General features: G+C 72.6%; 52 protein-coding genes (2 of these 52 running past the window's edge). 26 read left to right on the plus strand and 26 right to left on the minus strand.

Annotated features, from left to right (window positions below; translation table 11 throughout):
- Positions 1-24, plus strand: partial view of a LysR family transcriptional regulator gene (locus Sru02f_RS21580; RefSeq protein WP_109032389.1) — the 3' portion only. The gene continues 879 nt to the left of window position 1, outside the view; 24 of the gene's 903 nt are visible here — the last part of the coding sequence; the start codon falls outside the window, past its left edge; it ends in the stop codon at positions 22-24.
- A 46-nt stretch (positions 25-70) separates the two neighbouring features.
- On the opposite strand, the gene Sru02f_RS21585 is transcribed toward Sru02f_RS21580, so the two are convergent.
- Positions 71-493 carry a MarR family winged helix-turn-helix transcriptional regulator gene (locus tag Sru02f_RS21585; protein ID WP_109032388.1) on the minus strand — a complete coding sequence of 141 codons (423 nt, stop codon included), beginning with the start codon at positions 491-493 and terminating at the stop codon, positions 71-73.
- A 227-nt stretch (positions 494-720) separates the two neighbouring features.
- Between Sru02f_RS21585 and eno the strand changes: the two genes are divergently transcribed.
- On the plus strand, positions 721-2,025 hold the full coding sequence (gene eno / locus Sru02f_RS21590; protein ID WP_109032387.1) for a phosphopyruvate hydratase: 1,305 nt from the start codon (positions 721-723) through the stop codon (positions 2,023-2,025).
- Between the two features lie 379 nt (positions 2,026-2,404).
- The gene (locus tag Sru02f_RS21595; protein WP_167469567.1) at positions 2,405-3,790 is read left to right on the plus strand and encodes a cellulase family glycosylhydrolase; all 1,386 of its coding nucleotides are present in this window, start codon (positions 2,405-2,407) and stop codon (positions 3,788-3,790) included.
- A 61-nt stretch (positions 3,791-3,851) separates the two neighbouring features.
- On the opposite strand, the gene Sru02f_RS21600 is transcribed toward Sru02f_RS21595, so the two are convergent.
- Positions 3,852-4,142 carry a hypothetical protein gene (locus Sru02f_RS21600; protein ID WP_109032385.1) on the minus strand — a complete coding sequence of 97 codons (291 nt, stop codon included), beginning with the start codon at positions 4,140-4,142 and terminating at the stop codon, positions 3,852-3,854.
- A gap of 158 nt (positions 4,143-4,300) precedes the next feature.
- Here Sru02f_RS21600 and Sru02f_RS21605 point away from each other — a divergent pair, with 158 nt between their 5' ends.
- Entirely contained in the window at positions 4,301-4,852 is a 552-nt protein-coding gene (locus tag Sru02f_RS21605; protein ID WP_109032384.1) for a snapalysin family zinc-dependent metalloprotease, read from the plus strand.
- 13 nt (positions 4,853-4,865) lie between these two features.
- Here the strand turns inward: Sru02f_RS21605 and Sru02f_RS21610 are convergent, their stop codons facing one another.
- Positions 4,866-6,776, minus strand: a complete 1,911-nt coding sequence (locus Sru02f_RS21610) for an SMI1/KNR4 family protein (protein WP_109032383.1) — start codon at positions 6,774-6,776, stop codon at positions 4,866-4,868.
- A gap of 116 nt (positions 6,777-6,892) precedes the next feature.
- Here Sru02f_RS21610 and Sru02f_RS21615 point away from each other — a divergent pair, with 116 nt between their 5' ends.
- Positions 6,893-7,822 carry an endo-beta-N-acetylglucosaminidase H gene (locus Sru02f_RS21615; RefSeq protein ID WP_109032382.1) on the plus strand — a complete coding sequence of 310 codons (930 nt, stop codon included), beginning with the start codon at positions 6,893-6,895 and terminating at the stop codon, positions 7,820-7,822.
- A 78-nt stretch (positions 7,823-7,900) separates the two neighbouring features.
- Here Sru02f_RS21615 and Sru02f_RS21620 read toward each other — a convergent pair whose 3' ends face one another.
- Positions 7,901-8,734, minus strand: coding sequence for a PIG-L family deacetylase (locus Sru02f_RS21620; protein ID WP_109032381.1), 834 nt, complete (start codon positions 8,732-8,734; stop codon positions 7,901-7,903).
- Between the two features lie 243 nt (positions 8,735-8,977).
- Between Sru02f_RS21620 and Sru02f_RS21625 the strand changes: the two genes are divergently transcribed.
- Positions 8,978-10,867, plus strand: coding sequence for a LamG-like jellyroll fold domain-containing protein (locus Sru02f_RS21625; protein WP_109032380.1), 1,890 nt, complete (start codon positions 8,978-8,980; stop codon positions 10,865-10,867).
- Here Sru02f_RS21625 and Sru02f_RS21630 read toward each other — a convergent pair.
- The 4 genes from Sru02f_RS21630 to Sru02f_RS21645 all read right to left on the minus strand — a co-directional run bounded on the left by Sru02f_RS21630 (position 10,851) and on the right by Sru02f_RS21645 (position 14,767).
- A complete protein-coding gene (locus Sru02f_RS21630; RefSeq protein WP_109032379.1) occupies positions 10,851-11,525 on the minus strand; it encodes a histidine phosphatase family protein in 675 nt (224 codons plus the stop codon). The two genes, Sru02f_RS21625 and Sru02f_RS21630, sit on opposite strands and share 17 nt — an antisense overlap.
- Positions 11,526-11,600: 75 nt before the next feature.
- Positions 11,601-12,842 carry a D-mannonate dehydratase ManD gene (gene manD / locus Sru02f_RS21635; protein WP_109032378.1) on the minus strand — a complete coding sequence of 414 codons (1,242 nt, stop codon included), beginning with the start codon at positions 12,840-12,842 and terminating at the stop codon, positions 11,601-11,603.
- A gap of 52 nt (positions 12,843-12,894) precedes the next feature.
- Entirely contained in the window at positions 12,895-14,031 is a 1,137-nt protein-coding gene (locus Sru02f_RS21640; RefSeq protein WP_174855113.1) for a PQQ-dependent sugar dehydrogenase, read from the minus strand.
- A gap of 154 nt (positions 14,032-14,185) precedes the next feature.
- Positions 14,186-14,767 carry a dihydrofolate reductase family protein gene (locus Sru02f_RS21645; RefSeq protein WP_109032376.1) on the minus strand — a complete coding sequence of 194 codons (582 nt, stop codon included), beginning with the start codon at positions 14,765-14,767 and terminating at the stop codon, positions 14,186-14,188.
- Between the two features lie 263 nt (positions 14,768-15,030).
- Between Sru02f_RS21645 and Sru02f_RS21650 the strand changes: the two genes are divergently transcribed.
- Positions 15,031-16,509 (plus strand): FAD-dependent monooxygenase, encoded by a 1,479-nt coding sequence (locus Sru02f_RS21650; RefSeq protein ID WP_109032375.1) that lies wholly within the window; start codon positions 15,031-15,033, stop codon positions 16,507-16,509.
- Between the two features lie 72 nt (positions 16,510-16,581).
- On the opposite strand, the gene Sru02f_RS21655 is transcribed toward Sru02f_RS21650, so the two are convergent.
- The gene (locus Sru02f_RS21655) at positions 16,582-17,703 is read right to left on the minus strand and encodes an FAD-dependent oxidoreductase (protein WP_109032374.1); all 1,122 of its coding nucleotides are present in this window, start codon (positions 17,701-17,703) and stop codon (positions 16,582-16,584) included.
- 53 nt (positions 17,704-17,756) lie between these two features.
- Between Sru02f_RS21655 and Sru02f_RS21660 the strand changes: the two genes are divergently transcribed.
- The 3 genes from Sru02f_RS21660 (at position 17,757) to pntB (ending at position 21,639) form a co-directional block, all read left to right on the plus strand.
- A complete protein-coding gene (locus tag Sru02f_RS21660) occupies positions 17,757-18,452 on the plus strand; it encodes a TetR/AcrR family transcriptional regulator (RefSeq protein ID WP_109032373.1) in 696 nt (231 codons plus the stop codon).
- 155 nt (positions 18,453-18,607) lie between these two features.
- Complete coding sequence (locus Sru02f_RS21665; RefSeq protein WP_109032372.1) at positions 18,608-20,182, plus strand: Re/Si-specific NAD(P)(+) transhydrogenase subunit alpha; 1,575 nt, start codon at positions 18,608-18,610, stop codon at positions 20,180-20,182.
- Positions 20,179-21,639 carry a Re/Si-specific NAD(P)(+) transhydrogenase subunit beta gene (pntB, locus tag Sru02f_RS21670; RefSeq protein WP_164278477.1) on the plus strand — a complete coding sequence of 487 codons (1,461 nt, stop codon included), beginning with the start codon at positions 20,179-20,181 and terminating at the stop codon, positions 21,637-21,639. The genes Sru02f_RS21665 and pntB overlap by 4 nt, the downstream gene beginning before the upstream one ends.
- A gap of 145 nt (positions 21,640-21,784) precedes the next feature.
- Here pntB and Sru02f_RS21675 read toward each other — a convergent pair whose 3' ends face one another.
- From Sru02f_RS21675 to Sru02f_RS21700, 6 genes are all read right to left on the minus strand, one after another.
- The gene (locus tag Sru02f_RS21675; protein WP_109032370.1) at positions 21,785-22,144 is read right to left on the minus strand and encodes a DUF488 domain-containing protein; all 360 of its coding nucleotides are present in this window, start codon (positions 22,142-22,144) and stop codon (positions 21,785-21,787) included.
- A 95-nt stretch (positions 22,145-22,239) separates the two neighbouring features.
- Entirely contained in the window at positions 22,240-22,644 is a 405-nt protein-coding gene (locus tag Sru02f_RS21680) for an STAS domain-containing protein (RefSeq protein ID WP_109032369.1), read from the minus strand.
- An 86-nt stretch (positions 22,645-22,730) separates the two neighbouring features.
- Positions 22,731-23,489, minus strand: coding sequence for an IclR family transcriptional regulator (locus Sru02f_RS21685; RefSeq protein ID WP_167469566.1), 759 nt, complete (start codon positions 23,487-23,489; stop codon positions 22,731-22,733).
- 41 nt (positions 23,490-23,530) lie between these two features.
- Positions 23,531-24,346: an SAM-dependent methyltransferase gene (locus tag Sru02f_RS21690; protein ID WP_109032367.1), complete on the minus strand. Its 816-nt coding sequence runs from the start codon at positions 24,344-24,346 to the stop codon at positions 23,531-23,533.
- Positions 24,343-24,612, minus strand: a complete 270-nt coding sequence (locus tag Sru02f_RS21695) for a DUF397 domain-containing protein (protein WP_003971528.1) — start codon at positions 24,610-24,612, stop codon at positions 24,343-24,345. The genes Sru02f_RS21690 and Sru02f_RS21695 overlap by 4 nt, the downstream gene beginning before the upstream one ends.
- Positions 24,609-25,481, minus strand: a complete 873-nt coding sequence (locus Sru02f_RS21700; RefSeq protein ID WP_109032366.1) for a helix-turn-helix domain-containing protein — start codon at positions 25,479-25,481, stop codon at positions 24,609-24,611. Before Sru02f_RS21700 ends, Sru02f_RS21695 begins: the two co-directional genes overlap by 4 nt.
- A gap of 98 nt (positions 25,482-25,579) precedes the next feature.
- On the opposite strand from Sru02f_RS21700, the gene Sru02f_RS21705 reads away from it, so the two are divergent.
- The 3 genes from Sru02f_RS21705 to Sru02f_RS21715 all read left to right on the plus strand — a co-directional run bounded on the left by Sru02f_RS21705 (position 25,580) and on the right by Sru02f_RS21715 (position 29,427).
- On the plus strand, positions 25,580-26,101 hold the full coding sequence (locus tag Sru02f_RS21705) for an ATP-binding protein (protein ID WP_109032365.1): 522 nt from the start codon (positions 25,580-25,582) through the stop codon (positions 26,099-26,101).
- A gap of 84 nt (positions 26,102-26,185) precedes the next feature.
- Positions 26,186-28,597, plus strand: a complete 2,412-nt coding sequence (locus tag Sru02f_RS21710; protein ID WP_373103511.1) for an SCO7613 C-terminal domain-containing membrane protein — start codon at positions 26,186-26,188, stop codon at positions 28,595-28,597.
- 179 nt (positions 28,598-28,776) lie between these two features.
- Positions 28,777-29,427 (plus strand): YceI family protein, encoded by a 651-nt coding sequence (locus Sru02f_RS21715; protein ID WP_109032363.1) that lies wholly within the window; start codon positions 28,777-28,779, stop codon positions 29,425-29,427.
- Positions 29,428-29,430: 3 nt separating this feature from the next.
- On the opposite strand, the gene Sru02f_RS21720 is transcribed toward Sru02f_RS21715, so the two are convergent.
- Together Sru02f_RS21720 and Sru02f_RS21725 are read right to left on the minus strand one after the other, a co-directional pair.
- The gene (locus tag Sru02f_RS21720) at positions 29,431-30,114 is read right to left on the minus strand and encodes a 2-phosphosulfolactate phosphatase (RefSeq protein ID WP_167469564.1); all 684 of its coding nucleotides are present in this window, start codon (positions 30,112-30,114) and stop codon (positions 29,431-29,433) included.
- Positions 30,115-30,147: 33 nt separating this feature from the next.
- On the minus strand, positions 30,148-31,128 hold the full coding sequence (locus Sru02f_RS21725; protein ID WP_109032361.1) for a helix-turn-helix transcriptional regulator: 981 nt from the start codon (positions 31,126-31,128) through the stop codon (positions 30,148-30,150).
- 252 nt (positions 31,129-31,380) lie between these two features.
- Here Sru02f_RS21725 and Sru02f_RS21730 point away from each other — a divergent pair, with 252 nt between their 5' ends.
- Complete coding sequence (locus tag Sru02f_RS21730; RefSeq protein ID WP_109032360.1) at positions 31,381-32,067, plus strand: alpha/beta fold hydrolase; 687 nt, start codon at positions 31,381-31,383, stop codon at positions 32,065-32,067.
- Positions 32,068-32,101: 34 nt separating this feature from the next.
- Here the strand turns inward: Sru02f_RS21730 and Sru02f_RS21735 are convergent, their stop codons facing one another.
- Complete coding sequence (locus Sru02f_RS21735) at positions 32,102-32,476, minus strand: VOC family protein (protein WP_167469563.1); 375 nt, start codon at positions 32,474-32,476, stop codon at positions 32,102-32,104.
- A gap of 165 nt (positions 32,477-32,641) precedes the next feature.
- Here Sru02f_RS21735 and Sru02f_RS21740 point away from each other — a divergent pair, with 165 nt between their 5' ends.
- Complete coding sequence (locus Sru02f_RS21740; RefSeq protein WP_167469562.1) at positions 32,642-33,802, plus strand: serine hydrolase domain-containing protein; 1,161 nt, start codon at positions 32,642-32,644, stop codon at positions 33,800-33,802.
- A gap of 23 nt (positions 33,803-33,825) precedes the next feature.
- Here the strand turns inward: Sru02f_RS21740 and Sru02f_RS21745 are convergent, their stop codons facing one another.
- The gene (locus Sru02f_RS21745) at positions 33,826-34,947 is read right to left on the minus strand and encodes an ABC transporter substrate-binding protein (protein WP_109032357.1); all 1,122 of its coding nucleotides are present in this window, start codon (positions 34,945-34,947) and stop codon (positions 33,826-33,828) included.
- A 148-nt stretch (positions 34,948-35,095) separates the two neighbouring features.
- Here Sru02f_RS21745 and Sru02f_RS21750 point away from each other — a divergent pair, with 148 nt between their 5' ends.
- On the plus strand, positions 35,096-36,499 hold the full coding sequence (locus Sru02f_RS21750; protein ID WP_109032356.1) for a M1 family metallopeptidase: 1,404 nt from the start codon (positions 35,096-35,098) through the stop codon (positions 36,497-36,499).
- 7 nt (positions 36,500-36,506) lie between these two features.
- Here the strand turns inward: Sru02f_RS21750 and Sru02f_RS21755 are convergent, their stop codons facing one another.
- Positions 36,507-37,373: an endonuclease/exonuclease/phosphatase family protein gene (locus Sru02f_RS21755; RefSeq protein WP_174855097.1), complete on the minus strand. Its 867-nt coding sequence runs from the start codon at positions 37,371-37,373 to the stop codon at positions 36,507-36,509.
- A gap of 153 nt (positions 37,374-37,526) precedes the next feature.
- On the opposite strand from Sru02f_RS21755, the gene Sru02f_RS21760 reads away from it, so the two are divergent.
- Positions 37,527-38,465, plus strand: a complete 939-nt coding sequence (locus Sru02f_RS21760) for a LysR family transcriptional regulator (RefSeq protein WP_167469561.1) — start codon at positions 37,527-37,529, stop codon at positions 38,463-38,465.
- 59 nt (positions 38,466-38,524) lie between these two features.
- Here Sru02f_RS21760 and Sru02f_RS21765 read toward each other — a convergent pair whose 3' ends face one another.
- Positions 38,525-39,112 carry a TetR/AcrR family transcriptional regulator gene (locus tag Sru02f_RS21765; RefSeq protein WP_109032353.1) on the minus strand — a complete coding sequence of 196 codons (588 nt, stop codon included), beginning with the start codon at positions 39,110-39,112 and terminating at the stop codon, positions 38,525-38,527.
- Between the two features lie 136 nt (positions 39,113-39,248).
- On the opposite strand from Sru02f_RS21765, the gene Sru02f_RS21770 reads away from it, so the two are divergent.
- Together Sru02f_RS21770 and Sru02f_RS21775 are read left to right on the plus strand one after the other, a co-directional pair.
- Positions 39,249-40,721, plus strand: coding sequence for an amidase (locus Sru02f_RS21770; protein WP_109032352.1), 1,473 nt, complete (start codon positions 39,249-39,251; stop codon positions 40,719-40,721).
- A gap of 294 nt (positions 40,722-41,015) precedes the next feature.
- The gene (locus tag Sru02f_RS21775; RefSeq protein WP_109032351.1) at positions 41,016-42,230 is read left to right on the plus strand and encodes an alanine--tRNA ligase-related protein; all 1,215 of its coding nucleotides are present in this window, start codon (positions 41,016-41,018) and stop codon (positions 42,228-42,230) included.
- Between the two features lie 7 nt (positions 42,231-42,237).
- On the opposite strand, the gene Sru02f_RS21780 is transcribed toward Sru02f_RS21775, so the two are convergent.
- Positions 42,238-43,173 carry a MurR/RpiR family transcriptional regulator gene (locus Sru02f_RS21780; protein ID WP_109032350.1) on the minus strand — a complete coding sequence of 312 codons (936 nt, stop codon included), beginning with the start codon at positions 43,171-43,173 and terminating at the stop codon, positions 42,238-42,240.
- Between the two features lie 264 nt (positions 43,174-43,437).
- On the opposite strand from Sru02f_RS21780, the gene Sru02f_RS21785 reads away from it, so the two are divergent.
- The 3 genes from Sru02f_RS21785 to Sru02f_RS21795 are packed head-to-tail and all read left to right on the plus strand — an operon-like array spanning position 43,438 to position 47,184.
- Entirely contained in the window at positions 43,438-44,391 is a 954-nt protein-coding gene (locus Sru02f_RS21785; RefSeq protein WP_373103513.1) for a BadF/BadG/BcrA/BcrD ATPase family protein, read from the plus strand.
- Positions 44,392-44,399: 8 nt separating this feature from the next.
- Complete coding sequence (locus tag Sru02f_RS21790) at positions 44,400-45,971, plus strand: sodium:solute symporter (RefSeq protein WP_109032347.1); 1,572 nt, start codon at positions 44,400-44,402, stop codon at positions 45,969-45,971.
- Positions 45,972-46,008: 37 nt separating this feature from the next.
- Positions 46,009-47,184, plus strand: coding sequence for an anhydro-N-acetylmuramic acid kinase (locus Sru02f_RS21795; protein ID WP_109032346.1), 1,176 nt, complete (start codon positions 46,009-46,011; stop codon positions 47,182-47,184).
- A 24-nt stretch (positions 47,185-47,208) separates the two neighbouring features.
- Here Sru02f_RS21795 and mgrA read toward each other — a convergent pair whose 3' ends face one another.
- The 3 genes from mgrA to Sru02f_RS21810 all read right to left on the minus strand — a co-directional run bounded on the left by mgrA (position 47,209) and on the right by Sru02f_RS21810 (position 49,743).
- Positions 47,209-48,255 (minus strand): L-glyceraldehyde 3-phosphate reductase, encoded by a 1,047-nt coding sequence (mgrA, locus tag Sru02f_RS21800; RefSeq protein WP_109032345.1) that lies wholly within the window; start codon positions 48,253-48,255, stop codon positions 47,209-47,211.
- A 164-nt stretch (positions 48,256-48,419) separates the two neighbouring features.
- On the minus strand, positions 48,420-48,785 hold the full coding sequence (locus Sru02f_RS21805; protein ID WP_109032344.1) for a darcynin family protein: 366 nt from the start codon (positions 48,783-48,785) through the stop codon (positions 48,420-48,422).
- A 64-nt stretch (positions 48,786-48,849) separates the two neighbouring features.
- Entirely contained in the window at positions 48,850-49,743 is an 894-nt protein-coding gene (locus tag Sru02f_RS21810) for an NAD(P)H-binding protein (RefSeq protein ID WP_109032343.1), read from the minus strand.
- A 103-nt stretch (positions 49,744-49,846) separates the two neighbouring features.
- Here Sru02f_RS21810 and Sru02f_RS21815 point away from each other — a divergent pair, with 103 nt between their 5' ends.
- The 4 genes from Sru02f_RS21815 (at position 49,847) to Sru02f_RS21830 (ending at position 54,857) form a co-directional block, all read left to right on the plus strand.
- Entirely contained in the window at positions 49,847-50,815 is a 969-nt protein-coding gene (locus Sru02f_RS21815) for a LysR substrate-binding domain-containing protein (protein WP_174855096.1), read from the plus strand.
- Between the two features lie 441 nt (positions 50,816-51,256).
- Complete coding sequence (locus tag Sru02f_RS21820) at positions 51,257-52,777, plus strand: catalase (RefSeq protein ID WP_109032342.1); 1,521 nt, start codon at positions 51,257-51,259, stop codon at positions 52,775-52,777.
- A gap of 263 nt (positions 52,778-53,040) precedes the next feature.
- A complete protein-coding gene (locus tag Sru02f_RS21825) occupies positions 53,041-53,802 on the plus strand; it encodes a hypothetical protein (RefSeq protein WP_244941854.1) in 762 nt (253 codons plus the stop codon).
- 134 nt (positions 53,803-53,936) lie between these two features.
- Positions 53,937-54,857 (plus strand): SDR family oxidoreductase, encoded by a 921-nt coding sequence (locus Sru02f_RS21830; protein WP_109032340.1) that lies wholly within the window; start codon positions 53,937-53,939, stop codon positions 54,855-54,857.
- A 51-nt stretch (positions 54,858-54,908) separates the two neighbouring features.
- Here the strand turns inward: Sru02f_RS21830 and Sru02f_RS21835 are convergent, their stop codons facing one another.
- Positions 54,909-55,583: the 3' end of a phosphatase PAP2 family protein gene (locus tag Sru02f_RS21835; protein ID WP_109032339.1), read on the minus strand. Its footprint extends 693 nt past the window's final position; only the last 675 of its 1,368 coding nucleotides appear in the window; its start codon lies beyond the right edge, outside the window; it ends in the stop codon at positions 54,909-54,911.

Here is a 55,583-nt window from a genome sequence, read left to right on the forward strand (position 1 = left end):
GCCAGGGAGAGTGCCGGGGCGTAACAAGCGCTGAGAAGACAGGGGCGTTGGCCCGGTCACCGAGACGGCGTCAGCGAGTGGCCAGCCGCTCGAGCAGGACGGCACTCTCCGCCAGCAACGCCCGCTCCCTGTCCGTGAGTTCGTCCTCGATGGCCTGCGCGAGCCAGCCCACCCGGCGACCGCGCTCCGCGTCCAGCGCCGCGCGGCCCGCATCGGACAGCTCGACCAGCGACTTGCGGCCGTCCGTGGGGTGCGCCCTTCGGGTGACCAGGTTCTGTTCCATGAGAAGGCCCACCGCCCGCGCCATCGACTGGGGCCGCACGCGCTGGTCGGCGGCGAGTTCGCTGGTGGTCATGGCACCGTCGCGGTCGAGTGCGCCGAGCACGGCGACCTGGCCCAACGGGATGCGGTCCTCGTGCTTGACGCGTCGGGTGAGCTTGCTCATCGCGGTGCGCAGTTCGGCGGCGATGGCGGCGGCTTCCGGGGTGGGCATGGGGCATCTTACCCCCGCTGACCAGCAAAGCTGTTCACCTGGCCTGCACAGCCAATCTGCGCAGCACCACTGCACAGGCAACCTGCACAGACAGCCTGCAACAGCAAAACTGTTCAGCAAAACTGAGCAGCACAACTGCTAAGCATTGCTGTAGAGTCTGACCTGCCGGACCCCGCGCCAGCGTTGCCGCAGCCGGGTCACGGCACCGACAACGGGAAGGAACTCCCATGTCCGCAACAGCAGTCGAACCCGCCGCGGCGATCGAGACCGTCACCGCCCGCCGGATCATCGACAGCCGCGGCAACCCCACGGTCGAGGTCGACGTCGTCCTGGAAGACGGGTCCCTGGGACGGGCAGCCGTCCCGTCCGGCGCCTCCACCGGCGCCCGGGAAGCGGTGGAGCTGCGCGACGAAGACCCCACCCGCTGGCACGGCAAGGGCGTCGACCGCGCGGTGGCCCATGTGAACGGGGAGATCGCGGCGTCCGTGCGCGGCCGCGACGCGGCGGACCAGGCGGGTCTCGACGCCGCGCTGATCGCCCTGGACGGCACCGCCGCGAAGTCCCGGCTCGGCGCCAACGCGCTCCTCGGCGTCTCCCTCGCCGCCGCCAAGGCCGCCGCCGCGGCCCGCCACCAGCCCCTCTACCGTTACCTCGGCGGCACCGAAGCGCACCTGCTGCCGCTGCCGATGATGAACATCGTCAACGGCGGTGCCCATGCCGACAATCCGCTGGACTTCCAGGAGTTCATGATCGTGCCGGTGGGTGCGGACACGTTCGCCGAGGCCGTCCGCATGGGCAGCGAGGTCTTCCACACCCTGCGCCGGGATCTGCTGGCCGCCGGGCACTCCACCGGCGTGGGCGACGAGGGTGGCTTCGCGCCCGCGCTGCGCACCGCCGAGGAGGCCCTCGACTTCGTGGTGGCCGCCATCGAGCGCACCGGCTACCGCGCCGGCCCGGACATCGGCCTGGTCATGGACCCGGCGTCGTCGGAGTTCTTCCGCGACGGCGTGTACGACTACGCGGGCGAGGGGGTGCGCAGGTCCCCCGCCGAACACGCCGACCACCTGGCCGGGCTCATCGACGCCTACCCGGTCGTCTCCATCGAGGACCCGATGGCCGAGGACGATCTGGACGGCTGGCGCGAGCTGACCGGCCGCGTCGGCGACCGGTGCCAGCTCACCGGCGACGACGTGTTCTGCACCAACGAGACACTCGTGCGCGAGGGCATCCGTACCGGCGTCGGCAACTCGGTCCTGGTCAAGGTCAATCAGATCGGAACCCTCACCGAGGCACTGGCGACCGTGGCCACGGCGCACGAGGCGGGCTGGACCGTTGTCATGTCGCACCGCTCCGGCGAGACGGAGGACACCACCATCGCGGATCTCGCGGTGGCGACGGGCTGCGGTCAGATCAAGACCGGCTCGCTCTCCCGCTCCGACCGCACGGCCAAGTACAACCGACTCATCCGGATCGAGGAGGAACTGGGCGCCTCGGCACGGTTCGCGGGCCGCTCCGCGCTGCGCCGGATCTGAGCCGCGACCGTCCCCTCGCGGGGCCGGCCCGGCGCGCCGAGGGGACGGACCGGCGCGCCGAGCGGGCAGACCGGCGCGCGGGGCGGGTCAGAGCACCTGGCGGGAGCTGGAGCCCGGCCGACGCAGGCCGAGGTCGGCGATGTCGTACGCCGCGACGTGGTCGTCGGCGGCCCCACCAGCCGTGCGCGCCGGTCGCCCCGCGCCACCCCGGTCGGGGCCCGGCACCTGACGGCAACAGGGGCCAATTGCGCTTCACGGGCGAGGAGTTCGGCGTTCCGACACCCTGTCGCGCACCGGCGTGCGGGTGTACGGTCTCGGGCCGATGGGCTTTGGGAGCGCTCCCATCGCGTTGTGTCCGCTTCGCACGAGGAGGAACGCTTTGAAACGCCTTTTGGCCCTGCTCGCGACCGGCGTGTCGATCGTCGGCCTGACGGCGCTCGCCGGCCCCCCGGCGCAGGCCGCCACCGGCTGCAAGGCCGAGTACACGATCACCAGCCAGTGGGAGGGCGGCTTCCAGGCCGGGGGGAAGATCACCAACCTGGGTGATCCGGTCAGCGGCTGGACGCTCGGGTTCACGATGCCGGACGCCGGACAGCGGGTCGTCCAGGGCTGGAACGCGACCTGGTCGCAGTCCGGCTCCGCGGTCACCGCAGGCGGCGTCGACTGGAACCGCACCCTGTCCACCGGCGCGTCGGCCGACCTGGGGTTCGTGGGTTCCTTCACGGGCGCCAATCCCGCGCCCACGTCCTTCACGCTCAATGGCGCGACCTGCAGCGGGTCCGTCACCGATCCGCCGACGGACCCGCCGACCGATCCGCCCGCGACCGGGACACCGGCCGCCGTCAACGGCCAACTGCACGTCTGCGGTGTGCATCTGTGCAACCAGTACGACCGCCCGATACAGCTGCGCGGCATGAGCACGCACGGCATCCAGTGGTTCGGTCCGTGCTACGGCGACGCGTCCCTGGACGCCCTGGCGCAGGACTGGAAGTCGGACCTGCTCCGCGTCGCCATGTACGTCCAGGAGGACGGCTACGAAACCGACCCGGCGGGCTTCACCAGCCGGGTGAACGGCCTGGTCGACATGGCTGAGGCCCGCGGCATGTACGCGGTGATCGACTTCCACACACTGACGCCGGGCGACCCGAACTACAACCTCGACCGCGCCAAGACGTTCTTCTCCTCCGTCGCCGCCCGCAACGCGGACAAGAAGAACGTGATCTACGAGATCGCCAACGAGCCCAACGGGGTCAGCTGGACTGCCGTGAAGAGCTACGCCGAGCAGGTGATCCCGGTGATCCGGGCCGCCGACCCGGACGCCGTCGTCATCGTCGGCACCCGCGGCTGGTCCTCGCTGGGCGTCTCGGACGGCGCGAACGAGAGCGAGGTGGTCAACAATCCGGTGAACGCGACCAACATCATGTACGCGTTCCACTTCTACGCCGCCAGCCACAAGGACAACTACCGGGCGGCGGTGAGCCGAGCGGCCACCCGACTTCCCCTGTTCGTGTCGGAGTTCGGCACGGTGAGCGCCACCGGCGGTGGTGCGGTGGACCGGTCGAGCAGCGTCGCCTGGCTGGATCTGCTCGACCAGCTCAAGATCAGCTATGCGAACTGGACGTATTCCGACGCCGACGAGGGCAGCGCCGCGTTCAAGCCGGGCACCTGTGAGGGCACCGACTACAGCAGCAGCGGCGTGCTGACCGAGTCCGGCGCTCTGCTGAAGAGCCGCATCAGCACCACCGACGACTTCCCGACGAGCTGACCCCGGCGAGACAGGAGGAGCAGACGCGCAACGAGGTGGGCCGCGGTTCCGGTTCCGCGGCTCACCGACCGCCCCCGAAGTGGTCCCGGAGTTCCTCGTCGCAGTCGTCCGCGGCACCGCCCTCGACTCGCGAGAAGGTCAGCACCCCGTCGTCACCTTCCCGCCCGGCCCTGGCCAGTTGCTTCTCGATGTCCGCGATGCGCTCGGCGCACACGGCGCCGACGGGCTCCTCGGGCCGTGGGCCAGGAGTCGAGGAGGCGTCCAGCACCGCGGTGGCGACGAGGCCGACCGCAGCCGTCACCGCCCACGCGGCAATCCACCTGCGGCGGCTCGTGCGCAACGGCTCGGACATCCGGGCATCGTACGTGCACGCCGTCCGGCGCCGCCCGGCCGCCTTGTCACGGACGGCCGGGAGCTGCCGATACGAATTGACTGATTGGCAGCGCCGTCCTCTGGGCAGGGAGGCAGATGTCATGAGCACGACTCCTCTCCCCCACAAGGAGGTCGAGCATGCACGTCCGCACACTGACCGGATGTCTCGCGGCGGCGCTGCTGTCGCTGCCGCTGCTGAGCGGCCAGGCCGTGGCCGCGGGATCACCTGCCGCGGCCCGTGTACTCACCTACGACGCGAGCGGCTCCGCGGAGTTCCGGTCCGCGGTCGACCAGGGCGCGGCCATCTGGAACGAGAGCGTCGAGGGTGCCGAGCTGCGTCCGGTCCCGGCCGGACAGCGGGCCGACATCCGGATCCTGGCCGACGACGGCTGGCCGCGCGCCCTCCCCACGTCCTTGGGCAGGGGCACCGTCTGGATCGGACGTCAGGCGGTGGACGAGGGCTACAACACGGTACGCATCTCGTCCCACGAACTCGGTCACATCCTGGGGCTGCCGGACCGCAAACCCGGGCCGTGCTCCAGTCTGATGTCGGGATCGAGCGCGGGCGTCCCGTGCACCAACCCGTACCCGAACGCCGCGGAGAAGGCGGAGGTCGAGGACAACTTCGCCGGTGCGGCCGGTTCGCCGTCGGCGGTCGCGGGACCGGTGCCCGTCCTCGTCGAGGACTGAGCCTCGACCACGATCAGCACGGTCGGCGCACGTGCACGCGGACTTCCAGATAGCCCTCCCCCTCCTTCGGGGGACGGGTCCAGGAGCGGCTGGTGCAGGTGTGCAGCCTCCCGTGCACGAGCGCCTGCCTGGGCAGGTGGACACCGAACTCCCGGCCCACCGCCGCCAGCAGCGCCCGTTCCGCGTCGTCGGCGCCGTCGCCCGGATCACCGAAGTACTGGTCCGGGCGCAGCGTCCTCGGTATCCGACCGCTCTCCCGGATCTTCCCCTCGTCGTACGTGAAGGCGTACTGCTCCACGCCGCCCCGGGCCACCGAGAGGTGGAAGAAGGGTTCTCCGTGCCGCGTTCTCAGCCCGCTCCACACCACCACCGCCCGAGCGCCCGCGCAGGCTGCGGCCGCGGGCGGGACGAACCGCTGCCGGTCGAAGGGGGCGGGGGCGCCGTCGAAGGCGAAACTCCAGCCGGCGCCCGCCCGGCCGACCGCGAGGAGCGGCCGGTCCTCGTAGGCCGGGAACTCCCCGCGGCCGTGCGACGAGCCGTGCCGCGCCTGCCAGGAGGTCATGGGGGCGTTGAGCTCGGTGCCGCCCCCGTCCGCGAGCCGCGCCGGCAACTCCTCGGGCTCGACCCCTTCGACCAGTACGAACCGGTAGCACGTGCGGCTGCCGCCCGGGTCCGGCTCGGCGAGCCATGCCAGGCCGGGTGGGTCCAGCGGCGGCGTCGGCCCGGGTGCCGCACCGGCCCCGCCGCCCCTGGGCGTGGACAGCAGCTCGCGCCCCCGCTCCTCGGTCAGCAGCGACCCGAGCAGCGGGTCCGCGATCCAGCCCACCGGTGCCAGGTGGTCCGGTCCCAGCGGCTCCCACGAGGGCAGCGCGCTCGTCAGCTCCCGCCAGGCCGCGTCCGTGTCTCCCCACCGGGCCAGCTCCCTCGCCCGCTCCACCGCCTCTCCGAACGCTCCGGGCGCCGTGTACGCGTACGTGCCCTTCCTCATCCCGTCGAGCATCGTCAGCGCCGGTCCCATCAGGTCCGCCTCGGCGCCCCGGAGGTGGAACGACAGCGTCCGATCGTCGCGGTAGGAGTGTGCCGCGTGCTCGGCGGTCAGCAGGGGCAACAACTCGGACGTGTACCGCGGGTCCGTGGCCAGACCGCCGAAGTCCACCATGTAGGTCCTGCCGAGCAGACGGCGTATCTGGTCGCCGAGTCCGGCGGCTCGCGGTCTGCCGTACGCCCCGGCCTCGTCCAGGAGTCGCAGGGCTCCTTCCCAGTCGCCCCGCAGCGCCTCCAGCCGGGCCTCCTCGACGAGCCGGTCGAGCCGGCGCGTCGTGTCATTGACGAACTCCGGCTCTCCTTCCCCCGGGCGGGCGCGCAGGCGGTGGAACTCGCGGTGCATCTCCCGCATGAACGCACGGAAGCTCGCGTGCCGCTCGGGCGGTGCGGCCCGCCAACCCGCCCAGGTGTACACGGACCACTCACCGTCCTCGTCCACGTCCTCCGGGTCCATGAGGACGTAGGTGGCGTCGGATGCGACGTCGAGTTGCAGTCCGCGCCGCCAGATGTCCGCCTCCCGCCGCTCCTGCGGCCCGGCGTCCTCGTCCAGGTCCTCCTCGAACGTGTCCGCCAGGCCCGACGCGTCGTCGTGCCAGCGCGCGTCCGCGGTGCCCGCGAGCAGCCACACGAATCCGCCCGCGTGCCGCCACCCGTCACTGACCTTCAGGAACTCCCGGTACGACGGGGGCAGGCGCCGGCCCAGGCGCGCCTCCGCCGCGGCGACCCGCGCCTCGTCGGCGGGCGGGAACCCCAGCCAACGAGACCGCCGGGCGGACGCGTCGTCCGCGCTGCGCGTCTCCCCCTCGGGCAGGCAGTCGGCCCACTCCCCGCTCCACTCGACGAGGAAGGGCCGCCAGTCGAACGCCGTCGTATCCGTCATGGGTCCAGGCTGCCATCACCCACTGACAGTGCCGTCCGGGTCGGGGAAGACTCGAAGGGCTTCACTCGGCGCCGGTCGACCGGCCGGACGCCGGTCACGAGATGGGAGAACGATCAATGAAGTGCACTCCGGTACGGAGCAGGGCGCGCAGGGCCGCGCTCGCGCTCTCGGCGGTCGCGGCCCTCGCCTTCGGCACGACCGCGACGGCCACCACGACCGGCGCGGCGGCGGCCCCCGCTCCCGCGAAACAGGGACCGACCTCGGTGGCCTACATCGAGGCGAACAACAACAGCATGCTCAACGCGGGCAAGTACACCCTCGCCGACGGCGGCGGCAACGTCTTCGACGTCGCCGTGATCTTCGCGGCGAACATCAACTACGACACGGGCACGAAGTCGGCGTACCTGCACTTCAACGAGAACGTGCAGCGCGTCCTCGACAACGCCGCCACACAGATACGGCCGTTGCAGCAGAAGGGCATCAAGGTCGTCCTGTCGGTGCTCGGCAACCACCAGGGGGCCGGTTTCGCCAACTTCCCGTCCCAGCAGGCCGCTTCGGCGTTCGCCAGGCAACTCTCGGACGCCGTCGCCGAGTACGGGCTCGACGGCATCGACTTCGACGACGAGTACGCCGAGTACGGCAACAACGGCACCGCGCAGCCCAACGACAGCTCGTTCGTCCACCTGGTGACGGCCCTGCGCGCGAACATGCCCGACAAGATCATCAGCCTGTACAACATCGGTCCGGCCGCCTCGCGCCTCTCCTACGGCGGCGTGGACGTCTCCACCGAATTCGACTACGCCTGGAACCCGTACTACGGCACCTGGCAGGTGCCTGGGATCGCGCTGCCCAAGTCGAAGCTGTCACCGGCGGCCGTGGAGATCGGCCGGACCTCGCAGAGCACGTCCGCCGACCTCGCCCGGCGCACCGTCGACGAGGGCTACGGCGTCTATCTGACGTACAACCTCGACGGCGGCGACCGCAGCTCCGACGTCTCCGCGTTCACCAGGGAGCTGTACGGCAGCGAGGCCGTCCACACGCCGTAGGGCGACGCGCCGAGCCGCGACCGGACAACGATGTCATGGATGCCCTGCCCTGCGGCCCACGGGCCGCAGGGCGGCGGGTCAGCGCAGTCCGGCGAAGAGGTCGTTCTCCGGTACGGCCGCGCCGGTGGTGTCCCGGACGCGTACGAAGGTCTCCACGCCCATCAGCTCGCCGAACCTCTCCTTGCCCATCCCGAGGAAGAAGATGTTCTCGCCCTGGCTGGCGTGGGCGGCCAGGGCGTCGAACTTCTGGCCGCTGAAGGCGGTGGTGTCCACCCAGGTGGTGATCTCTTCGTCGGGGAGGCCGATCTCGGCCATCGCCGCGGCCTCGGCGGGGTCGGGCTCCGGCATGTCCGGCTGGAACTCGCGCATGATCTCGCCGAACCGCCGCATCATCGAGCGGGGCGCCGTGGTCCAGTACACCTTCGGCGCCGGCGTCGTCATCTCCAGGGCCGCCATGGTGATGCGGTGGGCCTGGATGTGGTCGGGGTGGCCGTAGAAGCCGTTCTCGTCGTAGGTGACGACCACGTCGGGCCGGTAGTGCCGCATGAGTTCCGCGAGGCGGGCGGCGCCTTCCTCCACCGGGGTACGCCAGAAGGAACCGGGGGCGTCGTTGCTCGGCCAGCCCATCATTCCGGAGTCGGCGTAGTCCAGCGTCTCCAGATCGCTGATCTTCAGGACGTCACGGCTCTCCTCGAGTTCCCGCCGGCGCATCAGGGCGACGGCCGCCGGATCGTGCCCGGGATCCCCCGGCTTGACGCCTCCCGGTCCGTCACCGCAACCGCCGTCGGTACATGTCACGAGGACCGTGCGGATGCCCTCCGCCGCGTACCGCGCCAGGACCCCGCCGGTGCTCGTGGCCTCGTCGTCGGGGTGGGCGTGCACGGCCATGAGCGTCAAGGGTCGGTCGGTCATGAGAGGGTCCTCCTGCTGGGATACGTCATGCTCCGGACACGGCGGGCGCGGATGCGGCGCCGGTCCCTTGGCCGATGCAACAGCGTGTGACGGCTCACCTGTTCCCGGCCCGCCGCCGCAGGCTACCGCCACGGGCCGTCGTCGGCCGGGCGGGCGGTGTTCAGCTCGGCGCCATCGGACGGTCGGCGCGGGTGAGCAGCATGCGCACTGATCGCCATCCGTCACCCGGTCCGTGGAGCCCAGATGAGCACAGAGGAACAGAGCAGTGGTCGCCGTCACCCGGACAGACGCGTGCTGTTGCGTGCGGCGGTGGCCGTACCGGCGGCCGGTGCCGCCGTCGCCGGTACGGCCGCCGTACCGGCACGGGCGGCGGACGCGGCCGGCTCGTCCGGCGGCCGCTTCGATGCCGACAGTCCGCGGTTCGCCCTGGCGGTGCTGCCCGACACCCAGTACCTGTTCGACGCCGACAGCGCCGATCCGGCTCCGCTGCGGGCGACGTTCCGCCACCTCGTCACCGAGCGGGCCGCGGCCAACATCGCGTTCATGACGCACCTCGGCGACGTCACCGAGCACGGCACCGAGGCCGAGATCGACCTCGCGGCCGACACCTTCCGCGTCCTGCACGGCCGCGTCCCGTACAGCGTTCTGGCGGGCAACCACGACATCCGCTCGTCCACGGACGACCAGCGGGGCGACTCCGCCTACCTCTCCGCCTTCGGGCCGGACCGCTACCGGTCCATGCCGACGTTCGGCGGAGCCTCGCCCGACGGCTACAACAGCTACCACGTCCTGCGGGCCGGCGGGCGGCAGTGGCTCGTCCTCGCCCTGGACTGGCGGGTCTCCGACCAGGGGCTGGCGTGGGCGCAGGGGGTGCTCGACCGGCACCCGACCCTGCCGGCGGTGCTGACCACGCACGACATCGCCTGGTCCGGGGACGACGGCGAGGCCCGGCTGTCCGACCACGGCCAACGCCTGTGGGACGGCCTGATCAAGGGGAACGACCAGGTCTTCCTGGCGCTGGGCGGGCACTACTGGCCGCCCGGCCGCACCGTACTGACCAACGACGCCGGGCACGACGTCCACGTCCACATCACCAACTACCAGGACCGCTACTACGGCGGCGCGGGCATGATCCGCACCTACGGCTTCGACCTGGTGCGCGGTGTCGTCGACGTGGAGACGTTCTCGCCCTGGTTCCTCGCCCGGGACCCCGCGGCGCGCTCCCCGCTGGCGGCCGAGACGCTGGAGCTCACCGGCCCCGCCGACCGGTTCACGCTCGACATCGACTTCGACGAGCGGTTCGCCGGTTTCGCCCCCGTGCCCGCGCCGAAGCCCCGGCCGGCCCGGGCCGTGATGCCCCGCGGCACCCTCGCCTACTGGCGCTTCGACGCCTCGGGAACCGGCGCGGCCCAGCGGCCGGGTGCGCCCCTGCCCGACGGCACGGTGGTCAAGGACCTCACCGGCCGGGGGAACGACCTGACGGTGCGCCGGCTGCACGCCTCCGGCGCCGAGGCGCTCACCTGGTCGCGGGAGCACCACCGCGGCCAGCCCGCGCACGCCAGCCTCCGCTTCGACGGCGGTCAGGGCCCCGACCGCGGTGCCGTCCTCACCACCGCGGACGGGGCGGCCCTGAACAGCGAGAAGTTCCCGCGCGGATACACCATCGAGACCTTCGTCCGGCTGCCCGAGCCGTTCGAGGGCAACCACGACTGGATGGGCATCCTCAGCTGGGAGGGCCGCAACGGCGACGCGGGCAAGACGACCGGCTGGTCCCCGCTGGAGCCGACGTGCAGCCTCAACCTCTCCCCCGAGCGGTTCCTCCAGTTCGTGGTCTACCCGCACCGCCAGGACGCCGACCCCACCTCCTGGAGCCATGCGGTGCCGGTCGGGCGCTGGATGCACATCGCCGTCGTCAACGACGGCCGCCGCACGGTGATGTACGTGGACGGCTCGAGGATCGCGCGCAATCCGACGCAGCCGTCGACCGGCATAGCGACCCTCGGCAAGCCCTTCGTCCTGGGCGGCACGCAGTTCGACGAGCGGTTCGGGCAGGGCTTCTACGGCTGGATGGGCGACACGCGGATCGTGGGGCGGCCGCTGCCGGTGCGGGAGTTCCTCACTCCCCCCGGCTGAGCTGCTCCACGGCGGCTCCGGTGGGGTCGTCCGGGCCCGGCGTGAGGGGCACGGGTCCCAGGGACTCGCCCTCCCAGAGCAGCGCCCGCCAGCCCTGCTCGGGCGAGCCGGAGAGGATGACGATCCCGGTGTTCGCCAAGGGGTGCTGCTTGGCGTAGTCGACGTCCACGTTGTCGGCGCGCGCCGCCACCCACATGCGGATCGCGGCGCCGTGGCTGACCAGTGCCACGGTGTCCGCACCGGTCGCGTGGGCCTCGGCCACCACGGCGTCGAAACGGGCGAGTGCCTCCACCCCGTTCTCGCCCCCGGGCATGCGCGCCCGGACGTCCCCCGCGGACCAGGCGAACGCGGTGTGCATGTAGGTGCGCGCCGCGTCGTCGTCGCCGCGCATCTCCAGATCGCCGGCGGTCAGCTCCCGGATCCCGGCCCGGACCCGGACCTCCAGTCCGGTCGCCGAGGCCAGCGGGGCGGCGGTCAGCTGCGTGCGGACCAGCGTCGACGCGTACAGTGCGCCGATCTTCTCCGACGCCAGGGCCTCGGGCAGCGCCGCCGCCTGTTCCTGGCCGAGGGCGGTCAGACCGGGGCCCGGCTCGGCCGTGTCCAGGAGGTGCTTGAGGTTGGACGGGGTCTGGCCGTGCCTGATGAGCAGGAGACGCATGCGACGGGGACTTTCTGCGGGACGACGGAACGACGGGCATCTCCACTCTGCCACGCGCCACGGATGTCCCGGGTCTCACCAGTCGTGCACCGTGCCGTCCGCGAGACGGTTCACGGGCAGGTAGGCGGGCTCGTAGGGGAAACGGGCCGCGGCCCCGTCGTCGAGTTCGACGCCGAGGCCGGGGGCCTCGCCGGGATGCAGGAGGCCGTCCTCGAAGCGGTAGGAGGTGCGGAACACCTCGAGGGTGGCCGGGGCGTGGCGCATGTACTCCTGGATGCCGAAGTTGTGCACGGCGAGGTCGAGGTGGAGGGCGGCCGCCATGCCCACGGGCGAGATGTCGGTCGGACCGTGCATGCCGGACTTGATGCCGTACACGGCGGCCATGTCGAGCAGTTTGCGTACGGCGGTGATGCCGCCGGCGTGGGTCACCGCCGAGCGGACGTAGTCGATCAGCCGTTCCTGGAGCAGCGTGGTGTAGTCGTGGACGGAGTTGAAGACCTCCCCGATCGCCAGCGGCGTGGTGGTGTGCTGCCGGATCAGCCGCAGTGCCCCCTGGTCCTCTCCCGGGGTCGCGTCCTCCAGCCAGAAGAGGTCGTAGGGTTCGAGTTCCTTGCCGAGCCGCGCCGCCTGGATGGGCGTCATGCGGTGGTGGCCGTCGTGCAGCAGTGGGAGTTCGGGGCCGAAGGTGTGCCGTACGGCTTCGAAGACCGTGGGCATGTGGCGCAGGTAGGCGCGGGTGTCCCAGGTCTCCTCGGTGGGGCGCGGGTGCGTGGCGCCGGTGCGGCGGGCTGGTTCGTAGTCGTAGCGGTCCCCGTCGCCGGCGGCGGAGGCGGCGACGCCGTACACGGAGTCCAGACCGGGGATGCCGCTCTGGATGCGGACGGCCCGGAAGCCGTCCGCCAGGTGTTCGCGCACCGAGTCGAGCAGTTCGGGTATGTCCCGGCCCGAGGCGTGACCGTAGGCCAGGGCGCCCGTGCGGCAGGCGCCGCCGAGGAGTTGGTACACCGGCATGCCCGCCGCCTTGCCCTTGATGTCCCACAGCGCCATGTCCACCGCGGCGACGGCCGCCATGGTGACCGGGCCGCGGCGCCAGTAGGCGCCCCGGTACAGGTACTGCCAGGTGTCCTCGACGGCGTGCGCGTCCCGCCCGAGCAGCAGCGGGGCCACGTGCTCGCGCAGGTAGGCCTCGACGGCCAGTTCGCGCCCGTTGAGGGTGGCGTCGCCGAGGCCGGTGAGCCCGTCCTCGGTGGTGATGCGCAGGGTGACGAAGTTGCGTCCCGGGCTGGTGACGACGACGTCGGCGGCGGTGATCTTCACAGGGTCGTTCCTCCTCGGCGACGCGCGCCCGGTGGTCAGGCCGGTGCCGGGGTCACGCCGGGTCGACGCGGGAAACCGTACCCCCGATGGCGAGGACGTACAGCTCCCCGTCTCCGTCCTGGGCGAAGGACACGACCTCGCCGCCGTTCACCCCGAGGTCGTGCTCGCCGGTCACCCGGCCGTCCTCGATCTCCAGGGAGCGCAGTGTGCCGTCGCAGTAGTCGCTGTAGACGTACTGTCCCGCGAGGCCGGGAATGGCCCCGCCCCGGTACACGTAGCCGCCGGTGACGGAGCAGCCGAGGCCGGTGCGGTCGTACTCGTGGATCGGCGGGACGTGGTTCGCGGGCTCGGTGCCGCCGCGGAAGGGGTGCGTGCCCTCCATCTGCGACCAGCCGTAGTTCTCGCCGCCCGGGCTGCTCGCGGGCGCCCAGTCGATCTCCTCCCAGTCGCTCTGGCCGACATCGCCGATGAGCAGGTCGCCCGAGGCGGCGTCGAAGGAGAACCGCCAGGGGTTGCGCAGCCCGTACGACCAGATCTCGCCCCTGGCGTCCGGGTCGCCGACGAAGGGGTTGTCCTCCGGGATCGCGTACGGGTCGCCGCCCTGCGGGTCGATCCGCAGCAGCTTGCCCAGCAGGGTGTCGAGCTTCTGGCCGTTGCCCTGGGGGTCGCCGCCGCCCCCTCCGTCGCCGAGCGCGATGTAGAGGTGGCCGTCGGGGCCGAACGCGATGGCGCCGCCGTTGTGGTTGGACTCGGGCTGCTCCTGGGTCAGCACGGTGCGCCGGGTGTTCTCCAGGACCGCACCGTCCTGGACGGTGAACTCGTCGACGGTGCTGGTGCCCTCGAGGTCGGTGTAGGAGACGTAGAGGTGCGCGAACTGCTCGTCGAAGGCCAGGCCGAGCAGGCCGCGTTCGCCGTCGGTGGTGGTCTCGTCGGAGATGTCGAGCACGGGTTCGCCGAGTCCGTCGTCGCCGAGGACCCGGACGGTGCCGGCGCGTTCGGCGATCCAGACCGTGTCCTGCGGGCCCGCGGCACCGGCCGTCGGGTTCTGGGCCCGGGCCACCTCGGTCAGCGAGACCTGCGCCGCGGATCCGGGTGCGCGGGACTCGTCGGCGGACGCCGTGGCCAGGGCCAGGGATCCGGCGAGACCCAGTGTTGCGACGATCGCCGACATTCTGGTGCGCGTGTTCACCATGGCCTCCCGGAGGCGGTGAGTGGGGGGAGTGCACCTGACTGCCCGGTCCGGACCTGGGGTCGTCCGGGCCGGCCGACGACTGGGGTGGGGGGTGTCGCCGGCCACCGCCGAGAATAGGGGGTCGGGCGTTTCAGGCCTAGACCAATACGCGCTACTTCTGGCCGACTCCCGGCGGTCCGTCCAGGACCGTGGGGACGTACTCCAGCAGCTGGAGCCGGCCGTCGAAGGTGCGGCTCCCGACGAGGTCGAGGGTGACGTCCGGGTACTGGTCGAAGATCCTTTCCCTGCCCGTCGCCCCGGTGATGACCGGGAAGACGACCACCCGGAAGCGGTCGACCAGACCGGCCCGGAGCAGTGAGCGGCACAGGGTGAGGCTCCCCAGGGTGCGCAGGGGCCGCGTCCCGTGCCGTTTCATGTCCCGCACGGCCGGGACCGGGTCCCCCTGGACCAGTTCCGTGTTGTCCCAGGACAGCGGGGTCCGGAGGGTCGAGGAGAACACCACCTTGGGCATCGCGGTGATCCCCTCGAAGCCGGGATCGTCGGGCATCTCGCGGGCGAAGCCGGACATCAACCGGTACGTCGTGGCCCCCATGAGGCTCGTGTGCTGCTTCTCGGCGTCCCCGTCGAGCCAGGCCAGGTACTCGGGGCCCTCCATGCCCCAGAAGCCGGGCCAGCCGTCCGCGGCCGCGTATCCGTCGAGCGAGATGATGAAGTCGACCATGAGACTTGCCATCGGTCCGTTCCTCCCTGCGGTGGGTCTGCCGGGTCTGCCTACCGGATACGACCGCCGTCCGGCCCGAAAGTCATCGCCGAAAAGGATTGGACGGGCCGAGCGCCGCACTTGTAGCCTGCAGCCGACCGTGACACCGCCCGAGGAGGTGAGACCCATGAACGCTGTATCGACGTGGGTGCTCCCCCTTCCCGTCATGGCCGGCGACTGACACAGGTGTCGCCGGGAGCGCCTCGATAACAAGGCACTCCCGAAAGGCAACACCCATGAACTCTGGGCAGTTCACCGCCGAGCCGTCGTCCGAGGACACGGCCGAGCACGACTTCGACGTGATCATCGCCGGCTGCGGTCCGACCGGCGCGATGCTGGCCGCCGAGCTGCGGCTGCACGATGTGCGGGTACTCGTTCTGGAGAAGGAGACCGAGCCCGCGTCGTTCGTCCGGATCGTCGCCCTGCACATGCGCAGCATCGAGCTGATGGCCATGCGCGGACTGCTGGACCGCCTCCTGCGGCACGGCAGGCAGCGCCCCGTCGGCGGAGTCTTCGCCGCCATCCCCAAGCCCGCGCCCGAGGACCTGGATTCCGAGTACGCCTATCTGCTGGGCATCCCGCAGCCGGTCGTCGTCCGGCTCCTCGAGGAACACGCGGTCGGCCTGGGCGCGCGGGTCCTGCACGGGGGCGCGGTCGCCGGTTTCGAGCAGGACGGCGAGGGGGTGACCGTGGAGTTGGCCGACGGGCGACGGCTGCGTTCGCGCTATCTCGTCGGCTGCGACGGCGGCCGCAGCACGGTGCGCAAACTGCTGGGCGTCCCCTTTCCCGGCGAGCCCTCGCGGAACGCGACACTGATGGGCGAGATGGAAGTCGGGGTGCCCCCGGAGGAGGTCTCCGCCGGGGTGGCCCGAGTCCGTGACACCCAGCAGCGGTTCTGGCTGCGGCCCTTCGGCGCGGGGGTCTACAGCGTCGTGGTCCCCGCCGCGGAGGTCGGTGACCGCGCACAACCGCCCACCCTGGAGGACTTCCGGCGGCAGTTGCGCGCCGTCGCCGGAACCGACTTCGGCGTGCACTCGCCGCGCTGGCTGTCCAGCTTCGGCGATGCCACCCGGCTGGCCGAGCGCTACCGGGTCGGGCGGGTGCTGCTGGCCGGTGACGCGGCACACATCCATCCGCCCACCGGCGGGCAGGGACTCAACCTGGGCCTCCAGGACGCGTTCAACCTCGGCTGGAAGCTGGCCGCGCGGATCCGCGGCTGGGCGCCGGACACACTGCTGGACACCTACCAGGCCGAGCGCCGTCCGGTCGCCGAGGACGTACTGGACAACACCCGCGCCCAGATGGAACTGCTCTCCACCGAACCGGGCGCGCGGGCCGTGCGCCGGCTGCTCACCGAACTGATGGACTTCGACGAGGTGAACCGCCGGCTCATCGAGAAGGTCACCGCCACCGGCATCCGCTACGACTTCGGTGCGGGCCCCGACCTGCTCGGCCGCCGGATGCGGGACATCGGCATCGAGCAGGGCAGCCTCTACGGTCTGCTGCGTCGCGGACGCGGCCTGCTGCTGGACCGCACCGGACGCCTGACCGTCGGCGGCCGGTCGGACCGGGTCGATCAGCTCGCGGACCCCACCGCGGAGCTGGACGTACCGTGCGTCCTGCTGCGCCCGGACGGCCACGTCGCCTGGATCGGCGACGACCAGCGGGACCTTGACCAGCACCTCTCCCGCTGGTTCGGCGAGCCCACCGGCTGACCCGGCGGCCGACCCGACGGCTGCCCCGGCGGCCGACCCGACGGCTGCCCCGGCGGCCGACGGGCCGGCCGCTCAACGCGACGGCTGGACCTGGTCGAAGACGGCGAGGGCCGCGGCGGGATCCGGGCTCACGAGGCGTTCCAGACCCGCCGCCGTGATCTTCGCCCACCGTCCGGCCCGTGCCCACATCCGTTCCTCGAAGGCGCGGACGGCGTCGTCCGGATCCGCGCGGCCGTCGGCGAGGGACTCGGCGAGTTCGGCGCCATCCAGCAGCGCGAGGTTGGCGCCCGCCCCCAGGGGAGGCATCAGATGCGCGGCGTCGCCCAGGAGCGTCACTCCGGGAACGTGGGTCCAGGTGTGGGACACGGGCAGGACGTGCAGGGGTCGGTGGACGAACGCGGTGCCGCGGCGGAGGAGGTCGAGGACGGGAGCGGTCCAGCCGTCGAACAGCGTCAGCAGACGCGACCGCACGGCCTCCGCGTCCCCGAGGTCGAGGTGCGCGTGCCAGTCCAGTGGCGCGCGGAACTGGGCGTGCACCTTGACGTGGCCGCCGCTGTTGCGCTGGGCGACGACGGCCCGGTTCACGCCGTACACGGCCACCGAGCCGTCGCCGACCAGGGTGGCGAGGTCGGGGTGCCGGGTGTCGACGTCGTCCAGTGAGGTCTCGACCGAGGTGACGCCGGTGTAGTGCGGAGTCACCGGGGAGACCGCCGGGCGGGTGCGGGACCAGGCGCCGTCCGCGCCGATCACCAGGTCGAACGCCTCCTGGCGCCCGTCCTCGAAATGGACCAGTACACCGTCCCTGGCCCCCGGCACCACCTTCGTCACACCTCGGCCCCACCGGATGTCGAGCGGGCCGAGCAGCAGGTCACGGAGTTGCCCGCGGTCGATCTCCGGATTGGCCCGTTCCGCCGGATCCGGTCGCCAGTCGCGCAGTACGGCCCCGTCCGGGTCCAGGATGCGCATGGCCTGGCCCTCGGGCCGGGACAACGCCTGGAACTCGGCCAGCAGCCCCGCCTTGTCCATGGCGAGCTGGCCCAGCCCTTCGTGCAGGTCCAGGGCGCCGCCCGGGGGACGGGCGTCGGGGGCGGGGTCGCGTTCGAGGACGGCGACGTGACGGCCGTGGCGGTGCATGACACGGGCGAAGGCAAGTCCTGCGGGGCCGCCGCCGACCACCGCGATACGTTGTCTCATGTCGATACACTGTATTTTCCGTCTACGACGTAGCGCAACAGAACGGTGGGAGCATGACTGTCTGGGACCGGCCGGAGCCGCCGCACCGCCCCGTACCGCTCGACCGCGAGCGGATCGTCGCCGCCGCGGTCGCGCTCGCCGACGAGGGCGGCCTGACGGCGGTGTCGGTGCGCAAGGTGGCGGCCCGGCTGGACGCCGGGCCGATGCGGCTGTACGGATTCATCTCCACCAAGGACGAGTTGTTCGACCTCATGGTGGACGCGGTGTACGCCGAGATCCTCCCCGAGGAACGGGCCGGTGACTGGCGGGAGGCACTGCGCGTCCTGGCCCACCGGACCCGGCAGGCCGCGCTGCGCCACCCGTGGCTGGCCGACCTGCTCGGCGGCCGCCCGGCCCTGGGGCCCAACGGTCTCGCCGTGGCCGAGGCGACCCTGGCCGCGCTCGACGGCCTGGCCGACGTCGACACCGCCATGCGCGCCGTGGAGACGGTCAGTTCCTACTTCACCGGAGCCGTCCGGCGCGAGATCGCGGACCTGCGGGCGGAGCGCGCCACGGGCCTGTCCAAGCCCGAGTGGCAGCGCGCCCACGGCCCGCACCTGACCCGGATGCTGGCCACCGGCCGCTACCCGGCGCTGGCCAGGGCCGTGCACGACGGCACGCACGTGGATGCCGAGGAGTCCTTCGCGACCGGCCTGGACTGGGTCCTCGACGCCGTCGCCGTCAGACTCGCCCGGCCACCGGGGAGTTGAGGTCCGCGCCTGCTCACCGAGGGTGGCGGGCGCCGCGGGATTCCGCCACCCGGTCCCTGACCGGGTGCGTCCGAGAACGACGGCCGTCTCTCGGTGCCGCGTCGCCCTCCCGTGGGTACGGAACCGGTCAACAACGCCTCGACGAGAGACTGGACATGACTGGACACCAACCCGCTCACCGCCCGCCTCGGCGCGTCGGCGTCGTCGCCGAGTCCCTGCCCGGGGAGACGCGCGTCGCCGCGACACCTTCGACGGTTCGTCTGCTCCTCGGCCTCGGTTACGAGGTCGTCGTCGAGTCGGGAGCCGGCGCGGCCTCCGGCTTCGGCGACGAGGCCTACGCCGAGGCGGGGGCGAGCGTCGGCGAGGCCTGGGCCGCGGACGTCGTACTCAAGGTCAACGCGCCGACCGCCGACGAGACCGCCGCACTGCGCGAAGGTACGACGCTGGTGGCCCTTCTGGCACCGGCGCAGCGGCCCGAGCTGCTCGAGGCGCTCTCCGCGCGGGGCGTCACGGCGCTCGCCCTGGACGCGGTGCCGCGCATGTCGCGGGCGCAGTCGATGGACGTGCTCAGCTCCATGGCGAACATCGCCGGGTACCGGGCGGTGATCGAGGCGGCGCACGTCTTCGGCCGCTTCTTCACCGGGCAGGTCACCGCGGCGGGCAAGGTGCCGCCGGCGAAGGTCCTCGTCGCCGGGGCCGGGGTCGCGGGGCTCGCCGCCGTCGGGGCCGCCTCCAGCCTCGGTGCGATCGTCCGCGCCACCGACCCCCGGCCGGAAGTCGCGGACCAGGTGCGGTCCCTGGGCGGCGAGTACCTCGCGGTGGACGTGGCCCAGGAGGAGAGCGCCGACGGCTACGCGAAGGCGACGTCGGCCGACTACGACCGTGCCGCGGCCCGGCTCTACCACGAACAGGCCCGTGACGTGGACGTCGTCATCACCACCGCGCTGATCCCCGGACGGCCCGCCCCGCGCCTGCTGACCGCCGCCGACGTGGCGGCGATGCGGCCCGGCAGTGTCGTCGTCGACATGGCCGCCGCCCAGGGCGGCAACGTCGAGGGGACCGTCGCGGGCCGGACCGTGGTGACCGGCAACGGTGTGACCCTCATCGGCTACACGGACCTGGCGGCCCGGCTGCCCGCCCAGGCGTCGCAGCTGTTCGGCACCAACCTGGTCAACCTGCTCCGGCTGCTCACCCCGGGCAAGGACGGCCGGATCGTCATCGACTTCGACGACGTGGTGCAGCGGACCGTGACCGTGGTCCGCGCGGGCACGGTCACCTGGCCTCCGCCACCGGTCGCCGTGTCGGCGGCCCCGCCCGCCACCGCGCCCCCGGCGGCGGCGCCCGCCGCGCCGGTGGGCGGGAGACCGCGCCGGCTCACCCCGGCCGGGCGCTTCGGCCTGATCGGCCTCGGCATGCTGGCGACCTTCCTGCTGGTCGCCTTCGCACCGGCCCAACTGGCCCAGAACTTCACGGTGTTCGCGCTGGCGGTGGTCATCGGCTACTACGTGATCGGCAAGGTCCACCACTCCCTGCACACCCCGCTGATGTCGGTGACCAACGCCATCTCGGGGATCGTGGTGATCGGCGCCCTCGTGCAGATCGGGCACGAGAGCACGCTCGTCACCGTGCTGTCCTTCGTGGCGATCCTGCTGACGAGCGTGAACATATTCGGAGGTTTCGCCGTCACCCGCCGCATGCTGTCCATGTTCTCGAGAGGCGAGTCCCGATGACGTCCATGACCGCTTCCCGCGCCGCCGACCTGGTGGCGGCCCTGCTGTTCGTCCTGAGCCTCGCCGGTCTGTCCCAGCACCGCACGTCACGCGCCGGTGTCGTGTACGGCATCGCGGGGATGGCCCTCGCCCTCGCGGCCACCGTCGCGGTCTCGGCGCGGAGCGTGTCCGCCGGGCCCGTCGCGCTGATCCTGCTCGCCATGGTGATCGGCGCCGCGATCGGCCTGTGGCGGGCGCGGCGCGTGGAGATGACGCAGATGCCCGAGCTGATCGCGGTGCTGCACAGCTTCGTCGGTCTGGCGGCCGTCCTGGTCGGCTGGAACAGCTATCTCGAGGTCGAGGCGCACGGCTCGCGGGGCCGGATCGCCGCCGACCTGATCGGCATCCACCACGCCGAGGTGTTCATCGGCGTCTTCATCGGCGCGGTCACCTTCACCGGCTCCGTGGTCGCGTACCTGAAGCTGTCCGCGCGGATCAAGTCCCGGCCGCTGGCGCTGCCCGGCAAGAACGCCCTCAATCTGGGTGCGCTGGCCCTGTTCGCGGTGCTGACCGTCTGGTTCACCGTCAGCCCGGGCCTGCCCCTGATGGTGGCCGTCACGGTCCTGGCGCTCGCCCTGGGGTGGCACCTGGTGGCCTCCATCGGCGGCGGCGACATGCCCGTCGTCGTCTCGATGCTCAACAGCTACTCCGGCTGGGCCGCGGCGGCGGCCGGCTTCCTGCTCGACAACAACCTGCTCATCGTCACCGGTGCGCTGGTCGGATCCTCGGGTGCGTATCTGAGCTACATCATGTGCCAGGCGATGAACCGTTCCTTCCTCTCCGTCATCGCGGGCGGCTTCGGCATCGAGGCTCCTGCCGGCGGTGCGCAGGAGCAGGGCGAGCACCGTGAGGTACGGGCGCCCGAGGCGGCGGAACTGCTCGCACGGGCGCGGTCCGTGGTGATCACCCCCGGTTACGGCATGGCCGTGGCGCAGGCCCAGCACCCGGTCGCGGAGCTGACCCGGCGGCTGCGCGAGCGCGGCGTCGAGGTGCGCTTCGGCGTCCACCCCGTCGCGGGGCGACTGCCCGGGCACATGAACGTGCTGCTGGCCGAGGCCAAGGTGCCGTACGACATCGTCCTGGAGATGGACGAGATCAACGACGACTTCGCGGACACCTCGGTCGTGCTGGTCATCGGCGCGAACGACACGGTCAATCCCTCGGCGACCGACGACCCCGCCAGTCCGATCGCGGGCATGCCCGTGCTGCGGGTCTGGGAGGCGGAGCAGGTCGTCGTGTTCAAGCGCTCGATGGCCTCCGGCTACGCGGGCGTGCAGAACCCGCTCTTCTTCCGGGACAACACCAGCATGCTCTTCGGCGACGCCAAACAGAGCGTCGAGGCGATCCTGGAGGCCCTCGGAACCGGGACCGGACGAGACACTCGGGCCGCCGCGCAGGGGGCGACGGCGGTGCGGTGACGGCGGTGCCGGGCCCGTGGGCGCCGAGCGGAGTCCTCGCTCCTGGTCCGTCTCGAAGTCCGTCTCGAACGCCTGGGCGACGGCGAGGCTGTCAGTAGGGGGCGTGCTCGGCCTCCGGCCAGTCGAGCCGCGGGCGGGGACTCCCTCAGGACCCGTCCAGCCACTGGGCGAGCGCGGCCGCCTCGCTGTGGTCCACGTCCTTGGTGGCCGTGAGCAGGGTCACCTTGTCCCGGGCCGCCAGGTCGCGCAGGCGCTCCAGCGCGGCCTCGTGGTCGGAATCCTCGAGTTCGGCGAAGTAGCGGCGCCGGAACTCGTCGTAGCGCTGTGGATCGTGGTGGTACCAGCGCCGCAGATCGGCCGACGGTGCGACGTCGCGCAGCCACGCGTCCAGACCGGCCTTCTCCTTGCTCACACCGCGGGGCCACAGCCGGTCGACGAGGACTCGCTTGCCGTCCCGGGGCGTGGGACTTTCGTAGATTCTGCGGTATCCGACCCGTGCCGTCATGATCCACCTTCCGGGGAGGACGCGGGGCAGCGACTTCCGTTCAAGTGAACCGCCGCGGGCGGGCCCAAACACGGGGGCGTGCGGTGACGGCGGCGTCAGTCGTGCACGTACGGCCAGCCGGCCAGTCCCTCGGCCCCGGGAGGCTGCGCGACGGCCTTGTCCACGGAGTCGTGGAAGGAGTAGACCGCGCCCAGCCCGCCGAGCGCGAAGACGTGCAGGAGCCGCCGGTCCGGACAGGCGATCCGCATCGACCCGTGATGGGTCCGGATGAGCTTGGTCACGGCCACGATCATGCCGAGGCCCATGGAGTCGATGAAGGGCGTGTCGCACAGGTCCAGTACGAAGTGCCGGTGGCCCTCGGCGAGACGCCGGCCCACCTCGGCCCGGACGAGCGGCGCGAAGGCGATGTCGATCTCGTCGTCCGCCCGGACGACCGTCCAGCCGTTCGCCACATGACAGCCGACCTGCCCGTACGGCCCTGCGACGCCCTGCTCACTCACGTTCCGGTTCTCCCTGCGACCATGCCCGATTTGCCCGTCTCATCCAGGAAACGCGGTGGGGCCTCGATGCCGCAAGAGCCCGGTTTTCAGATGGTGAGCGAGAGCCCCTGGGACACCCGTTCCGCGGTGGCGAGCAGCGTCGTCACGGCGTCGTCGAGGCAGGCCGTGCGGTTGATGTCCACCGAGATGCCGAGCGATCCGATGGTGTCGCCCCGGCGGACGGGGACCGCGACACAGGCGGTGCCCAGGCGGTACTCCTCCAGGTCGGTCACGGCCGGGCCGCGCGGGGCGGCGTCGAGGCTCCGCAGCAGCTGGGCGCGGTAGGTGATGGTGCGCGGGGTGAGGTCGTTCAGCGCGTGGCGGGACAGGTAGTCGGCGCGGGCCTCGGCGTCCAGCTCGCGCAGCACGCTCTTGCCGAGCGCCGTGGCGTGTCCCGCGTCCTCGAAACCGACCCAGAGATCCACCCGGGGCGCCTTCGGGCCGTCCACGATCTCCGCGACCCTGATCTCACCCTCCTCGTAGAGGGTCAGGTACGCCGCGGCCGACAGGCCGTCCCGCAGCTCGGTGAGCGTGGGGCGGACCCTGCTGAGCGCCGTCTGGTCGCGGCTTCCCGCGTGCAGCGCGCCCAGCCTCTCCCCCAGGACGAACGTGCCGTCCTCGAGTTTGCGCACATAACCGTCGTGGACCATGGTGCGCAGCAGGTGGTAGGTGGTGCCCAGGGCCAGACCCGTCTCGCGCGCCAGCTGCTTGGCCGGTACGCCGCTCTCGTGGGCGCCCACCGCTTCCATCAGGCGAAAGGCTCGCTGCACCGAGGAGATGAGCGTGGGGCCCTCCTGACCGCTCACTCCTCCACCCTGCGCCCCACCGGAGGGGTCCGGCAACCGGGCTACGCCTTGATGCCGACCCCGGCCCACAGGCTGACCTGGGCGTCGGTGGGGGCGTCGGGACCGGCGGGGAGGTCCGGTCGCCAGCGGTGACCGACGGTGACGCCGGGGGCGAGGAGGTCGAGCCCGTCGAAGAAGCGGGCGACGTCCTTCTGCGAGCGGAACCGCACCGGCGTGCCCCCGCCGGTGTAGATGTCGGTGACCTTCTCCCAGGTGGGCGGGTCGAAGTCGGGCGTGCAGTGGCTCAGCGCGAGCGCGCTGCCCGCCGGGAGGGCCGCCATCAGCCGCTCGACGATGCCGTACGGGTCGGCGGCGTCGGTGATGAAGTGCATCAGCGCGTTCAGCGACAGGGCGACCGGCCGGGACAGGTCCAGCACCTCGGCCAGTTCGGGCGCGTTCAGCAGGGCGTCGGGGTCGTTGACGTCGGCCTCGATGTAGGTGGTGCGGCCCTGCGGGGTGCTGCGCATGAGGCGCTCGGCGTACTTCAGGACGAGCGGGTCGTTGTCAGCGTAGACCACCCGGGCCTCGGGGACCACGGACTGTGCCACCTGGTGCACGTTCGGCTCGGTGGGGATGCCCGTGCCGATGTCCAGCCACTGCCGGATGCCGTGCTCCTGTGCCAGTACCCGAGTGGCGCGGTGCATGAAGGCGCGGTTCTCGCGGGCACAGGTGAAGATGCCCGGGTAGGCCTCGGCGACCGCTTCGGCCGCCTGCTTGTCGACCGGGAAGTGGTCCTTGCCGCCGAGGTAGAAGTCGTACATGCGGGCCGAGTGCGGCCTGCTGGTGTCCAGGCCCCGCGCGCCCTGGGTGCTGCTCATTCCGTTCCCTTCCTGCGGCCGGCCGTCAGGTGGTCGGCCATGCCCTGCTTGACTCCTCGGACGAACGCGCCGATCTCCTCGCGCGTGTAGATGAGTGCGGGGCCGGCCGGGTCCGTCGACTGACGCACGGCGATGCGTCCGTCGGCGAGTTGCTTGGTCTCCACGCACTGGCCTCCGTTGGGGCCGCTCCACGGGCGCTCCCAGCCGCTTTCGCCGAGGTCGCGGGCGGGCATCCCGTTGTAGACGGGGACGTCGGTGGTGCTCATGAGTACTCCTTGCGCATACGGTTCAGGAGTGCCGTGCTGGCCCGGGTGGAGGTGAGCAGCGACATCCTGTTGTGCGCCTCCAGGTGCGCGACGACGTCGGCCCGTTCGTCCAGGTACATCGACGCGGAGAGGATCTCGCTGTAGACGACGTCGGGCAGCTCCGGCTCCTCGAACCGGAAGTAGGTGAAGGGGGCGCAGGCCCCGACGTGGGCGCCGACGGCGAAGGGCAGGATGTCGATGCTGACGTGCTCCAGCTCGGACGCCTCCAGGAGCCGGTCGATCTGCTCGCGCATCACTTCCGGACCGCCGACGACCCGGTGCAGGACCGCTTCCTCCATGACCACCCAGAGGGTGGGCGCGTTCTCCCGCTCCAGCAGGCTCTGCCGGCGCAGCCGCAGGCCGACGCGGCGCTCCAACTCCTCGTCGGAGCCGTTCGGAAAGCCCCCGCCCAGGACGCCGCGGGCGTAGGCGGGGGTCTGGAGCAGCCCGGTGACGTAGTGGGGTTCGTAGGTGCGCAGCGTGCCGGCGCCGGTCTCCAGACTCACGTACGCGGTGAACCAGTTGGGCAGCACGTCGCGGTAGGCGTGCCACCAGCCCGGTTTGTTGGCCTGCTCGGCGAGCGCGACGAACTCGTCGATCTCCTGCTGTCCGGTGCCGTAGGTCTGCAGGAGCTTCTCGACGTACAGGGGTTTGAGGGCGACTTCGGCCTTCTCCAGCCGGCGGATCGTCAGGGGTGTCACCCGCAGTGCCTTGGCGGCGTCGGCCAGTGAGGCACCCGCGCTCTGCCGCATGTCATGGAGCCGGCGCCCCAGGATCATGCGCAGCACCGTCGGGGCGCTGGTGCCCGCGCCGGACCGAGCTTCACTCACGCCCCACCTCCTGATGGGCTGTCACCGGCGCCATTGTGACAGCGACTTGATGACGACACCAGACTGAACGGGTCTTCCTGAAATTATCAGGGATCCGGTTGCAGGCTGAACTCGTCGGCGAGCATAGTTGCGGTCGTGAGCATCGCGCCCGTCCTCACTGGAAGGCGATCACCGTGACCCCCCACACGAGCCCTTCACCCGGACTGTTACCACCGGCGCGCCCCGACCTGGAACACTGGTTCGACCTTCCCTCGCTCCGAATCAGCGTGCGGACGGCGCGCGACACGGTCCGCCGGCAGCTTCGCGCCTGGCGGCTTCCCGGCGACGTGTGCACCGACGCGGTACTGCTCGTCTCGGAACTGGCGACCAACGCCGTGCTCCACTCCGGCAGCGACCGCATGCTGTGCGGCCTGTCGCTGACCTCGCACGAGCAGCTGCGGATCGAGATGCACGACGACGGGCGGACCTCGGCCGGCCCGGCCGGTTGCGGCTCCGGCCCGCAGGACGAGAGCGGCCGGGGGCTGTTGATCGTGCAGCAGCTGGCCGACTCGTGGGGGACGGCCCGTTCCGACCGCACCGGGGGCCACATCGTCTGGGCGGTTCTGCGGGTCGGACTCTGACCCCGCCGGGGCACCCCGCCTCTGAGTACGAGCTGAGTATGCGCGCTCATGTCCCGGCGCGTGGCGAGGACCACACTCCGAGGCATGACGAACCTTCCGCCCCCGGCCGAGGAGCTGCGGTTCCTGGACGCCGAGTTGCGGCAACTCGACCTGCGCCGCGCCGCCCTGCTGCGGCGCCGTGCGTGGCTGGTCCACACGCTGCAGGCGGCCGCCGCGCGGCAGCCCGCCCCCGGCCCCGGGACCGCGCCGGCGGGACCGCCCGCCGGCACCGGTGCCGGCGCACGCCGCCCGGAGGCGACCGCGCCCGGCGTGCAGAACGTGCTGCTGGTGCTCGGTGGCGTACTGCTGACGATCGCGGCGATCGCGTTCACCCTCGTCAGCTGGGGTCACCTGGGGATCGCGGGACGCGCTCTGGTGCTCGGTGCGCTGACCGTGGGGGCACTCGGTGTGCCGGTGGCCCTGCTGCGACGCGGGCTGAGGTCGACGGCCGAGGCCGTGGCGGCTCTCGGGACCGCCCTGACCGTCCTCGACGCCTACGCGCTCCACGAGGTGACGTTCCCCGGCACGGACGGTGTCGGGTACACGGCCACCGCGTCCGCCGTCCTCGCGGCGCTGTGGGCCGTGTACGGCGTTCGCCTCCGGCTCCGGCACCCCCTCCCGCTCGCCGTGGCGACCGCCCATCTGCCCCTGCTGCTGTGGGCGATCGCCGTCGGAGCGGGTCCGTACACGCTCACGGCGGTGGCGCTGGCGACCGCCGCCGGCGGCACCGCTGTCGCGCTGCGCGCCGCGCCGCTGCCGGTGCGGATCGTCGCCGTCACCGGCGCACTGGGTACGGGCGCCGCCGGTGTGCTGTCGGCGGGGTGGCTCTGCTGGAGCGCGTCCGGCCCGGGCCCGGCCGCTCGGGCGGCGGCGCTCCTGCTCGTGGCGGCGGCGCTCGCGCTGGTGGCCGGCCGCTTCGTTCCCCGGCCGGAGATCTCCATGGGCGCCGCCTTCGCGGCCGGCCTGTGCGTGGTCGCCGGGGCCGGTGGGGTGCTGCGGGTGACGGTGCCCGGCGACTGGACGGTGCCGGGGTGCCTGGGCTGCGCGATCGCCCTGCTGGCGGCGGAGCTGACGCCGCTCCACCGGCCCTTGCGGCAGGGGCTGGTGCGCGCCTCGGTGGCGGTTCAGGGCTTCGCGGTGCTGTGGACGCTCCCCCTGGTCGCCGGGTGCGTCCTCGGTCCGGCGGTCCGGGGTGCGCGGCCCTGGTCCGGTACGCCGCAGGATTTCCGGGACGCCGTGTTCGCGGGCCTGCCCCGGCCGCCGTACGCGGGCACCGCGCCGCTGGTCCTCGCCGTGGTGGCCGCGGTGCTGGTGGTGGCCGGACGCCGCACGGCACGGCGCCCGGCGGTCACGGTGGTGGCGATGGTCCTCGGCTGGGCGGCCGTCCTCGTCCTCCCGGTGGTGCTGCGACTGCCCTACGCGGCCGGTCTGGTGGCGCATGCGGTCGTGGTCGCGGCGGCCCTGTTCTTCGCGGCGTGGTCCGGCCGCGCGGACAAGCGGCTGTCGCCGCCGTCCCTGACGGCCCTCCTGCTGGCGCTCGTCACCTCGGTCGGCCTCGCCCTCGTCTCGCTGGCCTCCGAGCCCGCGACGATCGCCGTACTCGTGACGCTGACGGTCCTGTTCGCCGCCGCCGGGCTCCGCCCGGGGCCCGCGCCCTTCACGGCGCCCGCCGCCCTCTGCCACGCCACGGCCCTCGCCTGCGCGATCGGTGCGTCCGCGGGCTGGCCGCCGCACCACACGGCGCTGCTGGTCCTCGCCGTGCCCGCCGTCGCCGCCCTGATCGCGTCGCGGACGGGTGGGGCGCGCGTCACCGTACCGGTCGAGGCGGCGGGTGCGGCCGCGGGGCTGCTGGCGCTCGCGCTCGCCGCGCCGGAGCCGCCGATGCTGGCCCTGGTGCTCTCCCTCTGCGGTGCCGTCGCGGCGGCCACCGCGCTGCGCCCGGAGCGGCGGGCGGCCGGTTGGGCGGCGGCAGCGCTGTTCCTGCTGGCCACCTGGGTGCGCCTGGCGGCCTGGGACGTCGCCGCTCCGGAGGCCTACACCCTGCCGGTGACCGGACCCGTGCTGGTCGTCGGGCTTCTGCGCAGACGTCGTGATGCCGCGGTGTCGTCGTGGACGGCGTACGGCTCCGGGCTGGCCGTCACCCTGGTGCCGAGTCTGCTCGCCGCCTGGGACGACCGGCACTGGCTGCGTCCGCTGGCACTCGGCGTCGCCGCGCTCGTGGTGACGCTGGCGGGCGCCCGGCACCGGCTCCAGGCGCCACTGGTCCTCGGCCCGGCCGTGCTCGCGCTGGTGGCGCTGCACGAACTGGCCCCGTACCTCACCCAGGTCGTCGGCGCGCTCCCCCGCTGGGCTCCTCCCGCCCTCGCCGGTCTCGTGCTGCTGGTCCTCGGCGCCACCTACGAGCAACGGCTGCGGGACGCCCGGCGCCTGAGGGAGGCACTGGGGCGGCTCGGCTAGGGCCTGTTGGGCGGATCAGGTCGCAGGGCCGCCATGTGCACGAGCGAGGGGGCCTGGTGTCCAACCCGTGCAGCTTTGCGGTCGGGGTCATGGAACCCGGACGAGGCCACCCATCTTGCCGTGGGCCGCTGATCGACTTCGTGGTAACACGAAGTGATCCATTTCGAAAGGGCCGACTCATGGGTATCTTCAGCCGCCGCCAGACCGCCACCGTCGAGCAGCCGTCGGCCGCCGGGCAGGACCCGTTCGCCGCGCGGTCCGCGACGGCGGTCGCCACGCCCGACCCGGCCCTTCGCGCGCTGACGGGGCGATGGACCATCGACCGCCCGCACAGCCGGATCGGATTCTCCGTGCGGCACGCGATGGTCACCACGGTCCGCGGGGCGTTCACCGACTACGACAGCACGCTCCACTTCGACGGAGCCCGCCCCTCCGAGTCCCGGGCCGACCTCGTCATCCGGGTGGCCAGCGTCGACACCGGCGTGGAACAACGGGACGCCCACCTCGTCGGCAAGGACTTCTTCGACGCGCGGCGCCACCCGGAGATGATCTTCCGCTCCACCTCCACCACCCAGGAGTCCGCGGAGAGCTTCCGCATGACGGGGGACCTGACCATCCGGGGCACGACCCGCCCCGTCGAGCTCCAACTGGACTACCTCGGCTCGGTCGTGGACCCGTTCGGCTACGAGCGGGCGGGTTTCGACGGCACCACCACCATCGACCGCAGGGACTGGGGCCTGGTCTACAACCAGCGGCTCGAGGCGGGCGGCAGCATGGTGAGCGAGAAGGTCCGCCTGCAGTTCGACATCTCCGCGATCCGCTCCTCCTGAACCCTACGGCCGGGGCACGGCGCACGGGCGCAGGACCATGAGCGAGTCCTCCGGAGCCGCGACCATGGCGAAGGGGAACCGGTCGAGTTCGAGGCAGAGGGCGACATCGTCGGGGTGGACGCCCTGACGCACGCCCTGCGCCAGCTCGGTGGCGGCGCGCGACTCGGCGGCACGGCCGAGGAACCCGGCGGCGTCCGCACCGTGCCCGGTGGCCCGGCGCGCGATGTACTGGGCACACGCCAGGTCCTCGTCGGCCCGGCCGTCCTCGCCGGTGACCACGAACGTGACGCGCTCGGCGGCGCGTGCCCGCAGCACCCGGGCCGTCGCCTCCGCGACCACGAAACCGGCGCACAGCACCAGCGACGCGTCCCTGACCGCCAGGGCACCGACGGTCCCCGCCGTGGTCTTCTGCACGACGGTCCGTCCCGCGAGGTCGGCGGAGCGCAACAGGCCCGGCGAGTTGACCAGGTCGAAACCGGGCGTGAGCGGCCCGTCCTTGAGCGCGACCCGGTCCGGGTCGCGCTCCTTGAGGGCCAGGGCCTCGTCCAGAGACTCGGCGAGAACGATCTTTTCCGCCCCTCGGGCGAAAGCCCACGCGGCCACGGTGAACGCGCGCATGACGTCGACGACGACCGCCACGGCCGGGGCCTCGACCACCTCGGGTATGCCAACGAAACGAGTGTCCATTCCGGTCATGATCGCGCATGCCCGGCAGCACTGTCACCGGGTACGGCTCGCCGGGTCGTGGTCCGTCACCGCCGCGGTGAACCGCTCCGCGAGGGCGGCGGCAGCGGCACGCAGTTCCTTTCCGCCCTCGATGCGGAAGGCGAAGGGCACCCCCGCCAGCCACTCCTGCGCGTACATGTCCGGGTTGCGGGTGCTGCCGAGAAGGACGCAGCCGTCTCCCAGCGGTTCGAGCCGTCCCATGGGCGGGCGGATCCAGGGGGCGACCTCGGCCGGCGGGACGTCGAAGACCACACGGGTGGCGAACTCCCATCCGGTGCCCAGGTTCTCCTCCAGCACCGCCACCGGGTCGAAGTCCACCGGCGCGTCGAATCCGCGGCCGGTGCCGTGGACCTCGCCGATCCGGTCGACCCGGTAGGTGCGGACGGCGTCGGCGCGGTGGGAGTGGCACAGCAGGTACCAGCGCCCGTGGCGGACGACGAGGGACCAGGGATCCGCCTCCTCCTCCCAAGCGTTGCCGGCCTCGCTGCGGTAGGCGAGCCGCACGCGGCGCCGGTGCGCGACGGCCTCGACGAGGGAACTGGTCACGGCCGGATCGGGGTGGGCCGCCAACGGGTCGGGGGCGGCGGCCGCGTACTCCCGCAGCAGTGCCGCCTGCCGGCCGACGCTCTCCGGCAGCGCCTTGACGACCTTGCCCAGTGCGGTTCCGACGAGGTCGTCGGCGTCGGCCACGGCAGGCCGGCCGCCGAGTGCCGCCATGACCAGGCCGAGGGCCTCGGCCTGCGTGAAGTGCACGGGCGGCAGTCTCGTCCCGCGTCCCAGTCGGTATCCGCCGTGCGGTCCGCGGGCCGACTCCACGGGGATGCCCGCCTCCTTGAGGATCCCCACGTACCGGCGCGCCGCTCGCTCGGTCACGCCCAGCCGCACGGCGAGTTCGTCGGCCGTCGTGGTGGGGCGGGTCCGGAGGATCTCCAGGGCGCGCAGCGCTCGCGCGGTGGGGCCGGGGTCGTTGGGCACGGGAGCAGGGTAGTCGGCGCGGCGCGGGCGCGGCGGTGGTCCGGCGACGGTGGTGGGTGGCCCGTAGCCGGTGGCGGTGGCCCGTAGCCGGTGGCGGTGGCCCGTAGGCGGTGGCCGGTCGTCGGTGGCCGGTCGTCGGTGGCCGGTGGTCGGTGGTCGGTGGTCGGTGGTCGGTGGTCGGTGAAGCAAACCGGCAGTGGATCGTCCGGATCTCCTCCTACCGTGGGGCCACGCAGACGAAGGGAACCGATCATGGACATCGTGCTCATCGGCGGCCTGTGGCTGAACGGATCCGTGTGGGAGGGCGTCGCGTCCACACTGGAGTCGCTCGGCCACCGTCCGGTGCCGCTCACGCTCCCGGGGCAGGGAGACGGCGCGGCGACCGCCACGCTGGACGATCAGGTGACCGCGGTGCTGGCCGCGGTGGACGCCGCGCCCGGCAGGCCCATGGTGGTGGGGCACTCCGCGGCCTGCGCGCTGGCCTGGCTGGCGGCCGACCGGCGGCCGGAGCGGCTGGCCAAGGTCGCGCTCATCGGAGGCATCCCGACCCCCGACGGCCGGGCTTACGCGGACTTCTTCGAGATCAGGGACGGCGTGATGCCCTTTCCGGGCTGGGAGCCCTTCCAGGGGCCCGATGCCGCCGACCTCGACGAGACGGCGCGGCACGAGTTGGCGGCGGGCGCGATCCCGGTGCCCGAGGCCGTGGCCCGGGGCGTGGTGCGACTGTCCGACGAGCGCCGCTACGAAGTGCCGGTCGTGGTCGTGTGCCCCGAGTTCACGCCCGCGCAGGCGCGGGAGTGGATCGGCGCGGGCGACGTTCCGGAACTCGCCCGGGCCAAGCACGTCGACTTCGCGGACATCGACTCGGGCCACTGGCCCATGATCACCAAGCCTGCCGAGCTGGCCCGGATCCTGGCCGCGGCGGCCGAGGAGAACTGACGGTCGCCACGCCCCGGTGGGCCAGGGTCCGGGCTCAGTGGAGGCAGAGGCAGAACGGATGACCGGCCGGGTCCGCGTAGACCCGCCAGTTGGCGCCCGGGCGGAGCTGGTCGGTCCGCTCCAGGACGGTCGCACCGAGTGCGAGGGCCCGCTTCTCCTCGCCTTCGAGGTCGTCGACGTCGAAGTCCAGATGGAGCTGCTGGGGGTGGTCCTGACCGGGCCATTCGGGCGCCCGGTAGCCGTCCACCCGCTGGAAGGCCAGCGGCGTCCCCTCGAAGCCGTGCACCTCCAGCCAGTCGGAGTCGTCCGGATCCGCGACCACCCGCCCGCCGAGCAGCTCCGCGTAGAACGACGCGAGCCGTACCGGGTCCGCGCAGTCCAGCGCGACCGCCTGCAGCTTTCGAATCACGTCCGACACTCCTCGCTCTTCGGGCCCTCTCGTTACGCCCTTGTACCGGAACGTCCTACCCGGGGCGGCGGCGGGCATGCGCGACGCCGGGCCGCACCGGATCCTTCTTCTCCCCCTTCATGCACTTGGTGTTGCACGCACTGCGTGCATAATGGGTGCAAGGGCATGTCGAGGAGCCGTCGAAGAACCGGGGAGAGGACACCTGCCGTGAGTGACGCACTGGATCCCGAGGTACTGGACGCAGCCGTCGAGAACGTCCACCGCGCCGGAATGCCGGGCCTGTTCGCCGAGGTGCGGGACGGCGACCAGGTCTGGCGGGGCGCCGCCGGGGTCGCCGACGTCGACACCGGCCGCCCGGTCACCGCCGACCTGCGCCACCGGGTCGGCAGCATCACGAAGACCTTCACCGCCGCCGCGGTCCTGCAGCAGGTCGAGCAGGGGCGGATCGGTCTCGACGCGCCGATCGGCCGCTACCTTCCGGGGCTTCTTCCCGACGGACGCGGCGAGGCCGTCACGGTCCGCATGCTGATGAACCACACCAGTGGTCTCGCCGAGTACCTGCCCCACGCCTACTCGTCCCTCGAGGCGTTCCCCGCCCTCGCGGACACCAGGCCGCAGAGCCTGGACGACCACCGCTTCACCCGGTTCGACCCCGCCGAGCTGATCGCACTCGGCGTCGCCGCACCCGCCGTCGGCCCCCCGGGCGGCACTCCGGGCCTGTACTCGAACACCAACTACCTGATCCTGGGCAAGCTCCTGGAAGAGGTGACCGGCACCAGCGCCGAGCGCTGCATCACCCGGAACGTCATCGAGCGCGCCGGACTCCGGGACACCGAGCTGCCCACCGGGCCCTACCTGGGCGAGCCGCACTCGCGCCTCTACGAGTCCTGGTTCGGCATGATCGACCCACCGCGCGACTACAGCGTGTACGACATGTCGTGGGTGGGGCCGTCGGCGTCGCTGATCTCCACCGTCTCGGACCTCAACCGCTTCTTCGGGATGCTGCTGGCCGGCGAGATCGTGAGCCCGTCGTCGCTGGCGCAGATGCGGCGTACCGTGCCGGTGGTCTCCCAGGAAGGGCGGACCATCGAGTACGGCCTCGGCCTGCACCCGACACATGCACCCGGTCAGGACACCTTCTGGGGCCACGGCGGCACGGCCTGGGGCGCCGGGGCGCTGGCCGCGATCAGCGCCGACGGCAGGCGCCGCGTGGCCGTCGCGGTGAACCTCCAGAGGTGGAACGCGCTCGACTCGGCGGGCAGGCCGCGGCCCCATCCCATCGACGACGCGCTCGCGGACTTCCACCGCGTGGCGATGTACGGCTGACCAAGGCGCGCCGACCCGAGGCGTCAGCCCGTGCGCAGGACCCGCAGGCGGCCGGGGTCAGCCGGATCCCGGTCCACGACCTGCACCGGCGCCCAGGCCCACTGCCACACGCCGATGTCGGGCGTCCGGGAGAACCGGATCCGCCCCCGGGTGCCCTCCACCGAGACGCTCGCCCAGGATTCGGGGGTCCACGCCCGGTCCGGGCCGTGCGAGCGCAGCATGTCGGCGAGGACCGTCACCGTGTCGTATCCCTCGAAGGCGACGAAGGAGGGCGCTTCGGCCAGCCGCTCGCGCAGCGCCGTTGCGACCCGTTCACCGAGCGGGCCCAGGCGTTCGGGCAGGTAGCGCAGGAAGGGAACCGCGGCGCCGTCCGTGCCCAGCGCCGTCGCCCATCCGGTGAACTCCGGCTGCCCGGCCGGGGCACCGATCGTGATCCCGGCCAGGCGCCGGTCCCGGCGCACGGAGCGGACGATCGACACGGCCGGCTCGGGGTGACCGACCAGGAGGAGGAGGGCGGTCGCGTGCAGGTCGGCGAGCGTGTCGCACACCGACGCGGCGGTCGAGCCGCGCACGTCGACGTCGAGGACGGTGCCGTCGTGCGGCGCGAGGTGGTCCCGCAGGATGCGGGCGCCGCACGCCCAGTAGACGCTGCTCGGGTCGATGGCCACGGCGATGCGGCGGGGGCCCGCGGCGAGGAGGTGGTCCGCGTAGATCCGCCAGCCGTGGGACTGCGCCGGGGCGAGCCGTGCGACCCACGGCGTCGGCTGTTCGGTGAGCGCGTCGAGCACGGCCGAGGCGCACAGGAACGGCACGCCCAGGGCATCGGCCCTGGCGGCGGCGGCACGCGCGACGACGCTGTGGTACTCCCCCGCCACGGCGGCCACGCCCAGCCCGGCGAGTTCCTCCACGGCCGCCGCGGCCCGGTGGGGATCGGCCGCGGTGTCCCGCACCACCAGCGCCACTGGCCTGCCCATGATGCCACCGGCCTCATTGACTTCGCGTACGGCCAGTTCCATCCCGGCGAGCAGGTGCCGGCCCGCCTCGTCCCAGCCCGGCCGGGTCAGCGGCACGAGCGCACCGATCCGGACGTGCCCGTTCGTCTCGTCCCGCCCCGGCAGAGTCTCTTGGGTGACCATGCCGGCCATTGCATCCACCCCCGCCGCCGCCGGCAACCGATTATGCGTTCCGCGAGCCCCTGATCAGGTTGCCGCTACGCCGCTGCTTCCGGAGGTCCACCGGAGGCTTCGGCGAAGTCGGTTCGGTCGGCGGGGAGTTGTGGCAGTATCCGCTGTCATGTCGCCGCTTGGCACGTCCCTGCCCGCCCCGTGGTCGCACCGGGCCGGTCGTCGTCTGTTCGTGGTGTTGCTCGTGCTGCTCCTGGCGGTGGGCATGCCGGCGGGTGAGTCCGGTGCGGCAGCCGGGGCCGGCGGGTCCGCGGCGACGCCCGATCGCGCCCGCTACGACGTGGACCTGCGCTCCGACACCGACGGCGGCCACTGGACGGGGCGGCAGCGAGTCTCCTTCCGCAACGCGTCCGAACGGCCGCTGCGCGAGGTGTACCTGCGCCTGTGGGGCAACGGCGAGGACGGGTGCGGCACACCCGGTGCGCCCTCGCCCGTCGTCGTGTCGGGGCTGCGCGGCGGGACGGCGGACCCGCTCACGGTGAACTGCACGGCTCTGCGCATCGCCCTGCCGAAGCCCCTCGCGCACGGGGAGCGGGCGTCCGTGGCCTTCGACGTCTCCATCACGGTGCCCGACCGCAACGCCCGCTTCGGCCGCGAGGGCGCCTTCCGCTTCCTCGGCAACGCCCTGCCGGTGCTCGCCGTGCACGACGCCGAGGGGTGGCACCTCGACCCGTACGTGGCCGTCGGCGAGAGCTTCTACGCCCTCGCCGGTGACTTCAGGGTCCGCCTCGACCACCCGTCGGACATGGCGGTGCCCGCGACGGGCCGCACCAGGACCCGCCCGGGGGCCCCGGGACGTTCGGTGACCCTCAGCCTCGCGGAGCGCGTGCGGGACTTCGCCTGGGCCGCGGGACCGTTCCGCACGGCGGCCCGGACCACGCCCGGGGGTGTGCGCGTGAAGTCGTTCTGGGCGCCCGGCACACCCGCCGCGGGCGTCCGCCTCGCCCGCGCGGAAGCCGTCGCCGCCGTCGACCGGTTCGGCCGCGAGTTCGGCCGCTATCCGTACGGCGAGGTCGATCTCGTGATGACCAGCGGGTTCGGTGGCGGTATGGAGTATCCCGGCCTCGTCCTGCTCGGCACCACCGAGGAGGGCAACGCCGTCGTCCACGAGCTGGCGCACCAGTGGTGGTACGGCATCGTCGGCAACGACGAGTACGCCTCGCCGTGGCTGGACGAGAGCTTCGCCCAGTACGCCAACTTCCGCTTCTACGGCCTGGAGACCCGCGACTGCTGGTCGGACGTCTACTGGCCCGACGACGGCACCGAGCTGACCGCCTCCATGGACTACTGGTCGCGGCACCGCGGCGAGTACCACCTCGTCTACACGGCCGGGCCCTGCGCCCTGGCCGACCTGGAACGCACCCTCGGCGCCGACGCCATGGCCCGGCTCCTCAAGCGCTACGCCCGGGACCACTGGTACGGCGTCTCCACCACCGAGGACTTCAAGCGGGCGGCCCAGTCCATGACGGACGAGGACCTCGGCCCCTTCTGGGAGAGCCACCGCATCCGGTGACGGGGCCTCAGGTGACGTCCAGGTCGGCGTACAGCATGTCGTGGTCCGAGTGCGCCGTACGGACCACGCGGTGCTCGCGCGGGGCGATGCCGCGCAGGAAGACGTAGTCGAACTTGCTCTGCCAGTCCGTGGTCGGCTCGCAGGTTCCGCCGGGCGCGGGGTGGCACTGCGGGTCGGTGTCGGTGGCCAGGGACCACATGGGGTCGAGCTCGGAGGCTTCCGGTACGGCGTTGAAGTCGCCGACGACTATGGCGTGTTGGTGCCGGGCGACTTCCCTGGCGAGTACGCGGACCTGGTCCGTCCTGAACTCCTCCTGACGGCGCTGGGCGAGGTGTGTGTTGAACACGCGGACGGACCGGCCGCCCACCTCGGTGGTGACCGCGAGGTATCCGCGGTCCTCGGAGCCGCCGTCGGGGTACTCGACGTTGACCGCGTCCGTGATCGGCGCCGCCGAGAGGATGGCCTGGCCGAAGCCCCCGGGGTTCCACGGCGCTCCCCCGCAACGGCCCCAGTTCTGCAGGACCGATCCGTGTGCGACGTGGTAGACGAGCCCGTGGAAGGCCTCCAGGTAGTCCCGGATCCGGTCGACGTCACGTGCGCAGGCTTCCTGCATGCCGATGACCTGGGGCGCGTGCGCGGCTATCTCCGCGGCCCGGTCGAGGTTGCTCGCGTCGCAGGGGTTGCACAGGTTCCACGTCATGACCCGGTCGGGTACGACGTCCTTGACGGCTTCGGCGGGCAGCGACCTGCCGGACAGGGCACCGCCGGGGGCACTGGGCCCCACCAGTGCCACGCAGGCCAGCGCCACCGCGCAGACCAGCAATCGCGAGCCGCCCCATTTGAGCACCGCCGCCTCCTCGGTGTGGACACACATGGCAACCGCCGTTCCCACGGACGAGGTTATGGCACCGCGGGACAGGCCCCGGCACCGCCCGGCGCCCGCCTCGTCCGGAGCCCCGGGAGCGGCCGACACCACGCCCGAGCCCTGAGCCACAACCACGGGTTGGGCAGCCCTATGCTCGCCCCCATGGATACCGAGGCGGTGCGATCGTTCGTCCGCGCGGCCGAGCTGGGGCAGCTGCGGCACGCGGCCGACGAACTCGGCGTGACGCAGCAGGCCGTCTCGAAACGGATCACGGCCCTGGAGCGCTCACTGGACGTCCGGTTGTTCACCCGCACCCCCCGAGGGGTCGAGCTGACGCTGGACGGGCAGGCCTTCCTGCCGCACGCCCGGAACATCGTCGCGAACGTCGACCGCGCCGTCACCGCGATCCGGCGAGGGTCGCGGGCGCTGCGGATCGACGTCCTCGGCCTGCGGTCCGCGCAGGCCGTCGTCCTGCACGACTACTGGCGCTCACATCCCGGAACCGCACTCGACGTGGTGACGCTCAAGGTCGACGACCCGCGTCTCGCGGTGGCCGCCGTGCGGGCGGGCGACGTCGACGCCTCGTTCCGCTCGGTCACCGACCCGGCCGCGCTGCCGCCCGAGGTGCGGATGATCCACGCGTTCCACTCCCCGCTGGAACTCGTCGTCGGTCCGAGACACCCGCTCGCCTCCGCGCGCACCGTGACACCGGCCCGGCTGCGCGGGCACCGGATCTGGGTGCCCGGTATCGCGCCGGGCAGCGAATGGGCGGAGTTCTACGAGCAGCTCACCGCCGAGTTCGGCCTCCGGGTGGACGCCGCGGGCCCCAACTTCGGCAACGAGGTACTCCTCGACATCCTCGCCGACTCCGACGACGTGGCCACCCTCGTGGGCTCGCGCGACCGGTACGTCTGGCCGACCGGCCACGATCTGCGCCGCATCCCGATCGCGGGTCCGACGCTCGCCTACCCGCTCTCGCTCCTCCTCCCCCGGGACAATCCGCACCCGGGGCTCCGGGCGGTCGTCAACCACTTCGCGAACCTGGCTCCGCTGCCCGAGGACACCTGGCTGCCCTCCTGGGCGACGGACCGGCCGGAGTAGAGCCCGCCGGCCCACCGGCCGAAGGCCCGCGGCACCGGCACGATCCGGCCGGGCCCGTGCTACTGGCCCACGATCGCCTCGACGATGCGCATCAGCCGCTCCCCGGCCCGGTCGATGCTTCCGTTCTGCGTGCTGACCTGCGCCCCTTCGAGGACGAAGGTGATCTGGGCCGCGACCTGTTCGGGGTCGGACATCCCCGCCTCGGCACACATGCCGACCAGCCTGCGGGTCTGGCGGGCCTTGTGCTCCTCGACCACCCTTCGCGCGGGGTGGGAGCGGTCGGGCAGCTCGGCGAGGGAGTTGATGAAGGGGCAGCCCCGGTGCGAGAGCCCCGGCAGCCCGTCGGCGATGAAGCGGGCGAGGCCCAGGATCTGCTCCCGGGGCCGGCCGGGATGTTCGGCCTCGACGCGGTCGAAGGCCGCCTGGTACTCGGCGGCCAGGATCCGCAGCCATTCGGCGACCAGTGCGTCCTTGGTCTCGAAGTGCCGGTAGATCGCCATCTTGGTGGTCTCGGCCCGCTTGGCGATCGCCTGGACCCCCACGCGCCGGATGCCCTCGCTCTGGAAGAGCTCCTCGGCCGCGTCGAGGATGCGCTCGCGGGGCGGCAGCTTCGCCACTCTGCCCGGCCTGGCGGCGGTCGATGTCATGCCTGCTCCGTGGTGTCCGGTGTTCCGGTCGATGGGGGCCCTTCGCTCCTCTGTTACGGTACCAGCCTGTCCCACTCGATACCGATCGGTATCGAGTGGGACTCAGAGGTATCTTCCGACGTCCCTAGGAGTGACAGTGAAAGTGTCCGAGTACGTGCGCCACGACGCGGTGGGGCTCGCGGAACTGGTGGCCAAGGGCGAGGTGACCGCCGCCGAGGTGGAGGCCGCCGCACACGAGGCGGTGCGGCGGGTCAACCCGCGGATCAACGCCGTCGTGGAGACCTGGCCGGCCGACGACCGGCCCGCCCCGGGCAGCACGCCGCTGGCCGGCGCGCCCTTCCTGATCAAGGACTTCGGGGTCGCCATGGCGGGCCGGCGCACGGAGTTGGGCAGCCGACTCGCGGCCGGGCACGTCTCCCGTTCCGACTCCTTCCTGATGCGCCGCTTCCGCCGCGCGGGCCTCGTGACCCTCGGGCGCACCGCGACACCGGAGCTGGCCTACAGCATCACCACGGAGCCGGTGCTGTACGGCCCGACCCGCAATCCGTGGGACCCCCGGCGCGGCGCCGGGGGATCCAGCGGTGGCGCGGCCGCGGCCGTGGCGGCCGGAGCGGTCCCCCTCGCCCACGCGACCGATGCCGCCGGATCGCTGCGCATCCCCGCCGCGTACAACGGCCTCTTCGGGCTGAAGCCCACCCGCGGCCGGGTCTCCATGGGCCCCGCTCTCGACGAGGGATTCAACGGCCTGGCCGTCCAGGGCGGTGTCAGCCGCACCGTACGGGACAGCGCGGCGCTGCTCGACCTGATACGCGGCCCGGAGCCGGGCGACCCCTACTTCGCCGAGCAGCCGTCCCGCTCCTACGCGGAGGAAGTCACGCGCCCGCCGGGCTCGCTGCGGATCGGGGTCCTGGCGCGGGCCTGGGGCGGGCGCCCCACCGCCGCCCCGGTGGCCGAGGCGCTGGAGCGCACCGTGCGGCTGCTCGAATCCCTCGGGCACCGCACGGAGGAGGTCGCGGTCGGCCTCGGCGCCGACTGGGAGGAGTTCGTGCTGGCCAACGCCCGTCTGTCGACCGCGAACATCGCGGCCTCGGTCGACGACCTGTCGGCGGCGCTGGGCCGGCCCGTCGACTCCTCGTCCCTCGAACCGGCGACGCTGGCCGCCCACCGCTACGGGCAACGGGTCAGCGGCCCGCAGTTCGTCACCGCCCTCGCGATCCGCAACCGCGTCGCCCGGAGCCTGGCGCGGTACTTCGGCACCTACGACCTGCTGCTCACCCCCACCCTGCCGGAGCCGCCCCCGCAGCTGGGCGCCTACGGCGCGGGCGCGGAGGCGCTCGACGGGCTCGGCTGGATCGAACGGCTCAACGACCACTCCCCGTTCACCATGGCGTTCAACGTGGCGGGCACACCCGCCATGTCCGTGCCGGTGACGGCCGACACCGGCACCGGACTCCCGGTCGGAATGCAGTTCGCCGCCGGTTACGGCCTCGAAGGTCTCCTCTTCCGCCTGGCCGGCCAGCTCGAACAGGCACAGCCGTGGTCGGACCGCATCCCCGCCGTGTGGGCGGGAGACTCTCCCGTTCCGCCGAGCCATCCGCTGGGGGGATAGGAGTCGGGCAGGCAGTGCGGCGCGGGTGCGGGTGCGGGTGCGGAAAATCGGGGTGCCCGCCCGCGCCCGGGGCGTTATCTTCGAGGCATGAACGTCATCGGCAGGAACATCTTCGCGACCGCGCGAGCGACCAGCTCGCCGGTTGCCGCCGCCTGACCTTCCCCCTTTCCCACCGGCGACCGGAAACGGTTCGTCGGTGGTTCACGTGGCGCTCCGCCACCTTCGCCCAGGTGCGAGGACCGCACGGTTCCGTTCTCCGGTCCCCCTCCCGCCTCGAAGCGAAGGAGTCACCCCATGGACACCGAGCGCGTCCTGAGCACGTTCGTCGAGTACTACGAGGATCAGGGCCATCGCCGGATCACCGGCTCGACACTGCTGCCCGAGCCGGGCGATCCCGTGCTGTTCACCAGCGCCGGCATGCATCCGCTCACCCCGTACCTGGAGGGCCGCCCCCACCCGCTGGGCCGGCGGCTGGTCAACGTACAGCGCTGTCTGCGCACCACGGACCTGGACGAGGTCGGGGACGGCACGCATCTGACGGTCTTCGAGATGCTCGGCACGTGGTCGCTGGGCGACTACGAGGGCTCGCGAAGCCTCGACTGGGCCCACCGGCTGCTCACCGAGGGCCTCGGGGTCGACCCGGGCCTGCTGCACGCCACCGTGTACGGGGGCGGTGAGCAGGTCGGACCGGACGACGAGTCGCTGCGGCTGTGGCGGGAGCGCGGCGTTCCCGTGGAGCCGACGGTGGACGACAACTGGTGGTCCAACGGGCCGGTGGGCCCCTGCGGGCCCGACTCGGAGATCTTCCTGTGGAGCGGTGACACCCCGCCCCGGTCCACGCCCACCGGCGACGACCGCTGGGTGGAGGTGTGGAACCACGTGATGATGCGCCACCGCCGACTGGACGACGGCCGCCTCGTGCCGCTTGGGCAGCGCAACGTCGACACCGGCCTGGGCCTGGAGCGCCTGGCCATGCTCCTGCAGGGCAAGTCCTCGGTGTTCGAGTGCGACGTCTTCGAGCCGTGGCGACGGCTGCTGCCCACCCTGTGGCCGCTGGACGAACCGTCGTTCCGGGTGGTCTGCGACCACCTCCGGTCGGCCGTCGTGGTCGTCGGCGACGGCGTCCGCCCGTCCAACACCGGCCAGGGTTACGTGCTGCGGCGCCTGGTGCGGCGGCTGCTCACCGTGCTGTGGCGGGAGGATCCCTCGCGCGGGCTCGGTGACCTGCCGGACGAGTTGGTCACGCACACCCTGGACCACTTCCGGCAGGACGGCGACCCCGGCCTCCCCGGCCTCGTGCGGCGCCTGCTGGTGGAGGAGGAGCGCCGGTTCCGGCGGCTCCTGGAACGCGGCCGGAACGTGCTCGCCCGGCCCCGCTTCCGGGGCCCGCTGGGAGAGGAGGACTTCCACTACCTCCATGACACCCACGGTCTGCCGCGCGAGCTGGTGACGAGCCTGCGCGAGGGCGAGTGTCCGCGATCGGGAGGCGTGGGCGCCGTTCGGCCGTGACGCGCCGTCACCCGGTGCGGCGCGTGGGGCGCCGGTGGCGCTGGACGGCTCCGTAGGTCTCTTCGAGGGCGGTCGTCGCCGCGTCGTAGGAGCGCTGGGCGACGCCGACGAAGAGACAGTCGATGACGGCCAGTTGGGCGATGCGGCTGACGGTCGCTCCGGAACGGAACGGCGTTTCCCGGGCACAGGTCGTCAGCACCAGGTCGGCGCCGGTCGCGAGCGTGGAGCCCGGGTCGTTGGTCAGGGCGATGGTGGTGGCTCCGCGTTCGGCCGCGGCCTGGAGGGGCTCGGTGGTGTCCTCGGTCTCCCCGGAGTGGGAGACGGCGAGGGCCACGTCGCCGGGCCCCAGCAGGGCGGTCGCGGTGAGCGCCGCGTGCCGGTCGCTCCAGATGAAGGCCATCCGGCCTATGCGGTGCAGCTTCTGGTGCAGGTCCTGGCCGACGAACGCGCTGGCCCCCACGCCGAAGATGTCGACCCTGCGGGCCTTGGCGACCGCGTCCACCGCCCGGCCAAGGGCGTCGACGTCGAGTGCGGCGCCCGAGTCCTCCAGGGCCCGCACCTCGTTGTAGATGATCTTGCTGACTATCCGGTCCAGCGAGTCCGTCGGACTGATGTCGGTGCCGCCCTGCGCCGCCCGCTCGCCGCCCAGCGCGTGCTCCCGCGCGGCGGCGGCCGCCAGCGCCAGGCGCAGCTGGGGGTAGTTGCCCGTGCCGATCGTGCGGCAGAACCTCATCACGGTGGCCGCCGAGGTGCTCGCCCGCTCCGCCAGCGCGTGGATGGACAGTTCCGCGACCTGACCCGGGTCGGCGAGGACCGCGTCGGCCACCCGCCGCTCCGAGGGTGCCAGGGAGGGCCGGGCGGCGCGGACGCGCGTGAGGATGTCGGCGAGCGGGGCGTCCTGGGCGGACGGCTCCGGCACGCGGGACGAGGACTGGCGGACCATGGCCCCTCCTGGAAGTGGTGAGCACAGGCCTGGAAGTGGTGAGCACAGGGTAATGGGGTGACCCGAGGGGGTCAAAAAGTTACGCACCGACCAACACGACGTTACTTATTGACATCCGGAGGGCGGCGTTCCCATACTCGGACGGCGATCCGCACCGGTCACCGACGACCTGGTGGCTCTCGACGTGCCGGGTCACTCGGGCAAAGGGCGAGCCGTATGACTTCAGTAGTGGCGGTAGATCTCGGGAAGACCGGTTGCCGCGCCATGCTGTGGAACAGCGCCGACCCGTCACGGGCCGTCAGCTCCGTGGCCGGTGCTCCCGGTCTGGCGGCGCCCGACGGCGTGGCCGCGGCGCGTGCGGCCGTGCGCGCCGCCGTCGAGCCGCTCCTTCGGGAACCGGGCGGTGACCGGCCCGAGTCCGTCCTCGTGGGCGCCGCCGGAGCGGCTTCGGCGCCCGCGGCCGCCCGGTCCCTGGTGGATGCCCTTCTGGAGGATCTGCCCGTCCGGGAGGCGGCTGTCACCAGCGACGCCGTCACCGCACACGCCGGCGCGCTCGGCGGCCGGGCCGGGGTGGTGCTCGCGATCGGCACCGGGTCGGTCGCCGTCGGCATCGGCGCCGACGGGACGTACGCACGCGTCGACGGCTGGGGCCCGCTGCTCGGTGACGACGGCGGCGGTGCCCGGATCGGCACGGCCGGGTTGCGCGCGGCCCTGCGGGCCCACGACGGGCGGGGCCCGGACACCGTGCTGCTGGACGCCGCCGCCGGCCTCTTCGGTGACCTCGAACGGCTGCCGGTGACCGTCGGACGGGACGGCAATCCCGCCCGTACGGCCGCCACGTTCGCCCCCGAGGTGGCCCGCGCCGCCGAGGCCGGGGACTCCGTCGCCTCGGCGATCGTCCGGGACGCGGCCGCCGCCCTGGCCGAGACCGCGCTCGCGGCGGCCGGCCGGATCGCCGCGGGCGGCGAGCCGCTGCCGACGGCCGTCACCGGTGGGCTGACCGGTCTCGGCCCGGCCCTGATGGCTCCGCTGACCGCCGCCCTCGCCGGTTCCGGACTCCCCGTGCGGCTCACGTCCGCGCTCGGCGATCCCCTGGACGGGGCCCGCCTGCTGGCGCTGGACCACGCGACCCCTCACACCGCCCTCGTCGTCCGCGTCCGCCGGACGGCCGCCAACCCCCCTCTCCCCGCGCCGGCGACCCCACCGGCCAGTGTCTAGGAGCAAGCGTGCGCCAGCTCGACCTCGTGGTGATCGTGGTCTATCTGATCGGGATCGCCTGGATCGGCCTGCGGAAGGCAGGCCGGCAGAAGTCGGCGAAGGACTACTTCGTCGGTGAAGGCCACATGCCGTGGTGGACGGTCTCCTTCTCCGTCGTCGCCACGGAGACCAGTGTGCTGACGGTGATCAGCGTCCCCGGCGGCGCCTACAGCGGCCAGGGGTTCGGCAACGTCGAACTCGCCCTGGGCTACGTCGTCGGACGCGTCGTCGTGGCCACGGTGCTGATCCCCCTCTACAAGCGCGGCGGCTTCGTCAGCGCCTACCAGTACCTGGGCGACCGGTTCGGGCTGAAGCTGCAGGGGCTCGCCTCGGTGACCTTCGTGTTCACCCGGCTCCTGGCCGAGGGCGTGCGGCTGTTCGCCTCCGCCATCCCGATCAAGCTGCTGCTCGACGAGTTCGGTGTGCACGCGAGCTACCGCGCGATCATCATCGTGATCACCCTCATCACCGTGGTCTACACGTACCTGGGCGGCATCAAGGCGGTCATCTGGACCGACGCCATCCAGATGGTCCTCTACCTCGGCGGCGCGGTCCTCGCCGTGGCCGTGCTCTCCGCCCACGTCGGCGGTGACGGCTACGCGCGCGCCCTGGACGCCGGGAAGTTCGCGCTCTTCGACACCGACTTCGACCTCGCCCACATCCTCACCAGTCCGTTCGCCCTGCCCACGGCCATCGTCGGCGGCGCCATCTTCGCCATGGCCTCGCACGGCTCCGACCAGCTGATCGTCCAGCGCGTGCTGGCGACGCGGACGCTGCGCGAGGGCCAGAAGGCCATGATCGCCTCGGGTGTCTTCGTCACCGTCCAGTTCGCCGCGTTCTCCCTCGTCGGCGCGCTGCTGTGGTCGTACAACGAGGGCAGGTCCTTCGCGGAGCTGGGCCTGTCCAGCTCGGACAACCTCTACCCCGAGTTCATCCTGCACGGTCTGCCCGTGGTGGTCTCGGGACTGCTGGTGGCCGGCATCCTGGGCGCCGCGATGGGCTCGCTGTCCTCGGCGCTGAACTCCATGTCGAACTCGACGGTCGCCGACATCATCCACAGCTTCTTCCGCAGTACACCGTCCGAGGAGGCGCTGCTCAGGCTCGCCCGCTGGATGACGCTGGTGTGGGCGACGCTCATGGCCGTCTTCGCCTGCGCCTTCAGCGCGAGCACGGGCAACGTGTACCTGACCGGTCTGACCATCGCCGGCTACACCTACGGCGCGCTGCTCGGCGCCTTCCTGCTGGGGCGGCTCGTCAAACGGGCCAACGAGGTCGACTCCGTCGTGGCCTTCCTGGTCACCATCGGGGTGATGACGTACATCGTGCGCGGGGTGAAGATCGACGTCACCACCGGCGGGACCACGGTGTCCCAGGCGATCGCGGCCCAGTGGCTGGTGCCGATCGGCGTACTGATCACCTTGCTCGTCGGCGGTGTGCTGAGCCTGTTCCACCGGGCGCCGGAGCCCTCGGCGGCCCCGGCGCTCGACGACGAGCCCGGCGCCGGACCCGACCAGCTGACCACGACGGCCGGCCGGAACTGACCGCGTCCGGCCCGCTCAACCCTCGCAGGAGTACATCGTGCGTGTGATCGGCCTGATGTCAGGCACGTCCTACGACGCCATCGAGGCGGCCGCCGCGGACCTCGAACTGCGGGGCGAGGCCCTGGTGATGCGCCCGCTCGGCCATCTCTCCGCCCCCTACCCGGACGGGCTGCGGGACCTGATCGCGGGCAGCCTGCCACCGGCGGCGGCGACGGTCGGGACCGTGGCCCGGCTCGACACCGGCATCGGGCAGGCTTTTGCCGACGTGGCCGTACGGGCGGTGCGCGAGCTGTGCGGGGGCGCCGCCGATCTGGTGGTCTCGCACGGGCAGACCGTGTACCACTGGGTGGAGGACGGTGCCGTGCGCGGCACCCTCCAGCTCGGCCAGCCCGCCTGGATCGCCGAGGCGACCGGTCTGCCCGTCGTGTCCGACCTGCGCGGCAGGGACGTCGCGGCCGGCGGTCAGGGGGCGCCGCTGGTGGCCATGACCGACGTGCTGGCCATGGCGGCACTGCCCGGCGTCCCCGCCGCCCTCAACCTCGGGGGGATCGCCAACGTCACCGTCGTCGCCCCGGGCGCCGAGCCGCTGGCCTTCGACACCGGCCCGGCCAACGCGCTGATGGACGCCGCCGTACGGCACTTCACCGGCGGTGCGGCCGCCTACGACGAGGACGGGCGCCGGGCCGGGGCCGGCCGGGTGGATCCGGGGCTGTTGCGGGTGCTGCTGGACGACCCGTACTACGGCAGGCCGGCTCCGAAGAGCACCGGCAAGGAGCAGTTCCACCTGCCCTATCTGCAGGCTGCGCTCGCCGTGGCGCCCGTGGCGGAACCCGACGACGTCCTGGCCACCCTGGCCCGGCTCACCGCCGTCACGGTGGCCGACGCCTGCCGGGCGCACGGCGTGACGCGGCTCGTCGTGTCCGGCGGTGGCGCGCGCAACCCCGTGCTGATGGGCATGATCGCCGAGGAGCTGCCGGGGGTGGCCCTCGGTTCCAGCGACGCGCTCGGGCTGCCGTCCGACGCCAAGGAGGCACTTGCCTTCGCCCTCCTGGGCTTCCTGACCGTCAACGGCCTGCCCGGGGCGATCCCCTCGGGGACGGGTGCTCGCCGGGCGTCACTGCTCGGCAGCATCACGCCCGGGCGGGAGCCCCTGCGGCTGCCCGAGCCGGCCGGTGAGCCGCCCCGGGTGCTGCGCGTCGTCGGCGGGCCCTGAGCACTTCTGGGGGCGGGGGACGCCTCAGCCGAGGTCGCCGGTGCGGGCCCGCCGCCACAGGTCGACGTCACCGTCGACGACCGCGTACTCGTCGATCTCGGCCAGTTCGTCGTCGCCGAAGGACAGGTTGGCCAGGGCGGCGACGTTCTCCTCCAGCTGCTCGGGCCGGGAGGCACCGATCACCAGCGAGGTGACGCGCGGGTCGCGCAGCGCCCAGGCGAGCGACATCTGCGCCAGGCTCTGGCCCCGGCGGGCGGCGATGTCGTTCAGGGCGCGCAGCCGCCGGACGGTGTCCTCGGTGAGCCAGCCGGTCGCGAAGGACTTGCCCTGGGTGGCGCGGGACCCCTCGGGCACACCGTCGAGATAGCGGCCGGTGAGCAGCCCCTGGGCCAGCGCGGTGAACCCGATGACGCCGAAGCCCTCGTCGGCGGCCGCGTCGAGCAGGCCCTCGGTCTCGATCCACCGGTTGAGCATGTTGTACGACGGCTGGTGGATCAGCAGCGGTGTGCCCAGGTCGCGGAGGATCGCCGCGGCCTGCCGGGAGCGCTCGGCGTCGTAGGAGGAGATGCCGACGTAGAGCGCCTTGCCCTGCCGCACCGCCGTGTCCAGCGCCGTCATGGTCTCCTCCAGTGGGGTGGAGGCGTCCAGGCGGTGGGAGTAGAAGATGTCGACGTAGTCGAGACCGGTCCGCTTCAGTGACTGGTCGAGCGAGGCGAGCACGTATTTGCGGGAGCCGCCGCCCTGGCCGTACGGGCCGGGCCACATGTCCCACCCGGCCTTGGTGGAGACCACCAGCTCGTCGCGGTACGGCGCCAGGTCCTGCCGCATGATCCGGCCGAAGTTGATCTCGGCCGACCCGTAGGGCGGACCGTAGTTGTTGGCGAGGTCGTGGTGGGTGATACCTAGGTCGAAGGCGCGCAGGGCGATCCGCCGCTGGGCCTCGAACGGCTTGTCGTCGCCGAAGTTGTGCCAGTAGCCCAGGGAGAGCGCGGGCAGGTCGAGCCCGGAGCGTCCGGTGCGGCGGTAGAGCATGCTGCCGTCGTAGCGGCTGGGGTCCGCGATGTGGTTCATGGGGGTTCTCCGGCGGGGAAGCGGGTCGGGCGGCCCGCGCCGCGTGACCGTCCGGCCACGGCGGCATCGCGGGCGCCGTCAGTTTCTCACCGTCGTCGGCGGGGTGATCCACCTGGTCGCACTCGTCCCGTCCGGCGTCGCGGTCCCCGGCGGACCGCCGGCGGTCAGGTGGAGATGGTGGTGACCGCTTCGACTCCGTAGGTGCGCGCGTAACCGTTTTCCGTGCCCACCAGGAGGTCGACGACCTCGAAGTACCGGTCCCAGAAGGGCGTCTCGCGCAGGGCGTCGACGAGGAGCTGATAGGCGTGGTGGTCGTCGGCCTCCCAGACCCACACGTCGGTGACGCGGGCGGAGTAGAACTCCGTGTCGTAGAAGCGTGACCGGACGCCGGTGGTCCTGGCCCTGACGACGGGGACGACCTCCGTGGTGAAGGCGTGCACCCGCTCCTCGACGGTCAGGGCGAGCCACTCGGGTGTGGTCTTGACGAGCATGAACGCGGTGACCGGGGTGTGGGCCGTCTCTTCGGGCATGGTTGCTCCTTGTTTCGGGGCGAGAGTGGGTGTGCGGGGATGGCCGGAGTGCGGGGGTGAGGAGTCAGGACAGGACCACGGGCGCGAGGGTCCGGGCGACCCAGTCCTCGAAGGTGGTCGGGGTGGCCGTGTCCGGGGTGCGGGCGACGCCCGCGTCGAGGCCGTCGTCCTTGGCCCGCTTCATGTCGACGACGCCGTCCACGAACTCCCGGTCGAGGCCGTGGCCGACGAGGGTGGTGCGCAGGTCGTCGAACGCCTGGCGTTCGTAGCGGACGGGGCGGCCGAGCTGTTCGGTCATGATGCGGGCCATGTCGTTGGGCGACAGGTCCCGCGGCCCGAGCACCGGGACGCTGCCGGTGCCGGTCCAGGACCGGTCGAGCAGGAGGCCGGCGGCCACGGCGGCGATGTCGGCGACGGCCACGAGGGGGGCCTTGCGCTCGGCGTCGACGACGTCGGTGAAGCAGCCGCGCTCCCGGATCGAAGCGGCCTCCTCCAGCAGGTTCTCGAAGAACGACGGGCTCGCCAGGGCCCGGTGGGCGACGCCGGTTTCCGCGATGAGGTCGTCCACGGCGAGGGACGCGGTGACGAGCCCCGCCCGGGCCGCGACCGGGGTGCCGCGGCCGAGTGCGGAGACGCCGACGACATGGCCGACACGGTGTGCGGCGAGCGCGTTCGCCGCGGGCCGGGTGAAGCCCCGGTAGGCGTCGTCCGGGGCGCGGGAGGCGTCCGGCGGGACGAGCCAGAAGACGGCATCGGCGCCGTCGAAGGCACGGTCGACGACTGCGGGGTCACCGTGCGAGCCGGTGACCACCTCGACGCGCTCACGCACCGGGTCGGCCAGGCGTGCGGGGTCGCGCACGATCACGCGCAGTTCCTCGCCCCGGGCGGGGGCGGACTCCAGGAGCAGGGGCAGCAGCCGGCGCCCGATGTTCCCGGTGGGGGCAGTGATGACGATCATGAAAACCTCGTGGGTCGTTCCGTTCGGGTACGCCCACATCCTGCGGAGCCGCGCGGTGTTGCCACAATGGGAACTTCAGCAAGGGATTGTTGCCCAGAACGGAATGACACTGGTGAACAGCACAGATCGGATCGCGCCGGTCATCGACGCCAACCTCGCCGTGGCGCTCGACGCCCTGCTGGCCGAGCAGAGCGTCACCCGCGCCGCCGCCCGCATGCGCACCTCCCCCGCCGCCATGAGCCGCACCCTCGGCCGCCTCCGCCGTCTCCTCCAGGACCCCCTGCTGGTCCGGGCGGGGCAGACCATGGTGCCGACCCCGAGGGCGCTGGCCCTGCGGGACGAGGCCGCCACCGTCGTACGCCGGCTCGGCGCGCTGCTGACCCCGGCCACCGGCGTCGACCCGGCCACCCTGCGCAGCACCTTCAGCATCCAGGCCGCCGACCTGGTCGGCGCGGCCCTCGCCACCGGGCTGCTGACGCTGGCCGGACGGGAGGCGCCGGGGATCTCGCTGCGGTTTCGGGCCGAGGAACTGGAGGCCGGACCGGCCCTGCGCGACGGCCGGGTGGACCTGGAGGTCGGGGCGATCGACCACGTGGACCCCGAGACGCAGGTCGAGGAGCTGGTCACCCTGCGGATGACGGCGGCCGTCCGGCCCGGTCACCCGCTCACCGAAGGGCCTCTGACCGCGGCGCGGTTCGCCGCCGCCGAGCACGTCGGAGTCAGCCGCCGCGGCCGGTTCGACGGTCCGGTCGACGCCGCCCTCGCCGAGCACGGCCTCAGCCGCCGGGTCGCCGTCGTCCTGCCGGGGCATCTGGCCGCCCTGTCCCTCGCCGCCCGCACCGACGTCGTCGCGCTGGTGCCCGCCGCGCCGGACGGCGACTCCTCACCCGGCCCGCTCACCGAACAGGCCTCGGTCCTCGGACTGCGCCTCCTCGACATCCCGCTGCCACTGCCGCCGGTGACCATCGGCATGGCCTGGCATCCCCGGCACACGGCCGACGGCGCGCACCACTGGCTGCGCGCCGCGGTCCGCCGGGTGCTGTGCGCCGAGCCGTCCGGCGGGCGCGGGTAGCCGGGGCGCGGGCGGGACAGGGCGCCGATCCGTCTTCCCCACGGCCGCAGCAACCGCCGCATCCGCCGCCCCGCCGCGCCCGCTCCGCTTGCGGGGCCGGGCGGCGGCGGAGACTGATACGGACGACGGCACTCCGGAAGGCCTGGACGGATGGGCGAGCACGCGGTGCGTCCCGGCGCCGGGACGCGGCACGGCCGACGAGCCGACGCGCCGACGGGATCCGCCCCTCCCCCTCCTGCCCGGCCCGCGCCGGCACCCGCTCCCGATTGGCGCGGCCGCTCCTGGGCACACGTGCCGCGGGAACCACGCGGGCCGGGGCACCGGGCACGGCCCGGGCGTCGGCGGGACCGCTCTGCCAGGCAGGGCGGAGGGGGTCCCGCACCCCGTGTTCGAGTCGCGCGGCTCCTGGGCGTCAGCCACTCCCCGACGAAAGGCAGTCTCATGACGGACACCCCGCCCGCCACCACCACGGACTCCGGCGCACCGGCGGAGAGCGACGAACACTCGCTCACCGCGGGCCCGGCGGGTCCGGTCCTCCTCCAGGACGCCTACCTCATCGAGCAGATGGCGCAGTTCAACCGGGAGCGCATCCCGGAACGCCAGCCGCACGCCAAGGGCAGCGGCGCCTTCGGCCACTTCGAGGTGACGCACGACGTGAGCGCCTACACCAAGGCGGCCGTCTTCCAGCCGGGCACGCGGACCGACCTGGTCGCCCGGTTCTCGACCGTCGCCGGCGAACGCGGCAGCCCGGACACCTGGCGCGACCCGCGGGGCTTCGCGGTGAAGTTCTACACCAGCCAGGGCAACTACGACATGGTCGGCAACAACACGCCGGTCTTCTTCGTCAAGGACCCGATGAAGTTCCAGCACTTCATCCGGTCGCAGAAGCGCCGGGCGGACAGCAACCTGCGCGACCACGACATGCAGTGGGACTTCTGGACGCTCTCGCCGGAATCCGCGCACCAGGTCACCTGGCTCATGGGAGACCGCGGCATCCCGCGCACCTGGCGGCACATGAACGGCTACACCTCCCACACCTACATGTGGATCAACGCCTCGGGCGAGCGCTTCTGGGTGAAGTACCACTTCAAGACGGACCAGGGCATCGAGTTCTTCACCCAGCACGAGGCCGACCAGATGGCCGCGGCCGACACCGACTACCACATGCGGGACCTCTTCGAGCACATCCGCGACGGCGACTTCCCGAGCTGGACGCTGCACGTGCAGGTCATGCCGTACGAGGAGGCCGCGGGCTACCGGTTCAACCCCTTCGACCTGACGAAGGTGTGGCCGCACGGCGACTACCCGCTGATCCCGGTCGGCCGCATGACGCTGGACCGGAACCCGACGGACAACCACGCCGAGATCGAGCAGGCGGCCTTCCAGCCCAACAACCTGGTCCCCGGCATCGGCCCGAGCCCGGACCGCATGCTGCTGGCCCGGCTGTTCTCGTACGCCGACGCCCACCGCTACCGGATCGGCGCGAACTACCAGCAGCTTCCCGTGAACGCCCCGGTCGTCGATGTCCGCACCTACTCCAAGGACGGTGCGATGGCCTACCGCAAGACGACCGATCCGGTCTACGCGCCGAACTCCAAGGGGGGTCCGGCCGCCGACACCGAGCACTTCGGCACGCCGCCCAGCTGGGAGACGGACGGGTCCATCACGCGCACGGCCTACGTCAGCCACGCCGAGGACGACGACTGGGGGCAGCCGGGCACCCTGGTCCGCGAGGTGCTGGACGACGCGGCCCGGGACCGGCTGGTCGACAACGTGGTGGACCACCTCCTCAACGAGGTGACCGAGCCCGTGCTGCAGCGGGCGTTCGAGTACTGGTCGAACATCGACAGGACCATCGGCGACCGCATCGCCAAGGGGGTGCGGGCGAAGGCGGGCGAGAAGGACTTCAAGGCCGCCGAGCAGCGCAATCCGGCCCGGCAGTCCATGCAGGACAAGGCCTGAGTCCTCCCGCGGTTCTCCGCTCCGACGGGGCGTGCGCCGACCGGCGCACGCCCCGTCGCGCATGACCGGCGGGACTCCGTCGCAGGCGGTTGCGCCGAGGTCGCGGCATGGGCTCGTCGGAGTGCGGGCTGTTAGCATCCGGGCGTGCGTTGATCTGCGGTGCGGTGGCCTCGGCCGCCGCGGACGGAGTGACCGCCCTCTCGTCGACCGGACGTCGAGGGCGGCTCGGCATGTCTCCCGTCAAGCAGTCCGGAGGTCCGCACGTGTCCGCACCGCATCCGATGACCTATGAGGCGTTCCTCGCGCACGCCACCGCCGACCCCGACGTCGTCGGTCTGGTCCTCAAGGGTTCCCACGCCCACGACGGCATGCCCACCCGGCACTCCGACCACGACGTGTACGTCGTGGTCACCGACGAGGCGCGGACCGGCCTGCGGGGACTCGACGGTTTCCGCTCCGCCCGGCTGGACCTGGTCGTCGTGACGGTGGCGGAGTTCGACCGGCTCGGCGGCTGGGAGCGCTACGCGATCGCGCGGGCCCGGGTCCTGCTCGACCGGCTCGGCGGGCGCATCGCGAGGATGGTGACCGCCAAGGGGCGGCTCGGCGCCGCGGAGGCCTCGCGGGTCGCGGCCGCCCGGCTGGACGCCTACGCCAACTCTCACTACCGGTCGCTCAAGAACGCCCGGGACGGGCATCCGCTCGCCGCGCGGCTCGACGCGGCGGACAGCCTCGGCTTCCTGCTGGAGCTGCTGTTCGCCCTCGACCGCCGTCCGCGCCCCTACAACAAGTACCTGGAGTGGGAACTGGACCGGTTCCCGCTCCCGGGGTGGGACGGGCACGAACTCCTGGCCACGCTCGGACGGATCACCGGGGCCGGTGGCACGGACGTGCAGCGAGAGCTGTTCGGCAGGGTCGAGGCCGCGGCGCGCGGGGCGGGACACGCGGCGACGCTGGACGCCTGGGGCGACGACCTCGCGCTGATGCGTCCGCGGCACCGCGGCGCGTTCGCTGACGGCCAGCCATGACAGTCACTGACATCGCATGTTACCTTCGATGACAGCGGCTGTCATCGAAGGTCTCGGTGCCGCGCCCGTCACCCGTACCCGCACCCGGTCCCGGACGGGCAGCCGCCGTACACCGACATACCTGGAGGAATCTCATGCGTGTTTTCGTCACCGGCGCCTCCGGCTGGATCGGCTCAGCCGTCGTTCCCGAGCTCATCGGGGCCGGACATCAGGTCGTGGGACTCGCCCGTTCGGACGCCTCGGCCGAGGCGCTCACCGCGGCCGGGGCCGGCGTGGTCCGGGGCACCCTGGACGACCTCGACGTCCTGCGGCGGGCCGCCGCCGACTCGGACGGGGTCGTCCACCTGGCCTTCAAGCACGACATCGCGTTCTCCGGCGACTTCAAGGGCGCCGGCGAGGCCGACCGGCGGGCCGTCGAGGTGATCGGCGAGGCGCTCGCCGGGTCCGACCGGCCGTTCACGATCGCGTCCGGTACGCCCGCGATCCCCGGGCACGTGGCTACCGAGCGCGACGGCCACGACGCGGACCGGGCCGCGGCCGCCCGGGGCGACGCCCAGCACATCCGGGCCGTCACCGCCGAGCTGACCCTCTCCCTGTCCGCCCGCGGTGTCCGCTCCTCGGTGGTACGGCTGGCGCCGACCAATCACGGCGAGGGGGACAACGGGTTCGTACCGGCCCTCATCGGGATCGCCCGCGGCAAGGGCGTCTCCGGGTACATCGGCGACGGCGCCAACCGCTGGTCGGCCGCGCACCGTCTCGACTCCGCGCGCCTGTTCCGCCTCGCGCTGGAGAAGGCCCCGGCGGGCTCGACGCTGCACGCCGTCGCGGAGGAGGGCCTGCCGGTGCGGGACCTCGCCGAGGTGGTGGGCCGGCAGCTGGGCCTGCCGGTGGTGTCGGTCCCGGCCGCGGACGCGGAGGCCCACTTCGGCTGGCTGGCGGGGCCCCTCGCGGCCAACCGCGCGGCCTCCAGCGTCCTGACCCGCGAGCTGCTGGGATGGGAGCCCGTCCAGCCCGGGCTCGTCGAGGACCTGGAGCAGGGCCACTACTTCAAGTAGCCCGGTGGCCTCCCGCGGCCCCGGCTGCCGCGAGGGGCCCCGGGCCGGGCCTCAGACCAGCTCGGGCTGAGGCTCCGCGGGGCGCGGCGGTTCCGGCTGCCGCGCCGGCACGGCCTTCGCCTCCCACCGCCGGGTGGTGCGCAGGTACCCGAGGACCACGGAGGCCGTCACGAGCAGAAGCAGCGGCCCGGCGGCCCACGGGTACTCGGCCATCTCCCCCGGCAGGTACCGGTAGGACACCAGCAGCACCGCGAACACCGTCGTGCCGTACGCGACCAGCCGGACGGCCGCACCGTCCCAGCCCCGCGCGGACGCCCGCATCGCGGCCTCGACCGTGAGCGCGAAGACCACCCCGGCGAGGAGGTCGGCGCCGTAGTGGTAGCCGAAGCCCAGGGTCGCGGTGAGGGTGGCGACCAGCCAGAACGCGCCCGCGAAGCGCATGCCCCGGGAACCCCTGCGGGAGTGGACGAACAGCGTCGTGGCCCACGCCGTGTGCAGGCTGGGCATGCAGTTGCGCGGGGTGATGTCGTCGAACGGGATCGGGTGCGGCGCACCGGCCGGCGGCAGGGTGCCCGGCCACAGGTTGGCCACCGCCCACTGACCGCCTTCGGCGCCGTAGGCGAAGACCGGTCCGACGACCGGGAAGACCATGTAGACGGCGGGCCCGAGCAGGCCGATGACGAGGAAGGTGCGCACGAGGTGGTGGCTCGGGAACCGGCGCTCGGC

Origin of the sequence: Streptomyces rubrogriseus, from assembly GCF_027947575.1 — a bacterium.
Classification (GTDB): Bacteria; Actinomycetota; Actinomycetes; order Streptomycetales; family Streptomycetaceae; genus Streptomyces; species Streptomyces rubrogriseus.

What these genes read in the sequence shown, in the direction of transcription:
- Sru02f_RS21585 (WP_109032388.1), bottom strand. Translation starts at nt 493, where the DNA reads ATGCCCACCCCGGAAGCCGCCGCCATCGCCGCCGAACTGCGCACCGCG.
- eno (WP_109032387.1), top strand. Translation starts at nt 721, where the DNA reads ATGTCCGCAACAGCAGTCGAACCCGCCGCGGCGATCGAGACCGTCACC.
- Sru02f_RS21600 (WP_109032385.1), bottom strand. Translation starts at nt 4,142, where the DNA reads ATGTCCGAGCCGTTGCGCACGAGCCGCCGCAGGTGGATTGCCGCGTGG.
- Sru02f_RS21605 (WP_109032384.1), top strand. Translation starts at nt 4,301, where the DNA reads ATGCACGTCCGCACACTGACCGGATGTCTCGCGGCGGCGCTGCTGTCG.
- Sru02f_RS21610 (WP_109032383.1), bottom strand. Translation starts at nt 6,776, where the DNA reads ATGACGGATACGACGGCGTTCGACTGGCGGCCCTTCCTCGTCGAGTGG.
- Sru02f_RS21615 (WP_109032382.1), top strand. Translation starts at nt 6,893, where the DNA reads ATGAAGTGCACTCCGGTACGGAGCAGGGCGCGCAGGGCCGCGCTCGCG.
- Sru02f_RS21620 (WP_109032381.1), bottom strand. Translation starts at nt 8,734, where the DNA reads ATGACCGACCGACCCTTGACGCTCATGGCCGTGCACGCCCACCCCGAC.
- Sru02f_RS21625 (WP_109032380.1), top strand. Translation starts at nt 8,978, where the DNA reads ATGAGCACAGAGGAACAGAGCAGTGGTCGCCGTCACCCGGACAGACGC.
- Sru02f_RS21630 (WP_109032379.1), bottom strand. Translation starts at nt 11,525, where the DNA reads ATGCGTCTCCTGCTCATCAGGCACGGCCAGACCCCGTCCAACCTCAAG.
- Sru02f_RS21645 (WP_109032376.1), bottom strand. Translation starts at nt 14,767, where the DNA reads ATGGCAAGTCTCATGGTCGACTTCATCATCTCGCTCGACGGATACGCG.
- Sru02f_RS21650 (WP_109032375.1), top strand. Translation starts at nt 15,031, where the DNA reads ATGAACTCTGGGCAGTTCACCGCCGAGCCGTCGTCCGAGGACACGGCC.
- Sru02f_RS21655 (WP_109032374.1), bottom strand. Translation starts at nt 17,703, where the DNA reads ATGAGACAACGTATCGCGGTGGTCGGCGGCGGCCCCGCAGGACTTGCC.
- Sru02f_RS21660 (WP_109032373.1), top strand. Translation starts at nt 17,757, where the DNA reads ATGACTGTCTGGGACCGGCCGGAGCCGCCGCACCGCCCCGTACCGCTC.
- Sru02f_RS21665 (WP_109032372.1), top strand. Translation starts at nt 18,608, where the DNA reads ATGACTGGACACCAACCCGCTCACCGCCCGCCTCGGCGCGTCGGCGTC.
- pntB (WP_164278477.1), top strand. Translation starts at nt 20,179, where the DNA reads ATGACGTCCATGACCGCTTCCCGCGCCGCCGACCTGGTGGCGGCCCTG.
- Sru02f_RS21675 (WP_109032370.1), bottom strand. Translation starts at nt 22,144, where the DNA reads ATGACGGCACGGGTCGGATACCGCAGAATCTACGAAAGTCCCACGCCC.
- Sru02f_RS21690 (WP_109032367.1), bottom strand. Translation starts at nt 24,346, where the DNA reads ATGAGCAGCACCCAGGGCGCGCGGGGCCTGGACACCAGCAGGCCGCAC.
- Sru02f_RS21695 (WP_003971528.1), bottom strand. Translation starts at nt 24,612, where the DNA reads ATGAGCACCACCGACGTCCCCGTCTACAACGGGATGCCCGCCCGCGAC.
- Sru02f_RS21710 (WP_373103511.1), top strand. Translation starts at nt 26,186, where the DNA reads ATGACGAACCTTCCGCCCCCGGCCGAGGAGCTGCGGTTCCTGGACGCC.
- Sru02f_RS21715 (WP_109032363.1), top strand. Translation starts at nt 28,777, where the DNA reads ATGGGTATCTTCAGCCGCCGCCAGACCGCCACCGTCGAGCAGCCGTCG.
- Sru02f_RS21720 (WP_167469564.1), bottom strand. Translation starts at nt 30,114, where the DNA reads ATGGACACTCGTTTCGTTGGCATACCCGAGGTGGTCGAGGCCCCGGCC.
- Sru02f_RS21730 (WP_109032360.1), top strand. Translation starts at nt 31,381, where the DNA reads ATGGACATCGTGCTCATCGGCGGCCTGTGGCTGAACGGATCCGTGTGG.
- Sru02f_RS21740 (WP_167469562.1), top strand. Translation starts at nt 32,642, where the DNA reads ATGTCGAGGAGCCGTCGAAGAACCGGGGAGAGGACACCTGCCGTGAGT.
- Sru02f_RS21745 (WP_109032357.1), bottom strand. Translation starts at nt 34,947, where the DNA reads ATGGCCGGCATGGTCACCCAAGAGACTCTGCCGGGGCGGGACGAGACG.
- Sru02f_RS21750 (WP_109032356.1), top strand. Translation starts at nt 35,096, where the DNA reads ATGTCGCCGCTTGGCACGTCCCTGCCCGCCCCGTGGTCGCACCGGGCC.
- Sru02f_RS21755 (WP_174855097.1), bottom strand. Translation starts at nt 37,373, where the DNA reads ATGTGTGTCCACACCGAGGAGGCGGCGGTGCTCAAATGGGGCGGCTCG.
- Sru02f_RS21760 (WP_167469561.1), top strand. Translation starts at nt 37,527, where the DNA reads ATGGATACCGAGGCGGTGCGATCGTTCGTCCGCGCGGCCGAGCTGGGG.
- Sru02f_RS21765 (WP_109032353.1), bottom strand. Translation starts at nt 39,112, where the DNA reads ATGACATCGACCGCCGCCAGGCCGGGCAGAGTGGCGAAGCTGCCGCCC.
- Sru02f_RS21775 (WP_109032351.1), top strand. Translation starts at nt 41,016, where the DNA reads ATGGACACCGAGCGCGTCCTGAGCACGTTCGTCGAGTACTACGAGGAT.
- Sru02f_RS21780 (WP_109032350.1), bottom strand. Translation starts at nt 43,173, where the DNA reads ATGGTCCGCCAGTCCTCGTCCCGCGTGCCGGAGCCGTCCGCCCAGGAC.
- Sru02f_RS21785 (WP_373103513.1), top strand. Translation starts at nt 43,438, where the DNA reads ATGCTGTGGAACAGCGCCGACCCGTCACGGGCCGTCAGCTCCGTGGCC.
- mgrA (WP_109032345.1), bottom strand. Translation starts at nt 48,255, where the DNA reads ATGAACCACATCGCGGACCCCAGCCGCTACGACGGCAGCATGCTCTAC.
- Sru02f_RS21805 (WP_109032344.1), bottom strand. Translation starts at nt 48,785, where the DNA reads ATGCCCGAAGAGACGGCCCACACCCCGGTCACCGCGTTCATGCTCGTC.
- Sru02f_RS21810 (WP_109032343.1), bottom strand. Translation starts at nt 49,743, where the DNA reads ATGATCGTCATCACTGCCCCCACCGGGAACATCGGGCGCCGGCTGCTG.
- Sru02f_RS21815 (WP_174855096.1), top strand. Translation starts at nt 49,847, where the DNA reads ATGACACTGGTGAACAGCACAGATCGGATCGCGCCGGTCATCGACGCC.
- Sru02f_RS21820 (WP_109032342.1), top strand. Translation starts at nt 51,257, where the DNA reads ATGACGGACACCCCGCCCGCCACCACCACGGACTCCGGCGCACCGGCG.
- Sru02f_RS21830 (WP_109032340.1), top strand. Translation starts at nt 53,937, where the DNA reads ATGCGTGTTTTCGTCACCGGCGCCTCCGGCTGGATCGGCTCAGCCGTC.